This is a genomic window from Micromonospora sp. CA-259024, assembly GCF_050936255.1.
Lineage (GTDB): Bacteria > Actinomycetota > Actinomycetes > Mycobacteriales > Micromonosporaceae > Micromonospora.
In genome coordinates, this window is sequence record NZ_JBNJND010000001.1 from 2,389,992 (window position 1) to 2,446,819 (window position 56,828).

Genomic DNA, 56,828 nt, shown 5'->3' on the forward strand with positions numbered 1-56,828 from the left:
ACCGCACCGGAGTACGGTCCGCGCCTGCTCGACGAGCGTCCGCGCCTCGACCGCGTCGACGGTGATCTCCTCGGCGGGCAGCCGGTATCCGCCCGGCACCGCGACCACGGGCAGCCCGAGACGGCGCACCCGGGACACGAGCGCCTGGACGGCCCCGGTCGCGTCGTCGGGTGGCGCGCCGTCCCACACGGCGTCCACGAGCAGGCTGGTGGAGACGGCCCGCCCGCGCGCCTCGACGAGCGCGCGGAGCACCGCCGCGAGCCGCTCACCCCGGACCGGCCGGCCGTCGACGGCGAGCGGGCCGAGGATCGTGATCTGCACGAACACAGCATGCCCCACTCGTACCTCCCGGACGCGCGGGGTCGTTGACCGGTGGGCGGCTTCAGGGCGGGCGGCACACGCAGGATGCGTCGGAGGCAGCGCGGTGCGTACAGTTTCGGGTCGGACTTGGGTGGGCCGGGCTGGATCCGGCACGGGACACGGGACGAGACACAGACGCATGACGGTGGACAGCATTACCGAAAACGGTCAGGACGGCATTGACCGAGACCGGCTGGAGGCCTGCCTCAGCGTCTTCGAGGCGCTGGAGTCCCTGCCGCCCGATCATCCCGACGTGGTGCGGGTGCAGCGAGCCACCGCCCGGCTCTACAAGGTGATCAAGCAGCGGCGACGTGAGGAACGGCGAGATGCCATCCTCGCGGCCGACCGGGCGGTGACGGAGGCCACCGCCACCGGCGCCCCGGGGCGGATCGACGACGAGACCCAGGGCATCCCGCTGGCATCCTCCGTGGCGGGTGAGACGGCGGGCGTCCTGCACAACCCGCGGGGCTGCTACATCTGCAAACAGCGCTACCGCGAGGTGGACGCCTTCTACCACCAGCTCTGCCCGTCCTGCGCCGCGCTCAACCGTGAGCGCCGCGACGCCCGTACCGACCTGACCGGCCGGCGTGCGCTGCTCACCGGCGGCCGGGCGAAGATCGGCATGTACATCGCGTTGCGGCTGCTGCGCGACGGTGCGCACACGACGGTGACGACGCGGTTCCCACACGACGCGGTCCGCCGGTTCGCCGCGATGCCCGACAGCGGGGACTGGCTGCACCGCCTGCGCATCGTCGGGATCGACCTGCGCGACCCCGCCCAGGTGATCGCCCTCGCCGACTCGGTCAGCAGCCAGGGCCCCCTCGACATCCTGATCAACAACGCGGCGCAGACCGTCCGCCGCTCCCCCGGGGCGTACGCGCAGCTCATCGCCGCGGAGGCCGCGGCCCTTCCGGACGGCCCGCTGCCGGAGCTGATCACGTTCGCCAAGCCGGATGGCCAGGGCGGCCCGGTGGGCAGCCTGACCGCCGGGCCGCAGTCGACCGCGCTCACCCCGCACGCGCTCACGGCGCTGGCACTCACCAGCGGTTCCGCCTCACCAGAGCGGATCGCGGCGTCCACGGCCATCGACGCCGGGGGTCTCGTGCCGGACCTCGACTCGGTCAACAGTTGGGTCCAGCGGGTGCACGAGGTCGACCCGGTCGAGCTGCTCGAAGTGCAGTTGTGCAACGTCACCGCACCGTTCGTGCTGGTCAGCCGGCTGCGACCAGCGATGGCCGCCGCGCAGGCCCGCCGCAAGTACGTGGTGAACGTGTCGGCGATGGAGGGGCAGTTCGGCCGTGGTTACAAGGGGCCGGGGCACCCACACACCAACATGGCCAAGGCCGCGCTGAACATGCTGACCCGCACCAGCGCCCAGGAGATGTTGACCGACGGCATCCTGATGACCAGCGTCGACACCGGCTGGATCACCGACGAACGCCCGCACCCGACGAAGATGCGGCTGGCCGACGAGGGCTTCCACGCCCCACTGGACCTGGTCGACGGTGCGGCCCGGGTGTACGACCCGATCGTCCGCGGCGAGCAGGGCGAAGACCTGTACGGCTGTTTCCTGAAGGACTACGCGCCCTGCGCCTGGTGATCACCCCGCACGACGAGGAGAAGAAACATGTCAGCTGACCGTGACCCGTGGCCGACGCTGGACGAGTTGCTGCGCGAGGAGAGCGAGCTGGAGCTTCCGGGCCTGTCCGAGACGGACGCGTACGAGCTGGGGATGCTCGCCGTCACCGCCGCGAGTGAGCAGAGGCTGCCGGTCTCGGTGGGGGTGTGGCGCTCCGGTCGCCAGCTGTTCCACTGTGGCCTGCCGGGGTCGACGGCGGACAACGACGGTTGGCTGCGCCGCAAGGGCCGGGTGGTGATGCGGTTCGAGCACTCCTCGCTGTACATGGCCCGGTTGTGCCAGGACAAGCAGGTGACGCTGGCCGAGAGGTACAGCCTGCCGGCCTCGCGGTACGCGGCGGCCGGGGGCGCGGTGCCGCTGCGCGTTCGCGGGACCGGCGTCGTGGGCTGGGTCGGTGTCTCCGGCCTGCCGCAGCTGGACGACCACCGCTTCGTCGTCGACATCCTGCGCAAGCTCCCCCGCTAGCCGGGCGGGCCCGGCGGCCTCCGGGACGAGGCCGCCGGGTCGCCTGCGCTCAGGTGCGGTCTTCTCAGCGTGCGCGGCGGTTGGCGCGCAGGGCGTCGAGGAGCACGCCCGGCCGGGCCAGGGTGCTCGGGTGCTCACGCATGGAGACGACGTCGTTGAACCGGCGCGCGGTCGTCACGTCCGTGACCGTTGCGGCGATGATCTGCCCACTGGCCCAGCGGGAGATCCGGTAGCCACGCGGGTAGGGCCCGTCGACGTGAGGCAACGCCAGGTCCGCGGAGGTCGAGATCGACCACGCGGCGTCGACCACGACCTTCTGCAGCGCGAGGTAGTGGTGCGCCGGTGCCCGCAGATCCGGGCCGGACCGGAGGTACGTCGACAGGCAGGCCGCGTGCAGGGCTGCCGCGGTCATTCCCTGCCCGTACACCGGGTTGAACGACGCGACGGCGTCACCGACGCTGACGAGCCCGGCCGGAAACCGCTTCAGGGCGTGGAAGTCCCGCCGTCGGCTGTCGGCATGGTGGTAGGTCTGGACGTCGCCGAGCATCTCCTGGTCGGCGACATCGCCGAACTCGGGTGGGAACTGCTCCCGCAGGCGGCGCACGAAGTCCTCCCCGGTACGGCCCGGACGGTTGTCGCCGTAACCGGCCATCATGGCCATCCACCGGCCGTCCTCGATGGCGAAGAACGCCGCGCCGGCCACGTCCGACGCCATCCTGGGGGTGTGCAGCGCCAGGACGACCGTCGAGGCCGGGGTCGCCGCCGGGCGTCGGAACAGCGCGGTCGCGTAGTTCAGGTGCACGGTCATCCGCCGCGTGACCGGCCGCTCCCAGTGGGCCCGCTCCAGCCAGTCCGACAGCTTGCTCGAACGCCCCATGGCGTCCACCACGAGATCAGCGCTCTCCACGCCGGGCACCCCACCGACGTCGCAACGGACCCCGCTGACCGCGGTGCCGTCGAACACGAGACCGGTGGCACGGGCGGTGACCGTCTTGACGTTGGGCAGTCGGAGCACCTGCTGGCGGATCAGTCCCTCCAGGAGTGGCCGGCTGCCCGCCAGGCTGTCGGCGTCGTCGGGGACGACGACCTTCGGACGACCGTCGAGGTAGTTGCGCCTGGCCGTCGGCGGTGCCTCGACCGCCCCGCGGGCCAGTGCCTGGTCGCGGAATCCCGGGAACAGCCGCTCCAGGTGGAGGAGCCCGCCGGGCAGCAGCGCGTGCAGCTGCGTCCCCTGGGGTACGCCGGGCCGCGCGCCGGTCGCCTGCGGGTCGTCGCGGTCGATGATGACGACGCTGTCGGCGTAGTCGGACAACACCCGGGCGGCCAACAGGCCGGCGACACTGCCGCCGACCACGACGGCCGTACCCATGATCGGGGAAGACTGGTCCGGGGGCCGCACCGCGTTCAGCTCTGCGAAGACCCGGGACGGGGAGGGGGACATCGTGCACTCCAAAAGGGTGGTGCCCTCCCCCGTGTCTGCCGCGGCGAAGCGATACGCGGACAGACCGGTGGACGGTCGCTCGGTGTGACGCCTGCGATCGTCGCACAACCGTCGAATGCTGACCGAAAGTGTCCGCTAGGTGACCGTCTGTTGACCGACGGGCCGGACGTGGCCAACGACACGGGCCAGGGCGCACTGTGGACCGGACGGTCCCGGACGGGATGGCGCTGCTCGGTGATCAGGACAGCCCGGCCGGCACCCGGGCCGCCATCGGCCGGCCCGCCAGCCGGCGCAGGGCAAGGTATCCGACACAGCCGAGGCAGAGGTCGAAGGCCGCGTTGAGAAACGCGGCGGCCAGTGCCGCACCGGTCGCGGCGAGACCGAGCGCCGGCACACCGGCCAGATACCCGATCGCCGCGACCGCCACGAAGACCAGCCCGACGAGCTGCGCGAACCGCACCGGGGCCGCCGGTTCGAGCTCGGTGGGCGGGGCGACCCGGGGCGCGACGACCGCGCGGTAGAGCAGACCGTACGGGCCGAGACGGGGGTTGGCAGCGGTCACCGCGAAGATCACCGCCTGGACCAGCAGCAGAATGGTCGAGCCGGTGACAAGGGCGACGGCGAGGACGGCGGTCGTGATGACCGCGGCGAACCGGGGCGCACGAGGGTCGAGCAGCATGTCGGGGTTCCGTTCGGCGAGGATGCCGGGCACCCACGAGTGGGCCCAGCGGAGGCGGGAAGGGGTCAGGCGGAAGGGAACGCCGGACAGAGGCTCGCCGACAGCCGGCCGTGGTCCACGATCCGCCTGCGGGTCAACGCGGTGCCGGTCATCGCGTGGTTCCGGCGAGCAGCGGCCGGAGCGCGCCCAGCAGCTCGTCGCGCCCCGGCACCCCCGACACGCGCTGGACGATCCGCCCCTCGGCGTCGACCACCAGCACCGTCGGCGTACGCCAGATCGCGAGTTCGCGGACCTCGTCGAGGTGGCGCTCGGCGTCGATCTCCACGACGTGGATCCCGTCGAGGCGGCTCTCGACCTCCGTCAGCAGACGGCGGGTCGCCCGACAGGGGGCGCAGAACGCGGATGAGAACTGCACAAGGGTGACCGTCCCGGGGCGTACCCCGAGCGCGGCGAGCACCGGCGACGAGGGATCGGGGACGGAGCCCGCAAGCAGGGCGCCACCGGCCACCGGACGGATCCGGCCGTCGCGCCGGCGCCACCACCAGCCGAGGACGGTCGCGAGGGTGAGCACGCCGACGACCACCAGCAGGCCGGTCAGGTTGGAGTGCCGCACCGCCCAAGCGTGCCACAGCCCGGGGCGGACAGCCTCCGCCACATGGATGAACCGCGCCACGTCGACCTGTCCACACGCCCGGCACCGCGAATGCCCCGGTCAGCCATCACCCAAGAAAGTGGAGTTGCGCCGGAGTCGCCGATTACAGTTTTTGGAGAGAAAACAAAGAATTGAGATTGATACGACAGTCTGGCCGCTCCACACCGCTGATCGGGCGATAGCGGAGCGCTATTTAAGTCAGAATTAATCGTTTCAGCTCGAAGCGAGCAGGGGGCCGACTCGTATTCTTCTTCTTCAGAAGAAAGGCGTATCCCCCTTGATGAATGTACGAGCCACCCACAGACAACGTCGTTCCGTCACCGCCCTGCTGCTGCTGAGCGTGGCGCTCGCCGGTGGATGCAAGGAGGCTCCGGGCACTCCCGGTGCGTCCGGTCCGTCCAGCGACACCGGCACCGGCTCGTCCGGCCCGCAGGCGTCAACGTCCGCCGTCCCGAGCGACCCGTCGGCCACCCCGAGCGCGCCGGCCGCCTCGGCGAGCCCGTCAGCACCGGACAGGACGGCCACCCCGTCCACCAGCACCGCCCCGCCCACCGCATCCGGTGGCTGGATCACCATCGATCCTGCCGCGCAGGCCGCCGCGACGAAGGCGTTCTTCGCGCGCAAGCCCAAGCCGGTGACCGGCAACCCGGTCACGGTGCCCGAGTTCAACGTCGGCTGTAAGACCAGCCACCACAACAGCGACGACCCGATCGTGCTGCCCAAGTTGGTCGGCGGTTCGCACAACCACACGTTCTGGGGCAACACGTCAACCGACGCCAACTCGACCGCCGAATCGCTGCGAGCGTCGAAGGCGACCACGTGCAACTCGCCGGACGACCAGTCCGCCTACTGGGTACCGACGATGTACCAGAACGGCAAGGTCGTCGACCCGACGGAGGTGACCGTCTACTACGGTTCCCGCCTCAAGGACCCGAGCAGGACCCAGCCGTTCCCGTTCGGCCTGCGAATGATCACCGGTAACGCCAAGAACCAGGTCGACACCCCGGACAAGCAGGGCAACCACTTCTGGTGCGCCGGCATCGGCGGCGAAATCGGCCGCAGCGCCGACAAAACCTTCCCGGTCTGCGCCAAGACCGCGCACATCGTCCGGCAGATCACCTTCCCGGACTGCTGGGACGGCAAGCACCTGGACAGCCCTGACCACAAGGCGCACATGGCGAACGGCGACCACACCGGGGCGTGCCCGAAGAGCCATCCGGTGCCGGTCCCCTCGGTGTCGTTCGTGATCTCGTATCCCTTGAGCGCGAACACGGACGGCATCACCCTCGCGTCCGGCACCTCGTTCTCCATGCACGCGGACTTCTTCAACGCCTGGAAGGACGAGGCGCTCGCCGCACGGGTGCGCAACTGCCTCGACCAGGGCGTGAAGTGCAACTCGGCCGGAAACTTCTAGTCGACAAGGTACGACGACGGCGGCCGGTCACCCCGATTCGGGGTGACCGGCCGCCGTCGCGTCGATCAGCTAGAGCCGGGCGTCGCCGGCCGCGACGGCCTCCTGCACCGCCGAGGTACGGCGGGCTTCGGCCCGCTGATCGCCGGCGTCGTCCCGGTCCGGACCGGCCAACCGGGCCGCCTGGTTGGTGGTCGCCGCCGCCTGGTCGCCGGTCACGCCGCCGCGGATCCGGTTGTTGGCGGCCACCTGGGCGGCCGGGTCGTTGGACGTCACGGTCAGCCGGCCATCGATGATGTTGTCATCGACGGTGACGCCACCGGTGGTGCTGGTGATGCTGACGTCCCGGCCCCAGTAGCCGCCGGAGGCGCAGCTGTCGAGGGTGCCGTTCGGGCCGAGCTGTACGCCGCCCAGGTTACCGGCGAAGGTGGTCAGGCCACGGACGGCACTGCCGCACACGACGCTGCCGGTGGCGCTGTTGAGCACCGACAGCGTGCCGTCGACGAACGAGTCGTGCACGTCGGTGTAGTACGTGCCGGTGGTGCTGACATTGCGCTCCACCTGGGTGCCGCGGTCGAGCCGGACCTCACCGGCGCCGGCGTTGACGGTCCCGGCGATCGTGGACTGCTCGACGAACAGGAAACTGTCGATGGTCGTGGTGCCCTTCGGCCGCACGGTCACGTTGCCGGTCCGGGCGTCCCGCAGGAAGACGCCGTAGCCGCCGGCGGCCAGCACCACCTGGCCGGCGATCGCCGTGTCGGAGGCGTCGAGGTAACCGTTCGCGGCGACGCGTACCTCGCCGCTGACGGTGCCACCGGTGACCACCAGGTTGCCCCCGGCGGCGACGCTGACATTGCCGGTGATCGTGGTGCCGGTGAGGGCGCAGGACTCGCCGGCCGGCACGTACAGGTCGTTGGGCACGGTCACCGCACCGCCGGTGCCGATGCAGTAGGTGACCAGGTCGGCGTGTGCGCTGGGCGCCACCGCCAGCACCGAGGCGGCGACGACGGCGGTCACGGTGGCCAGCTTGGCGACGGAACGTCTGGGCATCGCTGTACTCCCTGTCGATGAGGTTGGGTGACTCATGCGCCGACGTCCGATCGGGCCGCGGCCCGGACGATGGCGCCCTGCTGCCGCAGGGTGAGGGTGCCGCCGGCCACCAGGGTGGCGGTGACCGCTTCGACGTGCCGGACGAATTCGGCGTGGCCGGGGTAGTCGGCGTGTTCGTCGATCAGATCGTTGATGGTGCAACCGTTGCCGGTGTCGACGTTGGGGACGCCGGTGTCGTCACCGTCGATGACCACCCGGGCCCGGGTGTCCGAGTCGGGGCAGGCGTCGGTGCCGTCCGCCACCACCGTGAACGTCGTCGACTGCTCCGCGGAGGCGTTCCCGGCGACGTCCGTCGCCCGGTAGCGCAGGGTGTGCGCCCCGGTGGCGCGGACGGAGACCGGACTGGCGTACGTGGTCCAGGCTCCGGTGTCGAGCGCGTACTCGATCTTCGCCACACCGGAGTCGTCGTCGGTGGCCGTGACGGTCACGGTCGCACCGCCCACGTACGCGCCGTCGTCGTTCTGATCGCCGGTGACCGTGGCGGACACCGTGGGCGCGGTGGTGTCCTCCTCCGCTGGCGCGACGACGGTGAAGTGGGCCATCTGCTCGGCCGACGTGTTACCGGCTACGTCGGTCGCCCGGTAGTGCAGCATGTGCATTCCGACCACGTTCACGACGATCGGGTTCGCGTACGTGGTGAAGGCGGCCCCGTCGAGCGCGTACTCGATCCTGGCGACACCGGACCCCGCGTCGGTGGCGGCCAGCGTGGCGGTGGCCGTACCGATGTAGTTGCCGTCGTCGTCCCGGTCCCCGGCCACGTCGGCCGTCACCACCGGAGGGGTGGTGTCCTCCTCCCCCGGCTCGACGATCCGGAACGACACCGAGCCGACCGCACTGGTGTTCCCGGCCTGGTCGGTGGCACGGAACTGCACCGAGTGGTCGCCGATCGCGGTGACCGGCACGGGCTGTGTGTACGTCTGGAAGCTGGTGTCGTCGATCTGGTACTCGACGGTCTCCACACCGGATCCGGCGTCGGTGGCCGAGACGGTCACCGTCGCCGTACCGAGGTAGTTGCCGTCCTGGTCGCGGTCGCCGGCCACGGTGGCCGAGACTGCCGGCGGCGTGGTGTCGCCACCTCCGCCGTCGGTGACCACCAGTTCGCCGACCATCTGGCTGTGGCCGGGGATCGAGCAGAAGTAGCGGTACCTGCCCGGGGTCAGGGTCACGGTCGCCTGATGGCGGCCGTTGTTCACGTCGAACGGGCTGGCCAGGATGTTGAGCGTGACGTCGTGGTTGTACCCGTCGGAGGTCGTGTCGAAGGTCAGCGTGTGCGGCATCCCGGTGGTGTTGCCGGTGGCCGCGCTGTTCTCCCAGATGATCGTTGTTTCGCCGGCCACCGCCTGGGCGGGCGCGGACTTGTAGCGGGTGATGTCGTCGTCGGCAGTCCAGGTCAACACCTGTTCCGCGACGCGCGGGGCGGCGGAGGCGGACGTTCCTGCCAACGGGACCACCGTGAGCAGGAGCGCCGCCAGCGCGGCCGTCAGTCGTCGGGTCATCGTCTCTCCTAGAGTTCCCGAACGCGGATGTTGCGGAACTCGATCAGGTCGTTGTCGCCGTGGTTCTGGAGCCCGATGAAGCCACGCAGGAACTGCCGCAGGTCGGTCGGTGGGTCACCGGCACGTGAGGACTGTTTGCCCGGCGTGTTGTCGAACTCGTTGATCACCACGCCGTTGCGGATCATCGTGTAGTGCTGCCCGACGACGCGGATCTCGTAGTCGTTCCACTGGTCCTTCGGGGTGACACCGGCCTGCGCGAGCGGCACCGGATCGAAGTTGTAGACGGAGCCGGTCTTCTGCGGCTCACCGGTCTCGCCGTCGTAGATCTGGATCTCGTGTCCGCAGTAGATCGCCACCCACGCCTGCGAGGTGCGGGCCGATCCGACCGTGCCGCAACTGCCCGGTGGCCGCTGCTCCAGCGGAATCCGCGGGTCCGGGAACCGGGTGAAGAGGCCGGTGTTGGCCCGTCCGGTGCCCGGCGCGATGTCGCGGAACTGCACCTTCACCGAGAAGTCGCCGAACTCCTTGGTGTGCCAGAGCATGCCCAGGCCACCGCTGGACCGCAGCGACCCGTCCGGCTGGATGCCGAACGATCCCGACGGCGCCTGCTCCCAACCGCGCAGCGACTCGGGGGTGCCGTCGAAGAGCGGCTCGTACCCGGTGTGTCCGTCCCGGCCGATCTCGGACGCGGCGGCCAGTCGGGTCAGTGTGCCGGCCTCGCGGGCGGAGAGCAGACCGTCGCCCTGCAGCGTGTCGGTCACCCCGGTCACATGCCGGACGAAGCTGTTGTGGTCGGCCCAGGTGCTCTCGTCGTCGATCAGGTCGTTGATGGTGCAGCCCTGCCCGACCGTACGGCTGGGCACCTTGGTGTCCGTGTCGCCGAGCCACACGGTGGCCCGGTCGTCGGGCACCGCGCAGCCCACCGTGACCGCGGTCTGCACCGTCGCCGTCTCGCCGTCGGCGTAGGTGACGGTCAGTTTCGCGGTGTAGGTGCCGACCCCGGCGTACGTGTGTCGGGGGTCCGCCTCGGTCGACGTGGCGCCGTCGCCGAACTCCCACCGGTGGCTGACGCCGCCGGAGCGGGAGCCGTTGAAGGCGATGGTCAGGGGCTTGTTCTGCACGGCGACCGAGGTCGCGGCCGGCGCCGGGGTGGGTGCGCCACCGGTGTAGGTGATCCGGATCAGCTTCTGGTTGGGGTGCAGGCTGAAGAAGCCGCCTCCGTAGTCGAGCAGGTAGAGCGCGCCGTCCGGGCCGAACTTGGCGTCCATCCAGCTCTGCAACCGGGTGTCGCCGCTGCCGCTGGGGATGATGGCCCGCAGCGACTCGGCGTACACCGGAGGGGCGGCCTGCGGCACGCCGGCGGGGTCGACGGTGACCGCGACCCGGTTGGTCGCGTTCGACTGGTCACCGATGAGCCACTTGCCGTCCCAGTGCTCCGGCCACGCCACACCACTGTTGGTGTCGACGAGCTGCCGGTGGTACGTCGGACCGGACATGATGGCCTGCCCGCCGCCCCGCAGGTACGGCTGGGTGTAGGTGGCGTCGGCCGCGACATAGGTCGGGAGGCCGCTGCCGTCGGTTCGCTTCGGGAACACCGGGCCGCCACCGTCCGGCGAATACCAGATCATGTTGTCCCGGGCCGCCGGGATGTCCACCAGCCCGGTGTTGCGCGGCGACTCGTTCTTCAGGTTGTCGCAGTCGTACCAGCCGGTCAGCACGGACGCGTCGGTGCTGCTGCGATCCCGGTACGGCTGCCGGTTGCCCATGCAGTACGGCCAGCCGTGGTTGCCCGCCGAGGTGATGATGGTGGCGGTCTCGTACTTGGCCGGGCCCAGGGTGGGGCTGGGCGATGAGGCGTCCGGGCCGACCCAGCCGGCGGTCAGCCACTGGTGCACCGGGTCGATCTGCAGGCGGGCGATGTTGCGCACGCCCATCACGTAGATCTCCGGACGGGTCTTCTCGGTGCCCGGCGGGAACAGGTTGCCCTCCGGGATGGTGTACGTCCCGTCCGCCTCCGGGTGAATCCGGATGATCTTGCCGGCGAGGTCGTTGGTGTTACCGGACGTGCGACGGGCGTCCTGGAACGAGATGCCCTGGTACTCCTGGGTCCAGTTGTTGCCGGAGTAGCCCTGCGACCCCTCGGAGGAGTTGTTGTCGCCCGAGCCGATGTAGAGGTTGCCCTTGGCGTCGAACGCCATGCCGCCACCGGCGTGGCAGCAGCTGTGGATCTGCACCGGGAACTGCAGCAGGTCCTTGCGGGTGGCCTGGTCGATGGTCTGCGCCTGGCGGTCGTAGGTGAACCGGGAGACGGTGCGCTGACCGACCCGCTGCACCCGGTCGATCGAGTCGTGCGGCATCCAGTAGACGTAGAGCCACCCGTTCTCGGCGAACGCGGGGTCGGGCACGATGCCGAGCAGACCCTCCTCGTTCTTGACCAGCTCGGAGCCGCTGCCCCGGTTGCCCATCACCTCGAGGGTGGTGAGCAGCTTGACCTGTTTCGTACGCGGGTCCCACGAGTGGATGGTGCCGCAGCCCAGGCCGACGTTCGGGTCGTTCCAGTCCGCGATCGGGCCGGTCGGGCAGGCCGCCTTGCCGACGTAGAAGACCGTGCCGTCCGGGGCGATGGTCAGCCCGTGCGGCTCGCCGATCTGGTCCAGCTGGCCGGTCTGGTTGGCTGCGGTGAGCCGCTCCACCTTGTAGTTCGAGGCGATCGTGGCCTGGCAGTCGCCGCGTACGCGGCCGGTGGTCCAGTTGAGGGCTCCGGTGAGGTGCTTGCGGAACGCCTCCTCACCGTAGCTGCCCTCGGTGTGACCCATGCCGGTGTAGAAGGACCGGCCGCCGTCGTAGTCCCGGCACCAGGACACCGGGTGGAAGGGCCCGTTGGCGCCCGGTCCCGGGTTGTAGTGCCGCTCCTCGACCTGGGCGAGGGTGTGCACGGTGCCGATCGGGTTCGGGTCCCAGTTCTCCCAGCGGTCGGACCGGGTGATGGTCATCGGCAGCGACGCCGTGGCCGGGTGGTTCCGGTCCAGGATGTCGACGACGGCCTGGTTCACCGCGGGCGGCTCGGGGGCGGTGGTGCTGCCGGTGAACAGGCGCAGGTCGGCGAGCTGGGTCAGCGGCTCGCCGCTGTTCGCGGTGATGTTCAGCCGGAAGTGCTTGAACTCCTGCGGCGTCGCGATGTCGAACCGACGGGTCTGGAACCGTTCCGCGAAGGTCTGGCCGGTGCGCCGGTCCACATCGGACCAGTTCTGGCCGTCCGTGGAGCCCTGCAGGGTCCAGTCCTTCGGGTCCCGGCCGGAGGAGTCGTTGGCCGACGTGAGCGCGTAACCGGTGATCCGCTTGGCGGCGCTCAACTCGTACGCCACCCAGGCGGTCGGGGTGCGGACGAGCCACTTGGTGCCGGCGTCTCCGTCGGTCAGCTTCTCCTTGGTCTCGTTCGGCGGGTTCTCGCCGCTGGCGGTCACCCGGGTCACCGGCTCGGCCACCGGGATGGCGCCTGCCGGGCGGGTGCCGATCAGACCGGTGAACCAGGCGGAGTCGACCTGGGCGCGGGCGGCGTCGGCGATGCCGACGAAACCGCCGCCGGCCTTCATGTAGCTCTGCAGCGCCGACTCCTGGTCGCGGTTCAGCGCGGCGCCCGTCGTGGAGAGAAAGACCACGCTGCGGTACGCCGAGAGCCCGGTCGTGGTGAAAACGCCCGGGTTCGTGGTGGTCGTGACATCGATGTCATGAGCGGCACCAAGTTGGGTGATGGTGTCCGCCGCGCGGGCCACCGGGTCCTGTTGCTCGGCCACCGGCCCGTGGAACACGAGGACCGCTGTCTTCTGCGGCTGGGCCGCCTGCGGTGCGGCTGCCGTTCGTGGTGCGGCCGCTGCCGTCGTTGCCGGGATCAGTGTCGCGAAGGCCGCTATCGCGGCGAGGGCTCGTCGTGTCTTTCTGGTCATCCCGTCCCCACTCTCGGTTCGGTCAGCTTCCATGCGTGTGGGTGTGGCCCTGGAACCGGTGGATCGCCTCCTCGGCGCCGGGTGGCATGCTGCCGTCGGCGTTGCGGACCAGGAAGATCCCGGCCATGCCGCCGTCGGAGTGGGTCTGCACGTGGCAGTGGTACATCCACGCCCCGGGTCCGACGCCCTCTCCGGCCAGCACCTGGAAGCCGAACGAGCTGCCCGGATTGAGGTCCTTGTTGTCAATCACGAGACTCGGGTCGGCCGTGCCCTCCAGCATCCCGGTGCGGTTGTCCGCCCAGCGGTGCGCGTGCAGGTGGAAGGTGTGGAACAGGTTGCCGTGCCCGATGGCGATCCACTCCACCCGTTGGCCCAGGTTCGCCTCGAACATGGGCGTGTTCGGTGCCATCCGGTTGTTGATCATCATGTCGTGGAACACGACCGTGAACTGCTTCTCCGGCAGGATGTCCCCGCGACGACGGACGATCAGCGCGCCGTACAGGCCCTTCGCCACCCCGGCTGTGCCGTGGTCGGTGCCCATGGCGTGATCGTGGTAGTGCCAGTAGCCGGCGCTGCCCGGCATGAACCGCCGACCCGACGCGAAGAACATCTCCCGCGAGCGCCAGACGTACGTCCGCGTCTCGCCGGGGTTGTTGAAGGAGGCGTTGAGGGGGCTACCGTCCGAGTCGGTGCTGTAGTCCACCCCGTGTGGATGGATGGACAACCGCTGGCTGGTGGTGTTGACCAGGGTGATCTCCAGGGTGTCACCCTCGTAGATCTCCAGCAGCGGCCCTGGCACGGTGGCCTGGCCGGGTGCCAGGCCGTACCCGAACAGGCCATCGGGCATCTGTTCGGCGTAGATGGTGACTTTCTTCGTGACGCCGGTGGCGGCCTGTGCGGGGCTACCTTCGAACGCGGTGCCGATCGCTGGGGCGGACGCACCCAGCGCCCCGGCGGCGAGTGCACCGGTGGCGATCAGGGATCTGCGGGACAGCTGGCGGTGGGAGCCAACGACGTGATCGTCCATGGGTCTCCGTTCCCGACCGGGCGAAGACGCGACGAGGGCAGCGTGCAGCGACCGCCGAGCACTGGGCGGCAGCACGACTGCGTGAGGCTCGTCGCGGACTTTGCTCGGAAGACTCAGAACTTTCGGTGGATGACAGCAACTTATGTAATCCATCGACGAAAGTACAGGTCTGATTGCAAGAAGATTACCTTGACATCACGACGGCCGTCGATTGACATGAACCTGACATGCAGGCCACCGACCAGGCCGACCCAGTCCAGGGTGGATCGCTGGGCCGCCTGACGTAGGGCGCGTCAGAGGTTGTGGCGGTCGTCGGCCGGCAGGCTGGGCGCCTGCGGCGGCTCGGGCGACTCACCGGGCTGACCGAGCTGCGCGACGTGGGTCGGGTCGAGGACCCGGGAGAGGAACGCACGGGTCCGCTCGTGCTTGGGCGCGCCGAGCACCTCCTGCGGTGGCCCCTGCTCGACCACCACGCCGCCGTCCATGAAGACGACCCGGTCAGCGACGTCCCGGGCGAACGCCATCTCGTGGGTGACCACCATCATCGTCATGCCATCCTCGGCCAGCTTGCGCATGACGGTGAGCACGTCGCCGACCAGTTCCGGATCGAGCGCGGAGGTCGGCTCGTCGAAGAGCATCAGCTTGGGCTCCATCGACAGCGACCGGGCGATCGCCGCCCGCTGCTGCTGCCCACCGGAGAGCTGCGCCGGGAACGCGTCGGCCTTGTCGGTCAGCCCGACCCGATCAAGATTGGCCCGCGCGATGCGCTCAGCCTCGGCACGGTTGCGCCGGAGCACCCGGCGCTGGGCGATGGTGAGGTTGTTCAGCACGGTGAGATGCGGGAACAGGTTGAACGACTGGAAGACCATGCCGATGCCACGGCGAACCGCGTTGATCTCGACATCCGGGTCGGTCATCTCGACGCCGTTCACCCAGATCCTGCCGGCCGTCGGCTCCTCCAGGAGGTCGACGCAGCGCAGCAGCGTCGACTTGCCGGACCCGGACGGCCCGATGACGCAGACCACCTCGCCCTGGCCGACCTCGAAGTCGATGCCCTTGAGCACCTCGAGCGACCCGAACGACTTGTGCAGGTCGCGGATCTCGACGGCAGCGCGGGGTGGGGTGGTCGTCATACGGGTCACCGAGCCTTGGCGTATCGGAGTTCGAGGCGTCGTACCACCTGGGACAGGGGCAGGGTGATGATCAGATAAGCGAGGCCGGCCACCAACAGCGGGGTGGCGTTCACCCGATCGTTCAGCATGTCCCGACCGAACTTGGTGACCTCGATGGTCTGCGCCGTCACGCCCAGCACGTAGGCCAGCGACGAGTCCTTGGTGAGCAGGATGAGCTCGTTCGTCAGCGGCGGGATCACGATCCGGAACGCCTGGGGGATGACGATCGTGCGCATGGCGGTGAAGTGCGACATGCCGAGCGTCCGCGCCGCCTCCATCTGGCCCTTGGGGACAGCCTGGATACCGGCCCGGATGGTCTCGGCCATGTACGCCGCCGCCGTCAACCCGAGGCCGATCGCGATCGAACCGAACACGCCGCCCGGAATCTCCCGCTCCGGAAAGGCGATGGGAATGCCGTACCCGACGAGGAAGAGCACCAGCAGCGCCGGCAGACCACGAAACAGCTCGATGTACGCCGTCGCCACCCAGCGGTACGGTGCCACCCGGGACAGCCTCATCAGCGCGAGGATGGTGCCGAACACGAGACCGAAGGCGAACGCGCCCAGCGTGTAGAGGATGGTGTTACGCAGCGCGACCGTGATGATCGTCGGGAACATCGACTTGATGATGTCGACGCGGAAGAACGCGTCCTTCAACCTGTCCCAGTCCGCGGCGAAGAGCACCGTGGCGATGATGGCGATGAAGACCAGGTACTGGAGCCCGAGGGACAGCCGCTCCCGCTGGCGGCGTCGCAGCTTCACGTTCGCTCGTTGCCTTCCCGGAGGTTACCGACGAGGAGAGCGCGCGGGACGCGCGCCCTCCTGCACTGAGCTTCGATCAGGCGCTCGGCCGCTTGCCGATCCACTTCTCGTAGATCGTGTCGTACGACCCGTCCTGCTTGGCCTTGGCCAGCACCTCGTTGATCTTCTTGAGCAGCTCCGGGTTGGTGTCCTTCTTCACGGAGAAGCCGTACTGCTCGCCGGTGTCGAACTCCGCGGCCACCTGGAACCCGCCCGGGTTCTTCTTGAGGTACTCGGTCCAGACCGGCAGGTCGTTGATGGCGGCCTCGACCTGGCCGTTGGCGACGGCCTGCTGCAGGGCGGCGAGATCCTCGAACTCGACGAGCTGCAGGCCCTTCTCCTTCTCGGACTTCTTGGCGTAGTCGCGGCCGGTGGTGGCCGCCTGGACGCCGAGCTTCTTGCCCCTGAGGTCGTCGAGGGACTTGTACGGCTTGCCGGTCTTCACCAACATCGCCTGGGTGGCGTCGAAGTACGGATCGGAGAAGTTCATCACCTTCTGCCGTTCCGCGGTGATCGTCATGCCGGCGGCGGCAGCGTCGCACTTGCCGGTGTTCAGGTCCTGGCCGGACTTGATCCCCTCGAACGGGGTGTCGATGATCGTCTGCTCGACGCCCAGTTCCTTCGCCACCAGATCCATGATCTCGACGTCGAAGCCGGTCACCTTGCCGCTGGCGTCCTTCGACTGGAACGGCGGGTACGGCAGGTGGGTGCAGACGGTCAGCTTGCCCGCCTGGACCAGCTTGACCCCGCTCGCCTGGACCTCGCTGTCGTCCTTCTTGGCGCATCCCGCGGTCACCGCGAGGGCTGCGACGGCCACGACGAGGCCGGCCTTGCGGACGGCGCTTTGGAACCTCACGGCTGTGTCCTCCGGTTCGGCTCCCCTGTCACCGGAAGCCAGGTTGGTGCTAAGACTTTGTGACAGGCGACGGTACCTGATTCCGCGGGCCACACCCAGATCACACCGGGGCGCTGGGCTGGTGCGGCAGCACCACGGGCTGGTAAACCCCGACACTTGCGCAGCAAAAGGCCCTTAGCCGCCGGTACCCTCGGCCGCCCCGTCCGGGGTGAAGGCCGCTCCGTGGGGATCTGTGTCCAGGAACACGTGTTGGTGGCCGTGGCCGGCGTCGATGCTGATCTGGTCAAGCTGGGTCGCTGCGACCGACCAGATGGTGACGGCCTCGGCCGCCTGCCGCGCCGCCACGTCCAACAGCGCTGCCCGCTGCGCGGCCGGCACGGTGGCGGCCAGGGCATAGGCGTCGACGGCCAGGGCTGCCTGCTGGACGGCTCCCCGCAACCCGCCGCGCGCCACGTTGGTGGCGGTGGTCCCCGAGGGTGGATCGGCGAAGGGCTCGGCCGCCTGGCGCATGCTCTCCTGCCATCGGCGGGCCTGGCCCGGATCCGGCGCACGTTTGGCTGACGTGTCCGCCTCGATGGCGGTCAGGATGGGGCCGATCTGCTCAGCGACGCGGCGAGCCGTCTCGGTCAGCTCCACGATCTGTTGGGCGTCTCGCTTCGCCTCATCCTGTTTGATCGTCGCGATGGCCGCTTCGGTGGCGTCCGGACGCCCCGCCGCATAGCCGATCAACCCACCCACCAGCGCGGTGACCAGTGAGACCACGGCCGCGGCGGCCACGAAACGCGCCGTGCGGTGATGGCTCTTGTCGGTCTTGTCCAACAGGTAGGAGGGCCGGCCGGTACGACGCGCCATCGCATCTCCTCACATCGATGGTGTGCGGGGCCAAAGGGTAGCCGTCCTGCGGGACGCTCGTCGATAGTGCCGACCGGATCGCCAGGGCCGCTGCCTCTCTCCCGGGGCTCGTCGATGCCGCCCGGCTGCTGCGGGTGCGCGACGCGGGTCAGGCGGGGGCGTCACAGAACCTTCCCGCACGCCGCGCCGCCATCTGGGACCTGCCAGCGTCCGGCCAGCCGAGCCGCTACAGTGCTGGCAGTGGTAACGGTTTCCATTTAGTAAGCGTCAGTGCGCACACTCGCCGCAGGTGCCGAAGATCTCCAGGGTGTGACCGACATTGGTGAATCCGTGTTGCGCGGCGAGCTGGTCGGCCCACCGTTCCACGGCTGGCCCGGCCACCTCCACCGTGCGTCCGCAGTCACGGCAGACAAGGTGATGGTGATGCTTGCTCTGACTGCAGCGGCGGAAGAGTTGCTCGCCGCCCGGCAGCCGAGTCGAGTCGATCTCGCCGGTGTCCACCAGCAGTTGCAACGTCCGGTAGACGGTGGTCAGGCCGACCCCCGCCTTGCGCTCCAGCAGCATCTGGTGCAGTTGCTGCGCCGAGTGGAAGCCCTCCACCCCGCGCAACAGCGCCAGCACCTCCCCGCGCTGCCGGGTGTTTCGGGGCACCTTCGCCATCGCCTGGTTCACCGTGGCCGCCATCCTCCCGTGATCTCGGCCGCCGCCGACCTACTCGTCTCCGACGCCCCACCGCGGCCGGTCGGACCATTATGCGCGGCGATCCGTCACCGCCACCCGCCATGTCCAACGCGCAGAGCAGAGAAGGGGGCGGCGTGGCCGCATCCGAGCGCACCACCTCGTCCAGCACGAGCACACCGGCCGATCAACCGCCGACCCTCGACGACTCCGGCGATGCGAACGGCCCGCCTGCCGGCCTCGACGTCGGTCAGCTCCGAAGCGACCACGGGGCCCGCTCACTCCGCACCGGCCGAATCGGCTCGGTCGAAATCCTCGCCGCCCTGCTGGTGCTGCTCATCTTCGTGCGCGATCCCCTGGCGGGTCTGCTGTCCGCGCCGGTGCTGGCGACCTGGATGACGGTCTTCGTCTCGGTGCTGGTGCAGGCCGTGCCGTTCCTGGTCTTCGGGGTGCTGCTGTCCGCCGTGATCGCGGTCTTCGTACCCCGCTCGTTCTGGGCCAGAGCCCTGCCGAAGCACCCAGCCCTCGCCGTCGGAGTGGCCAGCGCCGCCGGCGTGGTCCTACCCGGCTGCGAGTGCGGTGCGGTACCGATCGCCGGCTCACTGATCCGCCGGGGTGTCACGCCCGCTGCCGCGCTGGCCTTCCTGCTCGCCGCGCCGGCGATCAACCCGATCGTGCTCACCGCCACGGCCGTCGCCTTTCCCAACAACCCCGAGATGGTCCTCGCCCGCGCGGTCGCAAGCCTGGTCGTCGCCATGGTGATGGGCTGGCTCTGGCTACGCCTGGGCCGCGCCGACTGGATCCGGCTCCCGCACCGACCCGACCTGGACGGGCTCCGGCGCGGCGAGGCGTTCTGGTCCGCCGTACGGCATGACGTGGTCCACGCCGGCGGGTTCCTCGTCATCGGCGCCATGGCCGCCGCCAGCATCAACGTCCTGGTCCCCGAACGCTGGTTGCAGACCCTCGCCGACCAGCCGGTGCTCTCCGTGCTCGCCCTGGCGGGGCTCGCGGTCCTGCTGTCCATCTGCTCGGAGGCGGACGCCTTCGTCGCCGCCTCACTGTCACAGTTCTCCCTCACGGCCCGACTGGCCTTCCTGGTGGTCGGTCCGATGGTGGATCTGAAACTCATCTCCATGCAGGCCGGCATCTTCGGCCGGGGTTTCGCCGCCCGATTCGCGCCGGCCACCTTCACAGTCGCCCTCGCGGTCGCCGCCAGCACCGGGTTGGTGCTGCTGTGAACCGTCTGGCCCAGGCCTGCGTCATGATCTTCTTTGCCGGTGCGGTTCTCCGCGCCAGCGTCACCGACCTCCACCTGCGCTACGTGAAGGAAGAGCTGCGACCGTTCCTCATCGCCGCCAGCCTGCTGTTGATCGCCGCCGCCGTGATGACCCTCTGGTACGAGCTGCGGCCCTACGCCGTGCGGCCCGGGGACCAGACCGACGCGGACGACCCGGTGGCCGAGAATCACGAACACGCCCACCACGAACCACGAGTCGCCTGGCTGTTGATCCTCCCCGCCCTCGGCCTGCTGCTGGTGGCCCCGCCCGCCCTCGGCTCGTACGCCGCCGGCCAGGCGGGTACCGCTCTCACCGCCCAGGAGAGCGACGACTACCCTCCGCTGCCCGCTGGTGATCCGGCGAGGACCAGCGTCTTCGACTACGCCGCCCGTGCGCTGTTCGACAAGGGCCGCTCGATCGGCAACCGCCGGGTCGAGCTCACCGGCTTCATCACCCCGGGGCCCGGCGGAGAGCCTCTCCTCGCCCGCATGATCATGTCCTGCTGCGCTGCCGACGGCCGACCGATCAAACTCGGCATGACCGGCAACCCGCCCACCGGCCTCGCCAGCGACACCTGGATACAGGTCACCGGCCGGTACACCGATCGGGTCACCCGCGACCCGGTCAATGACGAGGAGATCCCGTACATCGACGTCGAATCCTGGCGACCGGTGACCGCCCCGAAGAACCCCTACGACGAGATGGGTTAGCCCACTCGGCCAGCGGCTTCTGCAGCACCCGTTCGATCACGGCGAGCTGCGCCCGGCCGAGTTCGTCCCGGCAGGTCACCGGGCCACCTCCCGCGTCGGAGGGTGTGCGGCAGGCACAGGCCGACGAGCCCCGGTCAATCACAGGTGGATTGACCGGGGCTCGTCGGTTGGTGCCTGTCAGGCGAGGTCGAACCGGTCGAGCTCCATGACCTTGGTCCAGGCCGCGACGAAGTCCGCGACGAACTTGCCGCGGGCGTCCTGGCTGGCGTAGACCTCCGCGAGGGCCCGCAGCTGCGAGTTGGAGCCGAAGATGAGGTCGACCGCGGTGGCGGTCCACTTCAGCTCGTCGGTGGCCAGGTCGCGGATCTCGTACACGTGCTCGTCGGACTTCGACGCGCTCCACCGGGTGCCCGGGGAGAGCAGGTTGGCGAAGAAGTCGTTGGTGAGCACGCCCGGCTGGTCGGTGAGAACGCCGTGCTGCGTGCCGCCGACGTTGGCACCGAGGGAGCGCAGGCCGCCGAGGAGGACGGTCATCTCGGGCGCGGTCAGGCTGAGCATGTAGGCACGGTCGACGAGCAGCACCTCCGGCTGGGTCTTCTCACCGGGACGCAGGTAGTTGCGGAACGCGTCGGCGCGCGGCTCGAGGACCCGGAACGACTCGACGTCGGTCTGCTCCTGGCTGGCGTCGGTGCGGCCCGGGTGGAACGGCACGGTCACCTCGAGGCCGGCGTCGCGCGCCGCCTTCTCGACGGCGGCCGAGCCGGCCAGCACGATCAGGTCGGCGAGCGAGATCTTCGCGCCACCGGCCTCGTTGAACTCCCGCTGGATGCCCTCGAGGGTCGCCAGCACCGTCGCGAGCTGCTCGGGCTGGTTGACCTCCCAGTTGCGCTGCGGCTCGAGCCGGATCCGCGCGCCGTTGGCGCCACCGCGCTTGTCGGTGGACCGGAAGCTCGCGGCGGAGGCCCAGGCGGTGGACACCAGCTGGGCGGTCGTGAGGCCGGACTCCAGCACCTTCGCCTTGAGAGCGGTGATGTCGGCGTCACCCACGAGCTCGTGGTCGACAGCCGGCACCGGGTCCTGCCACAGCTGCGGCTCCGCCACCCACGGGCCGAGGAAGCGGTCGATCGGACCCATGTCGCGGTGCAGCAGCTTGTACCAGGCCTTGGCGAAAGCCAACGCGAACTGGTCCGGGTTCTCCAGGAAGCGGCGCGAGATCTTCTCGTACGCGGGGTCGACCCGCAGTGCCAGGTCGGTCGTGAGCATCGTGGGCTTGTACTTCTTGGACGCGTCGTACGGGTCCGGGATGATCTCCGGAGCGTCCTTGGCGACCCACTGCTTCGCACCGCCGGGGCTGGTGGTGAGCTCCCACTCGAAGCCGAAGAGGATCTCGAAGAAGCGGTTGCTCCACTGCGTGGGCACGTCGGTCCACGTCACCTCGAGACCGCTGGTGATCGTGTCCGGGCCATTGCCGCTGCCGTGGGTGTTCAGCCAGCCCAGGCCCTGCGCCTCGAGCGGGGCACCCTCGGGCTCCGGGCCCACGTGGGTGTCGGCGACGGCGGCGCCGTGGGTCTTGCCGAAGGTGTGGCCACCGGCGATGAGGGCGACCGTCTCCTCGTCGTTCATCGCCATCCGGCCGAAGGTCTCGCGGATGAAGTGTGCCGCCGCGGCCGGGTCCGCGTTGCCGCGGGGGCCCTCCGGGTTGACGTAGATGAGACCCATCTCGGTCGCCCCGACGCCGGCAACCATCTCCTTCTCGGAGGCGTAGCGCTCGTCGCCGAGCCAGGTGTCCTCCGGGCCCCAGAAGATCTCCTCGGGCTCCCAGACGTCCTCCCGTCCGAAGCCGAAGCCGAAGGTCTTGAAGCCCATCGACTCCAGGGCGACGTTGCCGGCCAGCACGAGCAGGTCGGCCCAGGAGATCTTCTGGCCGTACTTCTGCTTGACCGGCCACAGCAGCCGGCGGGCCTTGTCCAGGTTGGCGTTGTCCGGCCAGCTGTTCAGCGGGGCGAAACGCTGACCGCCGTCGCCGGCACCGCCGCGACCGTCGTGGATGCGGTAGGTGCCCGCGGCGTGCCAGCTCATCCGGATCATCAGGCCGCCGTAGTGGCCGAAGTCCGCCGGCCACCAGTCCTGCGAGGTGGTGAGGACGTTGGTGATGTCCTTCTTGAGGGCCTCGACGTCGAGCTTGGCGAACTCCTTGGCGTAGCTGAAGTTCTCCCCCAGCGGGTTGCCCTTGGACGAGTGGGCGTGCAACACCGACAGGTCGAGCTGGTTGGGCCACCAGTCCCGGTTGGTGCGCGGACGGCCTCCGGTCTTCGGGGTCGGCGAGTCGATCGCCGGGTTCTCGCTCTCGCTGCCGTGCGCGGTCACGGAGTCGTGCGCGACCGGGCAGCCGGCCGCCGCCTTCTTGTCCACGCCCTGCGCACTGGTGGGGCCATTGTCCTGGGTGTCGCTCATGTGCTTCCTTCCGAGCTTGCGGATCTCTGGGGAGTGCGTTCGGTCGCGCAGTCGGGACAGGTGCCCCAGTAGACGACCTCCGCCTCGTCGACCACGAAACCGTGGTCGTCCGAGGCGGTGAGACAGGGAGCCTCGCCGACAGCGCAGTCGACGTCGGCGATCGCACCGCAGGAGCGGCACACGATGTGGTGGTGGTTGTCCGCCACCCGCGCTTCGTACCGGGCGGTCGCACCCGCGGGCTGGATGCGCCGCACCAGACCGGCGTCGGTGAGCGCGCGCAGGACGTCGTACACCGCCTGGTGGGAGACCGCCGGGTGATCCGTCCGCACCAGCCGGATCACCGTGTCGGTATCGACGTGCGGGTGATCGCGCAGCGCGGCGAGGACCGCCAACCGGGGCCGGGTCACGCGCAACGAGACAGCCCGCAGCTGAGCCTCGAAGTCGGACGCCATGCGCCGAACATAGCCCACTCTTTTGGAATAGTTCAAGTTTGGCTCGGCCACAACCTCGCAGGAGTTACCGAACCGGTGAAACCACAGGATATCCGACACCGTACCCGATCAGTACGGTCACGAGCACCTAACGCCCATCGGCGATCTGCCCGACGGATGCCTGTCCACGCAGCACCGCGCGGGCCCGCATGAGTGCGAAGCCGAGCAGGTTCAACCCGAGCCACCGTGCGGGGTCGACGGCGTGCGGGTGGTCAGCGGCCAAGCCGATCCCCCACACCCGGTCCAGCGGGCTGGCCTCCACGAGCACCCGCTCAGCGGTGCCGACCAGGTACGTGCGCAGCTCCTGGTGCTGGTCGAACTTCGCCCCGGTGCCGGCCACCACGATGTCGTAGCGGTGCTGCTCCCACACCTGTTCGTCGAACCGCGCGACCTGCCGGCCGAGCATCTTCGCCGCATGCGGGTGCGCCACCGTCAGAATCTTCGCTGCTGTCGCCTCGTCGCCGAACAAGGTGGCTTTGCGCCACATCATGTAATGCTCGGCGGTGGCGAACTCCCGTCCGTCGACACTGAACGGCGCCGGCCACCACTGGCTCATGCAACCAGGCCCGATGCTGCCGTCGTGCTGCGGCTGGTGGCCCCAGAAGAACAGGAACTTCACCCGGGAACCCGCGTGCACCACGTCGGTCAGTTCGGCGACGCTGCGAATCGAGGTGACCATTCCGGCAGTCTGCCGCACCGCCGCGGGCCCTGCCGTACACAATCGGGTTGTCCCTGCCCGGGTGTACGGGCGACCATGGTCGGCATGGTGGGGGCCCGGGTGTGAGATCGCCGCTTCAGGGCGGGCTACCGCCGAGGGACGCGGTGGTTGGCGCCGTCGTGGAGATCGCCTGCGACGAGTCCGGATTCTCCGGCACCAACCTGCTGCACTCGACCGCCCCGCTGATCACGCACGCGAGTGTCGACCTGGCCGTGGACGAGGCCGTCGCGCTCATCACCGAACTGCGGTCCGGGTTCCGGTTCTCACCGCACGAGCTCAAGTCCGGGCAGTTCCTGCGCCGCTCGGGTGCGGATGAAGCGCTGGCGTGGTTCCTGGCGGCGCTGAAGAGCCGCGCGCACGTCCACCTGATCGACAAGGAGTTCTTTCTCGTCACCCGGATCGTTGAGTTCCTGCTGACCGAGCCGTCGTACGCCGCTGGCACCCGCCTGGCTCGCGAGCACCAACCGGCCGCCCTCGCCCTCTACGGCGCCCGAGGTTCGGCCGGAAACGACTGGGAGGTCTTCCTGGCGGCCTTCGTCGATCTGGTCCGGATGAAGCGCCGGCTTCCCGCGCACCGGACGATCGAGCGGTTCTTCCAGGCCCGGGACGCGCTGCTGCGACACACGCTCGGCCCGGCAGCCGATGGCGTCCTCAACGGGCTCGACCCGAGCCGCGTACGGGCCGTGGTGACCAGGCTCGACAACGACGACCGGTCGGTCCCTCCACCGCTGGAACCGCTGCTGCCGGCGCTCGCGGAGACGGTCCTGTACTGGAGCGGCGGCCGGCGGCAGGTGCTGGTGACCCACGATGAACAGAGTGCCCTCACGGCCGACCGGTTGACCCGCCTCCAGCGGGTGCTGGCCGGCGGCGGCGCCTCGACGGCGGGCGACGACAGTGCTCCGGCACTGCCGGACGGAGTGTCACCCCTGGCCGGCCTGGTGATGGTCGACTCCCGCGATGATCCGCGGGTCCAGGTCGCGGACCTCCTCGCGGGGGTGGCCCGGCGGTTGCCGGCGATCATCGACGACGCGCTACGTCAGCCGCTGCCGCCCTCGGTTCTCCTACGAGGTCCAGAGGAGTGACGCTCGGCCCCGACAGTGCCGGCACCTGATCGTCGGCCGTCCCGGCCCGTCGGTGACTTCGCGCGAAAATATTCCGGCGGCCATGTCGAGAACGGGTGGCCGGCTCCGTCCCCGGGGTGAACGCGACCAAGATGGGTCGCACCAGCATCGAGGAGAAACACGATGGCCAAGTACCTGCTGCTCAAGCACTACCGTGGCGCTCCGGCCGGGGTCAACGACGTGCCCATGGACCAGTGGACGCCGGAGGAGATCTCTGCGCACATGCAGTACATGCGCGACTTCGCGACCAGGCTGGAGGGGACCGGTGAGTTCGTCGACGGTCAGGCGCTCGCCCCCGAGGGGACGTTCGTCCGGTACGACGGCGAGGGCCGGCCGCCGGTCACCGACGGCCCGTTCGCCGAGACGAAGGACCTCATCGCCGGCTGGATGGTGATCGACGTCGACAGCTACGAGCGCGCCGTCGAGCTGGCCGGTGAACTGTCGGCCGCGCCCGGGGCGGGCGGGAAGCCGATTCACGAGTGGCTCGAGCTGCGCCCGTTCCTGACCGAACCGCCCACCATCACGGAGTGACGTCTCCGATGAACGAGGCCCTGCTCCGGAGCCTCACGCCGAGCGTGCTCGGGATCCTCGTCCGCCGCGGAGTCGACTTCGCGGCGGCCGAGGACGCCGTGCAGGACGCGCTGGTCGAGGCGATCCGCGTCTGGCCGGCCGACCCTCCACGGGACCCGAAGGGCTGGCTGATCACCGTCGCGTGGCGGCGGTTCCTCGACACGGCGCGAGCGGACGCGGCCCGTCGCCGGCGTGAGGACCTTGTCGACGAGGAGCCGTCGTCCGGGCCCACGCCCGCGACGGACGACACGCTCCAGCTCTACTTCCTGTGCGCCCACCCGTCGCTGACCCCGTCGTCGGCGGTCGCGCTCACGCTGCGCGCCGTCGGTGGTCTGACCACCCGCCAGATCGCCCAGGCCTACCTGGTGCCCGAGGCGACCATGGCGCAGCGCATCAGCCGGGCGAAACGCACCGTCTCCGGAGTGCGGTTCGACCAGCCCGGCGACGTGGCCACCGTGCTGCGCGTCCTCTACCTGGTTTTCAACGAGGGCTACTCGGGCGACGTCGACCTCGCCGCCGAAGCCATCCGGCTCACCCGGCAGCTCGCGGCCTCGATCGACCATCCCGAGGTGGCGGGGCTGCTCGCCCTCATGCTGCTCCACCACGCCCGGCGCGCCGCCCGGACCGCACCCGACGGCAGCCTGGTGCCGCTCGCCGCGCAGGACCGCCGCCGATGGGACACCACGTCGATCGCCGAGGGAGTCGACATCCTCCAGGCGGCCCTCGCCCGCGACCGGCTGGGCGAGTTCCAGGCCCAGGCCGCCATCGCGGCCCTCCACGCTGACGCGCCCACCGCCGAGGAGACCGACTGGGTGCAGATCGTCGAGTGGTACGACGAGCTCGTGCGTCTGACCGACAGTCCGATCGTCCGGCTCAACCGCGCGGTGGCGGTCGGCGAGGCCGACGGCCCGCGCGCGGGTCTGGCGGCACTCGCGGCGCTGGACGACTCACTACCCCGCCACACGGCGGTGGCGGCATACCTTCACGAGCGCGACGGCAACCTGACGAGGGCGGCACGGCTGTACGTCGAGGCGGCCCGGCAGGCCCCGAACCTCGCCGAGCGCGACCATCTCACCCGACAGGCCGCCCGGCTCAATGCCCGTCGGTGTCGTTGACGGGGCGGGTCACGGGGAGGCTGCCTGCTCGCTGTCCAGCGGGGTGTTCGAGGTCCGGAAAGTCTCCGGAAATTTTGGTGGCTTCATGTGGATCGTGATCCCTCCAACCGGGCCGTCGATGCACGCCATCCACCAACTTGGTCAACTACTGACCAGGATGAACACCTCCTCGGGAGAGGTCAGCCGCCAACCGCGAGGTTGCCCCGGTGTTTCCGGAAATTGTTGACAAGCTGACGGCTGGGTCAATACGGTCGCCATCGACGGCACTCAATTGCCGTCATTGCCATCCACCGCGACCCACTCCTCCGGTCGTCGTGCAGGACGACCGGCCAACCAACCACCACCACGTGGTACGACGCCGATGTCCGGTGGCCGTCACCCGCCACCGACAGCCTGCCGGGTCGTACCGCCCTGCTGGCCTCCCGCCAGCCGTCCCGAGGAGGAAGCACGTACATGATCGACACCGACCAAACCCCCACCAGACCGAGGAGGCGCGGCCGCCTGCGGCTGTTCCTCGGCGCCACCTGCGCCGTTGTCCTGGCCGTCGCGGGGACGATGACGGCCACCAACGCGTACGCCGAGGCCGATCGGACGGTCAGCTCGAACACCACCGGCACGCACAACGGGTACTACTTCTCGTTCTGGAAGGACAGCGGCAACGCCAGCATGACGCTGCGCGCCGACGGCCGATACACCAGCAGTTGGGACAGGAGCACCAACAACTGGGTCGGCGGCAAGGGTTGGGCCACCGGCAACCGACGGACGGTCACCTACTCGGGCAGCTACAACCCGGGCAACAACAACACCTACCTCGCCCTGTACGGATGGACGCGCAACCCGCTCATCGAGTACTACGTGGTGGAGAACTTCGGCAGCTACAACCCGAGCAGCGGCGCTACCCGGATGGGCACGGTCACCACTGACGGCGGCACCTACGACATCCTCCGCAGCCAGCGGGTCAACGCCCCGTCGATCGACGGCACCCAGACGTTCTACCAGTACTGGAGCGTCCGCCAGCAGAAGCGGTCGAGTGGCACCATCACCACCGCCAACCACTTCGACGCCTGGGCCCGCGCCGGCTTGAACCTCGGCACCAACCACAGTTACCAGATCATGGCCACCGAGGGCTACCAGAGCAGCGGAAGCTCCGACATCACCGTCCGGGAAGGCGGTGGCAGCAACCCGACCTCCGGGCCCACCACCGGCAACCCAGGGACCGGCAACTGCACCGCGACGCTCTCCGCCGGCCAGCAGTGGGGTGACCGGTTCAACCTCAACGTCGCGGTCAGCGGCACCAACAACTGGGTCGTCAGCCTCGGCCTCGGCGGCGGCCAGAGCATTCAGAACAGCTGGAACGCCTCCGTCAGCGGCACCAGCGGCACCGTCACCGCGACACCGAACGGCAACGGCAACAACTTCGGCGTAACGATCATGGCCAACGGCAACTGGACCTGGCCGACGGTCACCTGCCGTACCGGCTGACCCCGCAACTCCTGACACCGCACCTGTGGCGTGGCGACCTCGGTCGCCACGCCACAGTGGTTGCTGCCAGTAGCTCCGCTGCCGACCGCGATGTTCCTGACGGCCCCGGTCCGGATTGGCGCAGCACCAGACCCGGGCGGCGACCGTGGCCTCCCCCGTCGTCGGTTAGATCCCCGGCATCGCGGTCTCTTCGGCGGCCGATCCCTCCGCCTCTGGCTCCTCGATGGGGTTCGCCGTAGGTTCCTCTGTCGGCTCCCCTGTCGGTTCCGCCGTCGATCCACCCGTCGGTGCTGCCGTCGGTTCCGAGCTGGCATTGTCGGAGGCGGTCGGCCCGGGTGCACCCGTACTGCTTCCACCAGACGGCGTGGATCCGTCGGCCGTCCCCTCACCTGCTGAACGGGTGGTCGTCGGGGTCGGGGATCCGGACGCTCGAACCGGCAGACCCGCAGAACTGCGGGTGTCCGGGTCGCCGCCACCCACGCCAGGGCCCGGTCTGCCCTGCGGCGACACCGATGGCGACACCGCGGGCGGCGTCGATGGTCGCCCGGTCGGGCCCGGCATCATCCCGGTGGGATCAGCGAGCACCAGGACGGCAGCCGCGGCGACCAACGATCCGAGAAGCACCGCGAGGGCTTTCGGTCCGGGACTGGCCGCCCGACCCACCGCGGCGCCGAGGGCGGACCGCCGGGCGGCCTGGTGCCCGGGTCGGGACGCGATCACGGTCACCCCGGTAGCGGCCCTCAGCTCGGCCGAGTCCGCGAGGGCCTGCGCCGCGGTGGCCATGGCCGCCGCCGTGGGAAACCGATGGGTCGGCTCCTTGGCCATCGCGGTGGCCACCAGCTGCCGTACCGCTGCCGGGACGTCTTCGGGCAGCGGTGGCGGTTCCTCTTCGAGGTGCCGCAGTGCCACCGCGACGGCGTTCTCGCCCTGGTACGGGGGGCCACCGGCGAGGCAGTGGTACACGACGGCACCCAGCGCGTAGATGTCGATCGCCGGTGTGATTTCGTTCTTGGAGACCTGCTCGGGCGCCATGTACAGGGCGGTGCCGACGACCTGGTTCGTTCCGGTCAAGCTCGCCGCTTCCTGGGTCACGGCAACACCGAAATCAACGAGTACGACGTGCCCGTCGGGCTCGATGATCAGATTGTTGGGTTTGACGTCGCGGTGCACGACGCCAGCGTCATGCGCGGCCTGCAGGGCGCGGGCGGTCTGCGCGGCGACGGACATCGCCTCGGCCACGTCCAGCCGGCCGACCTCGGCGATCCGCTCCGACAAGGACTGCCCCCGCACACACTCCATCACGATGTAGGCGAGGGGCCCCGTTCCGGGCCGGGACACTTCGCCGTAGTCGTAGACCTGGGCGACGCCCGGGTGCCGCAGGGCGGCCATCGCACGCGCCTCGCGGCGGAACCGCTCGCCGAAGCCGGCGTCGGTGACCAGGCGAGGGTGCAGCATCTTGACAGCCACGCCGCGGTCCAGGGTTTCGTCTACCGCCCGCCAGACTTCGCCCATACCGCCGCTGGCGATGCTCTCGACCAGGCGGTAACGATCTCCGACGCGTTCCCCCACACTCGGCATGATGCTTTCGGTACCCCACACTCGCCGATCTCAAGCACCGTGGTGTGCGGCAGCAGCCCCGGTGAGCCGCCCAGGGCACTCGCCGTTCGCCGATCCTGCCACGCGGCGCACGCGCGGTGGCGGCTTCGGCCGGATCGGTCCATCGGTGCGCGGCCCCGGCCTACGCTGCCCGCGGGTACGAGGAGCGGGGACGCGATGACACAGGTTCAGCAGGTGGCGGTGCTCGGGCTCGGCGGCATGGGCACACCGATGGCGACGAACATTCTCCGGGCGGGACTGCCGACGGTCGTCTGGAACCGCAGCCCGGAGCCCGCCCGCCGCCTCGGCGAGCAGGGTGCGGAGGTAGCCGGGAGCCCGGCCGACGCGGTGCGCCGAGCTGACGTGGTGATCACCATGGTGACCGACGCGGACGCGGTCCGGTCCATCGCCACGGACCAGGGCATGCTGGCCGCGATGGCGCAGGGCGCGGCGTGGGCCCAGATGAGCACCATCGGCGTCACCGAAACCGAACGCCTGGCCCGGCTGGTCGCCTCGGAACGTCCCGACGTGGTCATGGTGGACGCACCGGTTGCGGGCAGCCGTGGCCCGGCCGAGCGGGGTCAGCTCATCGTCCTCGCCTCCGGCCCGGAGCAGGTCAGGGATCGGATCGCACCGGTCTTCGACGCGGTCGGCCAACGTACCGTCTGGGTCGGGCCGACCGGTACCGGCTCCCGGCTGAAGCTGGTCAACAACCTGCTGCTCGCCTTCGTCGCCGAAGGACTCGCCGACGCGCTCGCACTTGGCGAGACGCTCGGTCTGGATCGCGCGGCAACGCTGGCAGCCCTGCACGGCAGCCCGCTCATCTCGCCCTGGGCCACGGAGAAGCTGGAGCGGATCGGCCGCGACGACTACACGGCGCAGTATTCGCTGGCGCTGGCACTCAAAGACGTCAACCTGGCACTGCGCGAGGTGGAGGCCGGTCGACTCCCCGCCGCCGAGAGTCTGGCCGCGGAGTGGCAGTGGGTGGTGGACCAGGGGCTCGGCTCCGAGGATCTGACCGTGGTCACCAAGGCCCTGTCCCGGCTGGGCGAGCCGCCGCGCTAGGTCCGGGCCCCCGTCCGCCCGTTATGTCACGCCGTCCGGTTACCGGATCACCAGGCGAGCCGCCCGGGCACCCGGGTTGAGCCGGTCCCACCGCATGGCGGCGGGCCGACTCAACCGATCGCGGGCGGCGGTCAGCTGTTCAGCCGGGCGAGCAGGGCGGTGGCCATGCCCTGCTCACCTCGCGCGTTCGGATGGAAGGGCGCGGCCGAGTTCTGTGGCACCAGTCCCTCGACCCACCGGGTGCCGCTGCTCTTGCACGCGTCACGGCCGATCGACGGGGTGTAGACGTCCGCGTAGGTGGCGCCGTTGGCGGTCGCGGCGTTGGCCAGCATCGCGTTGAGCGACTTCTCGACGCCACGCAGGTACGGCACGTCCTGGTAGGCGATCGGCACGACCGGCCAGCAGCCGTACCCGGTGTCCGGCAGGATCGCCGGGTACCCGAGCACCACGACCCGCGCGCCCGGTGCGGCCTGGCGGACCGCCTGCAGCACGGTGGTCACCTTCGGCGCCGCGGCGGCGATCCGGGCCTGCAACTGGTCAATGCCTCCGGCGGTGTACCGGTTCTTGCACGGCGAGCCGAGCGGGCTGCTGAGGCTCGCCTCCGCACAGTCGCTGATGATGCCGGAGAAGCCGATGTCGTTGCCGCCGATCTGCACCGTCACCAGTGCCGTGTTCGACGTTACCGCGCTGAGCTGCGGTGGCACCGAGATGCCCAACTGACCGCTGCCGCCGTAGAGGATGTCGTCCGTGGTGGCGCCGGAGCAGCTCACGTCGGCGAACGACGACGAGCCGGCGGAAGCCGCCACCAGTGAGGGGAAGTTGCGGTTGGACCGTAGACAGTTCAGGTCCACCTGGGTGGGGATCAGCGGGCCAGCGGTGTACGAGTCGCCCAGCGAGACGTAGCGGCCGGCGGGCACAGCGGCGCTGGCGGGTGTGGCGACGGTGAGCAGCACGCCGGCGGTGGCCGCGGCGAGCGCGGCCATCCGGGCGGCTGCCCGCAGGAGCGGCAGGCGGGGACGGGTCATGGCGCCTCCCAGAGGGATCACGGTGTGGTGGTGGTGCCGAGATCCTGTCGCCGCCGACGCCAGACGTCAATATCGATGGGCCTCACTAAATGCTGGTCCGAGGTGTGGGATGACTCGGGTGCTGGCGGAGGGAACCTCCTCAGAACAGCGGCGCGTACCACTTGGCTCCGGTGATGCGGATCCGCCTGGACTGCTTGCGGTTCCACTCCACCCGCATGCCGTGCCTGCGGAGCACCGGGAACGCGATGTCGTCCAGTAGGCGCTCCAGGTCAGCCTGGTAGCGGGCCTGCCGTTCGGCCTCCGACAAGCCACCGTAGGCGACCTCGTCGAAGTCGACCGGAGGGTAGGCACCGTAGCCGAGGTAGACCTCCCCGTCCTCGCTCGCGAGCAGCGACTCGGTGTCCTGCTGGTGGTACCAGAGGTATCCGTGCCAGTGCCGGGAGTCGTCCCGCTCGTCGTGAATCTCGGCAGCCGCGCAGGTGCCGCAGCAGCCGAAGTTCTCCCTGGCCAACACGCCCAGCTCGTTGAGGTCGACGAAGGCTCGGGTGAGGTTGCCGCGCACCTCGCCCCACGCACGCTGCTGCTCCCGTCGAGCAGCCAACGCAGTCTCGTATGCCGCCCTCGGGGTGGACCTCCGAGTACGACCGGCACGGCAGACGCGCCTGTTCAGTGGCCTGTGGCGTCTGCGCCTACCGCGCCGCGCCGCCACCCTGACGACCGTGAGCTCAGGACTCTGGCCGCTGGGCGTCGGCGCGGCGAACCTCCTCAGGCGACTAGTTCCCTCCCGGTACCTGCTCCTTGACCTCGTCGTACCCGACCTTCCCGGGCGCCGCGCCCGGCGCGTAGATCGCGCGGATCACGCCCGTAGGGAACGCCTCCGTCGCCACCAGTCGCAGGTGGTACGCCGTGTCGCCCTCGTCGAACAGCTTGCGGCCCTTACGCGCGGCTACCGGATGCACCAACAGGCGCAACTCGTCGACCAACCCCGCGGCGAGCAGTTGCTGCACCACCGAGATCGACCCGGGGATGAGGATGCCCTTGACGCCGGCGTCGGCCTTGAGCGAGGTGACGGCACCGAGGAGATCACCGCTCATCAGCTCGGAGTTGCGCCAGGAGAACTCCAGCGGCTGACGCGAGACGACGACCTTGCGCATGTCCCCGAGTTGCTTGGCGAAGGGCGCGTCCTCCCCACCCGCGGCCTCACGGTCGGGCCAGGCTCCGGCGAAACTGTCGTAGGTCTCGCGGCCGATGAGCAGCACGTCGGCGGCGTCATAGTCCTCGGTGACGGCGCGACCCATGTTCTCGTCGAAGTACGGGAAGTGCCAGTCGGGGTCGATCTCGGCCACACCGTCGGCCGAGATGAACAGCGTGGAGATGACCTTTGCCATCGCGGGTGATCCCTTCGAGTCAGGTCCCTGTCGGTAGGCGGACCGGCGCATCATCCCAAACTCATCGGCGAGACACCGGTCCGTCCGATGACGAGTTCGGCGTTTCGCGCTCCCCTCGGTCACGCCTCGGCATCAGGTGCCCAGGGTCTGCCCCGACGTCCGGCTCCTGACCGGCGCCCTTCCGGACACCCGACGCCACGTCAGTCGCCGATGGATCCGGCTGCCTCGACGATCGATACAGGCGTGCCACGTTCGACGGTACGAGAGACGGTGCACAGTCGATCGTGCGACTGCTGCAGCGACCGGGGCAGCGCCTCGCGCGCCCGGTCGCCGTCCGCACCCGCCGGGAACGTCACGGTGAACTCGACCTTGAGGTTCTGCATCCGGTTTCCTCCGGCCTCGTCCCGGATCTTGTCGCCGGTCACGTCGACGGAGAAGCGGGTCGGCTCGGCGCGGCGACTGGTGATGTGGTCCACGTCGACCGCTGTACAGGCACCGATGGCAGCCAGAAGCAGTTCCACCGGCGTGAAGCTGGCGTCCTCGCCCGTTCCCACCGACATCGACCCGCCGCGAACATTCCGCGCGACGTAATTCCCCACGCTGGTGCGCTCGATCTCCACCGACCGGAAAGTGTCCTCACTCATGACAGAAAACTACCCAGGTCCGCCGGCCTGCGATCCATCGGCCCAGCCCTTTGACGTCGCGCTTGCGGGACGTTGGTCGGGATCATGCGTACATCAGGTGCATCATCATCCCGGCGTCGGCGTGCCCCAGATTGTGGCAATGGTTGGCCCACGTTCCCGGGTTGTCGGCACGGAACGCCACCTCCCACACCTCGCCGGGGCGTACATCGAAAGAGTCCAACCACAGCGGACTCCCGACCGCCGGCTTTCCGTCTCGGGCCAGCACCAGGACGTGATGGCCGTGCAGATGCCACGGGTGCACGATCTGGGACCGGTTGACGATCGTGAACCTGACAACCTCGCCGAGGCGTACGACCTGGGGCGGGATGTCCGGATCCGCCGCGCCGTTGACGGTGTGGGCATAGCGCGGAAGCAGTCCGTGCAGGTCGAGGCCACGGTCGAGAACGAGGGTGAACGCCCGATCGAACCGGGACCACGGCACCGGAGCACCACTGCCGTAGGTGAGCGGATCCAGCACCGGCCAGGTCGGCCGCGAGCAGTGAGCCCGTCGTCATACCGGCTCCCCTTCGCGGACGGTCACACCGATAGCGTCGGCCGGCGCCGGGGTGGCCAGCTCTCGCGCCGCCCGGAGGATGCCGACGACGACGTGCACCGCGATGATTCCGTTGACCGCGTGCAGCCCGGCGATGGTCAGGCCGAACGGGCTGCTGACGCCCGCGGCGTCGGTGGACCCGTTGGCGAGCACGGCGGTGAGCGCCTGCACCACGACGAGGCCGAACGGCAGGATCGTCAGCCCGATGAGCCGGCCCGGCGCCCTCGCCAGCGCGGCGAACAGAATGGTGAGCAGGGTGAGGACCGGGATGATCACCGTCCCGTTGACGCTGTGCAGGGCGTAGGAACCGTCGCCCGCAGGCTTCGTGAACGCGCCCACGGCGGCGAGGACGAACTGCAGGGCGAACGCGACGAGCAACAGAACGCTGACGATGACGAACAACTTGCGCATGGTGACCTCCTAGAGGTGAGCCGACGTCAGCGCCCGGGCGACGTGATCGGTGGCCGTCATCGCCCCGTACGCGACCAGCCGTACGAGGTCGGCGTCGGCCGGATGGGACATCCGCCAGAGGGCGACGTCGCCCACGCTGATCGCGCTGGGCGCGAACGCCGCCAGCAACGCGATCCGCGTCCCGACGCGATCCGTGCCCGGCACATCCCGGACCAGGTCGACGGCCCAGTCCCCGGGCCGAGCCGGAAACCGCCCGTCCTCCCAGCGCACGGTGGCCGTGATGGTCTGGCGCGCCACGTCGCCCAGGAGATCACCGCCCTGCTCGGCCGCGTTCTTCAACGACGCGTAGGCGACGCCGACCGGGCTGCCCTCCGCCCAGGCCGGCGGCACCGTCGCGCCGGCGTCGAGGAGCGGCAGGCTGCGGCCGGGCTCCCTCGGCTCCCGGGCCGCCTTGGCGTAAAGCCAACCTCCGACCGACCGCACCAACGGGGAACGTTGCAGGCCGCCGGGGAGCAGATCGGAGTCGAGCAGCGCCGAGGCGATCCGGTTGACGAAGTGGAAGGCGAGCAGGGTTCCGGTGACCTCCGGACGGTACGGGCTCGTCCAGTCGGCGGCTCGGGGGCTGCGGCTCGCCTCCGCCCAGCCGACGAGCTCGGCGTGCCTCGGCTCGGGTGGCGTGCCGCCACGGGCGATGACCTCGGCCAACGTCGATTCGCCGAGCGCGTGCAGCACCAGCACGTGGACGTTGACGCAGAACTGGCAGCGATTGACCCGGGACACCGCCGACGCGACGAGCTCCCGGTCGACCCGGGACGTGTCCCCGGCGAGCAGTGCCTCGCGCATCAGCGCCCAGGTCGCGGCCAGCACCTCCGGCACCGCCGAGAGCGCCTGGAAAGTCGGCAACGGCCAGAGGAACTCATCGCGCACCTGTTGGTAGACCCGCGCGGTGAGACCGGTCGCGTCCCTCGCCGGGGTCGGGGTGAAGAAGCGGTATGTCATGGACTCGATGCTTGCCTCGACGGGCTGGGAAAACGTCCTGCCGGCGCAGACACTTGCCCGCTGTCGATACCACGTCCGTAGTACGCCTCATCTACCACGCACGTGGGATGCTCCGCTGACCACGGCCGTTCTACAGTTCGACCATGCGCCGCGACCTGCCGTACGCCCTCAGCGGCCTCGCCCTCGGCGGCCTCCTGCTCGGCAACGCCGCCCTCACACCGGACGCCGCGACGGTTCGGCCGGTCGACGTCGCCCTGGTCCTGGTCATGGCGGCAGCCCTGGCGGTGTGCCGGCGGTACCCGGTGGCGGCGTTGGGCGTGGTGACCGTCGCCATGCTGACCGTCCACGTCCGCGTACACCCCGGGGTGTCCGCCGCGTTCCCCGCCCTCGGCGCGGTCTACGTCGCCGCCTGGCGCGGCCACCGATCGGCCGCCGCCCTGGCGAGCCTTGTCTTCCTCGGTGGTTTTCTGGCCCGCGACATCTCGGTCGCGCCCGTCGATCGGGCCGGCCAGCAGATCGTCGAGCGGACCGCCCTGCTGCTGGGCTGGTTCGTGGCCGCGAACGTCGCCGGGCTCGTCGCGCGGCAGCGCCGGGCGTACCTGGAACAGGTCGAGCAGCGGGCGATGGAGGCCGAACGCACCCGCGAGGAGATGGCGTTGCGCCGCGCCGGTGAGGAGCGCCTGCGCATCGCCCGCGACCTGCACGACTCGCTGACCCACAGCATCTCCGTGATCAAGGTGCAGGCGGGGATCGCCGTGCACCTGGCCCGCAAGCACGGCGAGCAACCGTCGGCCACGCTGCTGGCGATCCAGGAGGCCAGCAGCGCCGCCATGCGGGAACTACGGGCCACGCTGGACGTCCTACGCGCACCGTCCGACGCGGACAGGGTCGGGCTGGCCCGGGTGGACGAGGTTGCCGCACGGACCCGGGCGGCCGGCGTACCGGTGCGGGTGACCGTGACCGGTCAGCCCCGGGACCTGCCCGCCGAGGTCGACCAGGCCGGGTACCGCGTCATCCAGGAGGCCCTGACCAACGTGGCGCGTCACGCCGGCCCCGCCACCGCGCGGGTCCACGTCGAGTACGCCCCGGCGCAGCTCACCGTCTCGGTCACCGACGACGGCCAGGCATCTCCGACCCGGCCGACGACACCGGGAGTGGGCCTGCGCGGCATGCGGGAACGGGTGACCGGGCTGGGCGGCGTGCTGCATGCCGCCGCCCACGACGACCACGGGTTCACCGTACGAGCCACGTTCCCACTGGGCAGCTCGGCATGACACGGGTTCTGCTCGCCGATGACCAGGCTCTGATGCGAGCCGGATTCCGGGCACTGCTCGGCGCCGAGGACGACCTGGAGGTCGTCGGGGAGGCCACCGACGGCGCGTCGGCCGTGGAGCTGTCGCGACGCCTGTGCCCGGACGTCGTGCTCATGGACGTGCAGATGCCGGGGCTCGACGGCATCGAAGCCACCCGGCGCATCGCCGCCGATCCTGGTCTCACCGCCGTCCACGTCCTCATCCTCACCAACTACGGGCTCGACTCCTACGTCTTCGCCGCCCTCCGCGCGGGTGCCAGCGGCTTCCTCCTCAAGGACGCCGACCCCGCCGACCTGCTGCAGGCCGTCGCCGTCGTGGCTCGCGGCGACGCGCTGCTCGCCCCGGCCGTCACCCGTACGTTGATCAGCCAGTTCGTGGCCGGCCCACCGCCGGCTGACTCCGCGGCCGGACGCGACGTGCTGACCGCCCGCGAACAGGAGATCGTCGAGCTCGTTGCCCGAGGGCTGAGCAACGACGAGATCGCCTCGCGCATGGTGATCAGTCCGTTGACCGCCAAGACACACGTCAACCGGGCGATGACCAAGCTGCACTGCCGCGACCGTGCCCAGCTGGTCGTGTGGGCGTACGAGTCGGGACTGATCACACCGCGCCGCCGGTGATCGCCAGCACGGTCCGACGGGTCGCTCAGCCACCCCCGTCAGCACACGAGGGCGGTCTGACGCACTAGCATTGCCGCGGTCCGCGATGGCTCTGTGGAATCGAGGCGACATGCGTTGGCTCCGGCTGTTGCTGGGCGGTGGGCGGGTCCACCTCGATCCGGAACGACAGCAGGAGCTGCTACGGGACGTCCAGTCCCGATACGGCGCCCACGTGCGGATCCGGTTTCCCGAGCAGGTCGAGGCGCTCACCGGGACGTTGAACGGCGACGACGGTCTGGTGGTGGCGGCCCGGATCGTCAGCCAGGTCGCCGACGAGGCCCACGCGGACCTCCAGGCCCAGGCCCACGACGTACATCGACGGACCGGACGCCGACTCCTGGTGCACCGCCGCAACTACCGGCCGTTGTGGAAGGAGGCTGGCCCGGGCCTGCGGTGGCCACTGTTCACGTTGCCGTGCGGCTTCCACCCCTACGCGCAGGTGGCCGCCGCCGTCACGGTGGTCGGCAGTCAGGCGTCCCGGCTCGACCGGGTGACCGACCCGAATCCGCTCCTGACCCGCGTGTTCGAGGTACTTGACCTCACCAGCGCCGGCTGGGAGTACGGCCGGGTGCGGGTGGACACCGATGCCGCCACGCTGGCCGATCGTCTGATCACGAGCGTCGGGCAGGTCCTCGCGGCCATGGACGACCCTCCCCGGCTGCCGCCTGCGGTCCGGGAGCTGATGCGTCGCAACAACACCGTCGACGTGTACGACCCGACCGGCCCCCGGGTGGTGGGTGGGATCAATCTGGGGGCGAGGATGCGGGAGCACTTCCTGGTCTGACCAGTTGTGTCAGGCGCTACCGCTCGCAGCGCCGACCCGCGAGATGAACGATGACGTCGGCGGCGACTCCGCCGCGCGACCAGGGCGACGACAACTGCGCGCAACCGCTTGCCGGCCCGTTGAACGCCGCTCGACCATGTGCGCATGGGGCCAAGGCGTCGTGTCGTTATCGGAATCGCCGTGGGCGCCACGGCGGTGCGGGCCGCCGCGTTCGCGCTGGACGGCACCGCTCGACACGTCGCGACGCGGGAATATCCGCTCCTTGAGCCGGTGCCCGGCTGGCGGGTGCAGGATCCGGACGTGCTCGTGGCGGCCGCGCTGGACGCGACGTCCGCGTGTGTCGCCGGCAGCGCCGGGGCGGAGGTGGTCGCCCTCGCGGTGAGTTCGGCCATGTACGGCCTGATCGGGCTGGACACGGCGATGACACCGATGACGCCGCTGCTGACCCTTCTCGACTCACGGTCGTCGGAAGCCGCCCGCGACCTGCGGAATTCCGGCCAGAGCCGGGAGCTGCACCGGTTGACGGGCACACCCGTGCACCCGATGAGCCCGCTGTGCAAGCTCATCTGGTTCGCCCGCCACGAGCCGTATCTCTGCACGGCGGCGAGGTGGTGGGTCGGCCTCAAGGACTACGTGCTGTATCGGCTCACCGGGCGGCTGGTGACCGAGCTGTCCTCGGCGTCCGCCACCGGGATGGTCGACGTTCACCGCCGGGTCTGGAGCCCCGCCGTGCTCAACCTCGTCGGGGTGTCGGCGAGCCAACTGCCCCCGGTCCTGCCCACGACGGCGCTGCTGCGGCTCTCGGCGGCGGCCGGTCGGTCGGTCGGCCTGCCGTCCGGAACACCAGTCGTCGCGGGCGCGGGGGACGGCCCGTCGGGCATCCTGGGCGCGGCGGCGATCGACGAGACCGTCGCCGGCCTGACGCTCGGGGCGACCGGGGCCCTGCGCACGGTCGTCGCGGCGCCCCTCGTCGACCCGGCGGAGACCCTCTTCTGCCACGCGTTGACCGAGGACGCGTGGGTTGTCGGCGGAGCTGTCAGCAACGGCGGCAACGTCGTGCGCTGGGCGGGACGGGCCCTCGCGCCGCACGGTCGTCCGGCGTCCGGTGACGACGACGGCGCGCCCGCGCTGCTGGGTCTCGCCGAGCGGATTCCCCCGGGAAGCGACGGCCTCGTGATGCTGCCCTATCTGCGGGCCGACCAGGCACCGGCCGGCAGCTCGGGCGCGCCCGGCGCGTACCTGGGTTTGCGGGACGAGCACTCCCCCGGCCACCTGGTGCGGGCCGCCGTTGAGGGCGTCTGCCTACACCTCGGCGGCGTCCGTGACCACCTGGCCGAGCTGACACCGATCAGCAGCGTACGGCTGACCGGCGAGGCCTTCCGCTCCCCACTGTGGCGTGCGGTGATGGCCGCGGTCCTGGATTGTCCGGTCCAGACGGCGGGTGAGACCGATGACGCCGCCCTCGGCGCGGCGGCGCTCGGGCTCTTCGCGGTCGGCCTCGCTCCCGATCTCAAGGAGGCGGTCACCCAACTCGATCCCGAGGGTGCCCGCACCGAGCCGATCGCGGTCGACCCGGCCCTCGCGGCGGCCTATCGCGGCCTGCGCGCGAAGCTGCCCGCGCTCATCACGGTCGCTGGTCGCCTGGGCGAGATCCTCGACGAGGCGGCGGCCGGCCAGCGGCATTGACCGGCGGGCCGACGCGATGCTCCGGGAGTCGTGGACAGTCGACGCCGGCCTCAGTGCTCGGGTTCCTCCTTGACCTGGGCCACGAGCTGGGTCGGGTTGACGTAGCGCAGTGCGACGACGAGCAGGACGAGCATCATCGAGGTGTAGATGACCGCCATGGCGTCGACCGACTGCTGCGCCCTGATCCCGGACGCGGACATCGAGTAGTAGAGCGCCACGACGAGGGTCTGCGAGTCGGGCCCCGCGGTCAGGAAGGTGAGCTCGAACATCCCGACGGTCCGAACGAGAACGAGGATCGCGGAGGCGAGGATGCCCGGCACGAGCAACGGCGTGAGGACCCGGAGGAAGACCGTCCGCAGGCCCGCGCCGCACATACGCGCGGCGCTCTCGATCCGAGGATCGATCTGCTCGATGAACGGGGTCATGGTCAGGATGACGAAGGGAACCGAGGGTACGAGGTTGGCGAGCACGACCCCGGACATGTTCCCGGCCAGGCCGAACTTGTAGAGGACGGTCGCCAGAGGGATGCCGTAGGTGATCGGGGGCATGAGGATGGGCAGCAGGAACACCAGGAAGATCAGCCGCTTGCCGGGGAACGACCGCCGCGCGAGGACGTAGGCCGCCGGTACGCCGATCAGCAGCGAGAGACCCACGACGAGCACCGAGACTTCCAGTGTCACGACGATGACCTGCAGGAGCGCGAACTCGTCCCAGGCCCGGCCGTACCAGCTGGTGGTGTAGCCGTCGGGGAGCCAGGTGTCGAACCACCGCTGGCCGAACGAGCTGACCAGCACTGATGCCACGACGCCCAGCAGGTTGAGGAAGAAGAAGATGACGACGCCCCACACGATCCAGGCGGCCGGCCGCGCGACGATGCGCCGCCGCCGATCGGTGGTGGCGGGGGGCCGCGCTGGTGGCGCCTGGGTGATCGATGCCATCAGCCCTTGCCTCCGGTGGATCCGGTGTAGAAACGACTGCGGGCGGCCAGCACCAGCGCGATGACGACCAGTTCGACGAAACCCATGATCATTGCGATCGCCGACGCGTACGGGTAGTCGTACTGCTCGTACGCGGCCTGGTAGGCGGCCAGGGAGATGACCCGTGTCTCACCCGCCGGATTGCCGACCAGGACGGCCGATGGGAAGACGCTGAACGCCAGCACGAACGTCAGGCAGAAGGTCGTGGCGAGGCCGGGCATCAGCAGCGGAAGGGTGATCCGCGTGAAGCGACGACGCCAGTCCGCCCCGAGCGTCGCGGCCGCCCGTTCCAGGGTGGGATCGATGCCGGAGAGGTAGGAGAGCACCAACAGGAACGCGAACGGAAAACCGGTGATCACCAGCGAGAAGAACACACCCCAGTAGTTGTGGGTCAGCCGCACCGGCTCGTCGACGAGGTTCGTGGCGAGCAGGATCCGGTTGAACCAACCGGTCGGGCCGAGGAAGTTCAGCAGCCCCTGGGCGGTGAGCACCGTGCCGAGCGTGATCGGCACGACCAGCAGTGTGGTGACCAACCGCTTGCCGCGGAACCGGCCGCGCATCCGGTAGGCGATCGGCACGGCGGCGAGGACGTTCAGGAGCGCGGCGGGCAGCGCGATCCGCAGGGTGATCCAGATGGTGTCCCGCTCGTAGGCGTCGGAGAAGAACCGGGCGTAGTCGCTGAACGGCCCGCCGTTGGTCGGCTGGAACGAGAGCGTCAGTCCGTAGAAGAACGGGTAGAGGAACAGGGCGATGACGAAGACCAGGGCCGGGACCAGCAACCAGAGCTGGCGATCGATGCCCCGCTCGGCGAGACGGTGTTGCCAGTGCGCCAGCGGCCTGCCGGGCCCGGCGCCGCTCACCGCGCCGCCCCCGAGGTGTCCGCGAGGCGGTCCGGCCGGGGGTGGCTGTCCTGCTCCGCGCCGGCGGGGTAGACGAGGAGCCGTTCCGGGTCGATGGCGAGCTTGACCTGGTCTCCGGGTGCGATCCGCTGCTCGGTACGCAGGTGCAGCGGTTGCCCCGTGTCGGTGCGGGCCTCGGCCGCCAGCTCGCGACCCTGGTACTCCACCACCTCGATGGTCGCCGACATGGCGTTGGGGGTCTCGCCGGGGCCGTCGACGCGGATGTCCTCGGGGCGTACGGCGACCACCGCGTCCGCTCCGCTCTGGAGGTCGCCCATGGCCTCGCCGAGCAGGCGATGGCCGGACGACTCGACCGTGGCCCGGGCGCCGTCCAGCTGCTCCACCCGGCCCCGCCACAGGTTGCGGTAGCCCATGAAGTCGGCGACGTGCCAGTTCGCCGGCCGGGTGTGCATCTCGCGCGGCGACCCGATCTGCTGCACCCGTCCCTCCCGCAGCACCACCAGCCGATCGGCCAGGGACAGCGCTTCCTCCTGGTCGTGGGTGACGTAGACGGTGGTGAGGCCCAGTGACTGGTGCAGCCGACGGATCTCGGTACGCATCTCCAGGCGCAGCTTGGCGTCGAGGTTGCTCAACGGCTCGTCCATCAGCACGAGGGACGGCTCGAACACGACGGCACGGGCGATGGCGACGCGTTGCTGCTGACCACCCGAGAGCTGGCCGGGAAGCTTGTCGACGTGGTCCTCGAGGCGTACCAACCGCACCGCCTCCTCCGTACGCCGTCGCGTCTCCTCCTTCGGCAGCCGCCGCATGCGCAGCCCGAACGCGATGTTCGCCCGGACCGTCAAATGGGGGAAGAGGGCGTAGCTCTGGAACACCATGCCGAACCCGCGGCGCTCCGGTGGCAGCGTGTCGATGCGGCGCTCGTCCTGCCAGATGCTCCCCTGGGTCAACGGCAGGAGCCCGGCCAGGCAGTTCAATGCGGTCGACTTGCCGCAGCCGGACGGGCCGAGCAGGGCGATGAACTCCCCCGCCTCGATCGTCAGGTCCAGGTCGGTCAACGCGTCCTGGCCGCCGAACCGGCGCGACACGCCGTCCAGCCGCAGCCGGGAGAAGGCGTTCATCCCTGCTTGACCTTCCCGCCACCGACCTCACGGTCCCACCGGTTGAACGCCGCCACGAGGCTCTTCGCGTCGAGCGGCACCTCGGTCGGGTGTCCAGCGATCAGCGCGTCGTACTCCGGGCGGCCGTACTCCCGGATCGCGTCCTGGCTCTTCTGCGGCGCCGACGAGAGCTGGACGTCCTTCACCGCCGGCCCCGGATAGAAGTAGCCCTCGTCGTACGCCTTGGCCTGCTGCTCAGGGGTGAGCATGAATGCCAGCAGGGCCAGCACCGCGGCCTGCGTGTCGGTGGACACGCCCTTGGGCATGACGGCGTAGTGCGCGTCGGTGACCCAGTGGAAACCGTCGATCGTGGCGATCCTGGCCTCCTTGGGCACCGTGCCCAGCACCCGGGGGTTGATGTCCCAGCCGGTCGTGCTGACGATCAGGTGAGCCGTGCCGTTGGCGAGGTTCTTCATCGTCTCGGTGGTGCCGGACGGGTAGTAGTCGACGTACTGGCCCAGCTCCTTGAGGAAGGCCCAGGTCTTGTCCCAGCCCGCCGTGGGGTCCTTGGGGTTCGTGTCGCCGAGGATGTACGGCAGGCCCATCAGGAACGTCCGCCCTGGGCCGGAGTTGGCCGGCCGGGCGTACTGGAACTTCCGGGGGTTCGCCTTGGCCCAGGCGAGCAGGGCCTCCGCGTTCGTCGGCGGCGCCGGGAGGCGGGACGGCAGATATTCGAGCAGCGGGCCGGACGGGTAGTAGGTGACCGTGACGCCGGCGTTGCCGGCGAGCTGCTGCATCGCGGCCGCCGGTTCCAGGTAGTTCCGCATGCCGCCGAGGCGGTCCTGGAACGTCGGCAACACGTCGATCCAGAGGCCCTGCTCGATCCCGGCGGCCAGACCGTCCACGCCGGTCAGCACGAGACCGATGTCCACGCGATCCGCGCCCTGCTGCGCCTTGATCTTGCCGGCCAACTCGGGCGCCGGCGCCTTGGAATAGGTCACCCGCGAGATCACGTCGGGGTTCTTCGAGACGAACTCGTCGATCATTCCCTGTGTCAGCTGCAGGTTGCCCGCCACGTCGAGAACGTTGAGCGTCACGGCCCGACCGGGCCGCTGCGGCACCTCACCCGAGGTGTCGCCAGGTGTGTCCCCGGGCGCCTCCGGTGCCCCGCACCCGACGGTGCCCACCAGGAGCGATGATGCCGTGACCATGAGAGCGCCGCGCCGCGTCATACCCATGAGTCGTTCCCTTCATCGACTACCCGGGCCGGCCAGGTAGGTCCACGCTCTGCTCAGGTGGGCCGCCCGTGTGGCCGCCCGACATGCGCCATCCGTCAAGCATTGAGACAGCCGGCGCGGCACTACGGCAACGGGTTGCCATGTATTGCCTCGCGCGAATGCCTTGATCGAAGATGATTGTTGCCAGGGCGTTGCCGAGTACTCACCGGCGTCATAGCATGATCACGGCGCGTAGCCGGGGGGAGCATGAAGATGCCCGACCACACCAGGCCGCCCGACAAGAGGGTCACGATCTACGACGTCGCGATCGAAGCCGACGTCTCACCGTCCACCGTGTCCCGCGCCTTCTCCAAGCCGAGCCGCGTCAACTCCGAGACCGCCGAACGGATCCGGCAGGTCGCCGAGCGGCTGGGCTACCGAACCAACCCGCTGGCACGCGCCCTCACCACGTCCCGCACGCACATGATCGCGCTCGTCATCGCCGACATCACCAACCCGGTCTACGCCGAGATCGTCCGCGGTGCGCAGGAGGCGGCGATCGCCGACGAATACACCACCGTGCTGATCGACGCCCAGGAATCCGATCGGCTGGAACGGGCGGCGATCGAACGCACGATGTCGACCGTGGACGGGATCGTCCTGGCCAGCAGCCGGATGTCCGACTCGGCGATCCGGATGTTCGCCAAGCAGCGGCCGGTGGTGGTCCTCAACCGCGCCATCGCCGACGTGCCCTGCGTCGTGACGGACAACCCCCGCGGGGTGCGCCGGGCCGCTGAGCACCTGGGCGAACTGGGGCACGACCACATCACCTACGTCGCAGGGCCGGAGGCGTCCTGGTCGAACGGCATCCGCTGGCGGTCGCTGCTGGAGGCCGGCATGGAGCTTGAGATCAAGGTACGCCAGATCGGCCCGTTCAGCCCGACCATCGAGGGCGGCGAGCGGGCGGCGGAGGAGCTGCGCGCTCGTCCGGCGACGGCCGTACTCGCCTTCAACGACCAGATGGCGATCGGCCTCATCCGCGGTCTCCGCCGGATGGGCGTCAACGTTCCGGGTGACGTCAGCATCGTGGGCTTCGACAACATCCCCGCCGCCGACATCGTCACACCCGGGCTGACCACGATCGCGGCACCGTTCTACGCGGGGGGCTCAGCCGCGACCCGGCACCTGCTCACCATGATCGAGGGAGCCCGTGGGCACACCGGCCGGCCGATGGTCCTGCCGGTGCGACTCGTGGTCCGCCGCTCGACGGCCGCGCGCACCGTGAGACCGGGTCGCGCACGACCACCGTGGGCGCGGCCGGATCCCACACCGGCGGCCCACCTGTCCTGAGCCGCGACGTCCCGGCATCGCGGTGGCGCGGCAAGAAACGACAACTCGTTGCCCAGGCTGGGCCGCCCCGGACAGAATTCGGCGCACTGCCCATCCATTCACGTCACTGCGACGCGCGACGAGCCGATGTCTCGCAACGCCAGACGGCGTGACCAGATGACGTGCCGGGCCGGTCGACTGACAGTCCCGTCGATCGGCGTCGTGAACGGACGAAGGAGAAGGCAATGAACCGAGGTTCGGTGCCCAGGCTGCGGCGAGTTCTCATCGTGCTGGGCACGGCGCTCGCCACGGTCGCGGCCACCCTCACGGTCGCCACGACGCCCGTCGCCGCGGCCCCGTCACCGGACGACTACAGCGGCTCCGACCTGTGGCTGCGTTACGTGCCGGTCAGCGACGCGAAGCTGCTCCGCGACTACCGCCGTACGGCCAGGGCGATCCTGGTCGAGAACGCCGATGCCGACCAGGTCCACCGGCACACGACAGACCTCAGCATGGCGCCCGGGTCCACCGAGAAGCTGGTCGAGACCACACTCGAAGCGGCCCGGGACGAGCTGGTGCGCGGCCTGGGCGGGCTCCTCGGCCAGGCGGCACCGGTGACGAGCGTCGACGGCGACACGGTCCCGGACGGGTCGGTCGTGGTGGGGACGCCGGCAAGCTCGCCGGTGGTACGCCGCGCCGTCGCGGCCCGCGACCTGGCCGGCGTCGGCGACGAGGGCTACCTCATCCGTTCCGTGTCCCGTGCGAGGGAGAAATTCACCGTCATCGCCGCCAACACCGACCTCGGCGCGCTCTACGGGACCTTCGCCTTCCTGCGGCTCATGCAGACGCAGAAGCCCATCGACCACCTCCGCATCGCGGAGTCACCGAAGATCAAGCATCGGTTGCTGAACAACTGGGAGACCGAGCGCCTCTACGCCGGCAACAACGCCTCCGGACTGGGCGGGTTGAACGGGGAGAACGGGGCGATCTTCAACTTCGCGGCGACCGGAGCGAGCGCCGGCCGGAACCTGCCCGTCATCCTCGACCGCTACATCGTCGTGGCACGCGCGCTGGCGTCCCTCGGCATCAACGGCATCACCATCAACAACGTCAACGCCGACAACGCGTACCTGACGAGCGCGCGTATCGCGCAGGAGGCGGCTCTCGCCGACGCCCTGCGTCCGTACGGCGTCAAGCTTGGCCTGTCGATCCGCTACACCGCACCCACGGACAGCCGGTTCGCGCCGGACACGTTGACCAACAGCCAACTCGACCCCTACGGTGCGGATTTCCGCGGCTGGTGGAACCGCAGGGCCCGGCAGATCCAGACCGCCATCCCGGACTTCATGGGCCTCACGGTGAAGGCCAACTCCGAAGGCCAGCCCGGGCCACAGGACTTCGGGTACGACCACGGTGACGGCGCCAACGCCATTGCCGCCGCGGTGGCGCCGCTGGGGATGACCGTCCACTGGCGGACGTTCGTCTACAACGCCGAGGTGGACAACGACCGACTCAAGCGGGCGTATCTGGAGTTCGGGCCGATCGACGACGAGGCCCAGCCGGACGGCACCAGGGGACGCTTCGCGGACAACGTGTTCCTCCAGACGAAGAACGGGCCGCTGGACTTCCAGGCACGGGAGCCCATCCACCCGATGTTCGGCCGGATGGAGAACACCAACCAGGCGCTGGAACTCCAGATCACTCAGGAGTACACGGGCCAGAACTGGATGCTGGCCTACCTCGGCCCGATGTACGAGGAGATCCTCAAGACCGACACGTACGCGACCGACGAGAACGGGAAGCTGCTGAAGAAGCGCCTGGTCGGCAACGTCGTCGACGGAACCGCCCAGCACCATGCGGACACCGCCATCGTCGGTGTCGCCAACCTCGGCAACGCGGACAACCTGACCGGGCACCACTTCTCCCAGGCGAACCTCTTCGCCTTCGGCCGTCAGGCGTGGAACTGGACGCTCGGCTCGGCCGAGATCGCCACCGACTGGGTCCGGATGACCTGGGGCAACGACAGGCGTGTCGTCGACACCATCCGGAAGATGATGATGGGTTCGTGGGAGGCGCTGGTGAGCTACCAGACGCCGCTGGGCATCGGCCACCAGTTCGCCGAGGGTGCCCACTACCGTCCCGACCCCGGCGACTGGGCGGGCCGGGACGACTGGAGCCCGGTCTACTACAACAAGGCCGACACCGTCGGCCTGGGCTTCGACCGCTCCCCCACCGGCAGCAACCTGGCCGCTCAGTACTTCCCCCGCCTGCAGCAACGCTACGGCGACATCGACTCGGTCCCGGAGAACCTGCTGATGTGGTTCCACCACGTGCCATGGGGCCACCGGATGGACAGTGGCCGGACGTTCTGGGACGAGCTGGTCTACCGATACCAGATGGGCGTCCAGTACGTGACCTGGATGCGGGAAACCTGGGACACGCTCCAGCCCGACGTCGACGCGCGCCGCTTCGCGGAGGTACGCGCCAAGCTGGCGGTCCACGAGGCGGACGCCGCCGACTGGCGGGACACCTCGGTGAACTACTGGAAGGAGTTCAGCGGACGAGACGTCCCGGTCGACGACGCGCCGCTCTCCGCGAAGGTCGTGGTGGACGGGAAGGAGTTCGGCGGCTTCAACCTGTCGGACACCTCGTACACCATCCCCATCCCGGCCGGGGCGTCGCCGACCATCACGAAGGTGAGGACGGCCGACCGGAAGGCCCGCTACGAGATCATCTCCCAGGCGGGAGGCGTGCCCGGGCAGGCGGTCGTCAAGGTCACGACGGAGAGCTTCTTCGGCCCTCTCGTGAAGAACTACGTCTTCCACCTGGTGCCCGACACGACGCTGACGAACCTGAGCGTCAACGGCGAGCCCCTGGCTTCCTTCTCACCGACGGTGCTCCACTACAACGCCCTCACGCCGGCCGGCACCACGACCGTACCAACGGTCACCGCCGGTGCCGCCGATCCCGCCGCCTCGGTCGCGGTCGAGCAGGCGAGCAGCACCACCGGGCAGGCGCGGGTCACCGTCACGAACGGCGCGGCGTCGTCGGTCTACACGGTGGACCTGAACACCACCATCACCGGCAGCGACGAGTTCGACTCCACCGAACTCGGCCCACAGTGGCAGTGGGTGCGGCCGGACGAGAACAGGTCGCGCCTGGCCGACGGGTCCTTGATCATCACCGCACAGCAGGGCGACCTGCAGGGCAGCGCCAACACCGCGAAGAACCTCGCTCTGCAGGACGTCAACGGCGACTGGACAGCCGATTCCAGGGTCGTCTTCTCACGTCCACTCGCGAACAACAACGAGCAGGGCGGCGTCATCGCCTACGCCGACGACGACAACTACGTGAAGCTCGCCTGGGAGATGGGCAGCGCGAGCGCACCCATCAACAAGGTCCGGATCGTCCTCCTCCGCGAGCAGAACGGCACCGCGACGACGCTGGAGATCACCGGCGCGGACGCCCAGCGGATCGTCGGGACCGATGGCGCCATCTGGCTTCGACTGACCAAGATCGGGGGCAGCTACCGCGCCTACTATTCGAGCGACGGAAGCGTCTACCGCTTCATCGGCTCCACCACGCTGAACGCCGAGCCCACGAAAGCAGGGCTGATGGCCTTCAACCGGGCGGGCACCTCCACCGATCTCGACGTCGCGTTCGACTACTTCCGGATGGAGAGCCGGGGTGACCCCATCCGTTAGCGGGCACGCGCCGATGTGGTCGCGGGCCCCACGCCCGCGGCCCATCCCGGCCGACCGAGGTGCGGTGGATCGACGCCTGTGGCCGTAGGCTCATTCTCGCGACGTGGTCAACTGTCAATGACAATGACGAACATGCATTCTGCTCAAGAGGATCCCGTCCTGACGCGCTCGACGACGTTCCTGCTCGATCTTCTGCTTCGGGCCGGGATGCACGAGGTCGTCACAGTGGAGCCGGTGACGGGCGGGGTCGCGGCGCTGGCGGGCATAGCCACCCGGCGGGACGCGCCGTCGGTGTTCGTCAAGGCCTTCGCCGACGCGCCGGCCGACGACGTCTTCGTCGCGGAGGCCGACGGGCTGGCCGCCCTGCGCGAGCTCGGCGGCGTGGCGACACCCGAGGTGATCCTGGCGGACCGGGAACTGCTCGTGTTGTCGGTGCTGCGGCCGAGGCCGCGCAGTGAGACCTTCTGGGAGCAGTTCGCGCACGTGCTCGCCCACCTGCACAGGAGCACGACGCACCCGCGCTTCGGGTGGCACCACGACAACTGGCTGGGCCGCCGCCGCCAGATCAATACCTGGGATGACGACGGCTTCGCATTCTTCGCACAGCACCGGCTGCTTCGGTGGCTCGGGCAGCCCCGCGTGGAGGCGGCGCTCGACGCCGGAGACCGGGCTGCGCTGGAGCGGCTGTGTCACCGGCTGCCCGACCTGCTGCCGGACCGGCCGGCATGCCTGACGCACGGCGACCTGTGGGCGCAGAACATCCTGGCCACCCCGGACGGGCGGCCCGCGCTGATCGACCCGGCCGTGTCCTACATGTGGGCCGAGGTCGACCTCGCCCATGTGTGGTCCACCTCGCCCCCGCCCGAGGCGCAACGGTTCTTCGAGGTCTATGCGGACCTGACCTCGCTCGACGGCGACTGGCGGGTCCGCATGCCGATTGTCCAGCTGCGGCAGCACCTCGCCGTGCTGGCCCAGTTCGACGACGACTGGGGCGCGGGCGACCAGATCCGTGCCACCCTTGCGCCGTTCCGGCGCCGGCAGCGGTAGCACAGAGGTGTCAGCCGCTCGCCCGGACCGCCTCGATGATCGTCTCGGCGACCTCGCTCGGCACGGCCGCCGCCATCGCGTGCGAGCCGCCGACGATCTCACGCTGGCCCCGCGCGTCGGCCCGCTCGGCCATGAACCGATGCACGGCGACCGGGATGTTCATGTCGGCGTCGCCAAACACGAACCAACTGGGCAGCAGTCGCCAGGCGGGGTCACCGGTGAGCTTGTCACCCAGAGCCTGTTCGGTGATCGGCCGCTGGGTCCGGGCCATGAGCGCGGCAAGGTCGGCCGACACGTCCGCGGCGAACTGCGCGTGGTAGGCGTCCTGGCCGATGGCCACCTCGTTACCACCGGTCGACACCGGGTACTGCACCAGCGTGTCGGCAAGCGTGCTGCCGGGAAACTTCCCGGACAGCGACAGCGCCGACTCGCCCGTGTCCGGACAGAACGCGTTGACGTACACGAGGGCCCGCACCGCTGATTCGTCAGCCGCGGCCTGGGTGATCACCATGCCGCCGTACGAATGGCCAACGAGAATGACCGGGCCGCCGATCCCGCGTACCACGTCCCGCACGTATGCGGCGTCGCCTGCGACGCTCCGCAGCGGGTTGGCGGCGGCCACCACGTCGTACGCGGCGCCCAGCCGCTCGATCACACCGTTCCAGCTCGACGACTCGGCGAACGCGCCGTGCACGAGGACGACGGTGGGCTGCGAATCGGGCATGACCGCACTCCCTTACTCCTTGACCGCTGTTTACCCGCCGGCCGCGCCGGTGCGCCTGAGTACCCGTCACGCGAAGGTGAAACATCTGGCCCCACGTATGTGAGGTTGCCGGAGTCGCGCGACGCCAATCACAGGTGCTGCCCGGTGGGCGGCGCGGCCGTGCCGGACCCGGAAACGTCTCCGCACTCGCCGAACAGCGGGCGCGTCAGTCAAGCGGGGGCCTGCCGTGCGTGTCAGACCGGTCTGCGCGAGCTGCGTGGTTAGCCTGAAACAGGGCCGGCGGACGCCACAGCGGGCTCGGCCGCAGCGCGGACGTTTCGGCTGCGGCACGCCAGGTCGCGACGCGCTGATCCACGCTTCGGACAGCTGATGGACAAGACCCGGAAGATCGGAGAGCATCTATTCCGTGAATACCCGGTCCACCGGCGCTCAACAAACCGCCGAGAACGCGAGTCTCGAACAGATTTCCGACGACCGGACACCGGGCGGGCGGGGTCGATGGCACTGGGTGCATCCCGAATGGATCTTGGCGGCACTGGCGAGCCTGCTGCTGGCGGTGGCGCTGACCTGGCCGACGCTGCGGCATCCGGCGAGCACGATCCCCGGCGACCTCGGCGACCCGACGTTGCAGGCCTGGCAGATCGCCTGGTCTGGGCACGCTCTCCTCAGCAATCCGGTCGACCTCTGGCACTCGAACACCTTCTACCCCGAGAAGTACACCTACGCCTACAGCGACACCCTGCTCGGATACGCACCGTTCGGGATGCTCGGTTCCGGCTTCGAGGCCGCCCTGGTCCGGTACAACGTGCTGTACGTGCTGCTGCACGCCCTGGCGTTCCTCGGGGCGTACGCGCTGGCTCGGCAACTCGGCGCGAACCGGTGGGGCGGGGCGGTCGCCGGGATCGCGTGGGCGTACGGGCCCTGGCGGTTGGCGCACTCCGGCCATCTGAACATCCTGTCCAGCGGGGGAATCGCCCTGGCCCTGGCGATGCTGGCCCGTGGTCATGGCTGGTCGCTGCGCCACGGGTACCGGCCGGAGCGACGACGACCCGGCTGGGCGTTGGCCGGGTGGCTTGTCGCCGCCTGGCAGGTCAGTCTCGGTTTCGGCATCGGGCTGCCGTTGGTGTACTTCCTGCTGGCCGCGGTGCTGGTGGCGGCCGGCTGCTACGGCTGGTCCTGGTGGCGCCGGCGGGTACGCCCGCCGTTCGGCCGGCGGCTCCTGCTCGCGGATCTGGCCGGTGGGGCAACGTTCGGCGCGGTGACACTCTTGCTCGGCATGGTCTACCTGCGCGTTGTCGACCTCAACCCGCAGGCCGAGCGGACGCTGGACTGGACGAAGATGCTCTCCCCGAAGCTGATCGGGTTCGTTACCGCGCCGGCGGACTCGTGGTTGTGGGGCGAGCGGCACGCCGCCGCACGCGAACAGCTGTCCTGGCCGCCGGAGATGACGCTGCTACCGGGGATGACGCTGATCGGGCTGGCCGCGGCGGGCCTGTTCGTCTCGGTGTACCCGCTCCGGCACCGGGTCGCGCTGGGGCTCGCCGTGCTCGGCACGGTGCTGCTGGGCCTGGGCGCCACGCTCGGTGGTGACGGGGATCCCGGCTATCTGACACTGTCCACGCACCTGCCGGGCTGGGACGCGTTGCGCACGCCGGGCCGGATGATGCACTGGACCAGCCTCCTGCTGGCGGTGCTGGCCGCCGGGCTGGTGACGACCCTGGGCGAATTGTCGAGCCAGCCCGCAACCCGCCGGTGGACACGGATCCTCACGCCACTGGTCCTGCTGGTGCCGCTGGCCCTGGTCACCCTGGAGGGCGTCAACCGGACCCCCCACCCGACCGTGCCACCGCCTCCGGCCGCGATGCGGGCGGCGCAGGAGCCGATCCTGGTGCTGCCCGCCGGCGGCGTGGGCGACCTGACGTACATGTTGTGGACCACCGACGGGTTCCCACGGGTGACCAACGGGCTGGCTGGATTCGAGCCCGTCAGCCAGGCGCAGACCCGAGCCGCAGTGGCATCGTTTCCCGACCCGGGCAGCGTGGCGTACCTGCGGGGGATCGGCGTGCGGTCGGTGGTAGCCGTGCCGAGCCGCGCCGGGGGGACGCCGTGGGACGGCATCACAGCCCGGCCCATCGACGGGCTGGGCATCACCCGGGAGGATCTCGATGGCGTGCTGGTCTACCGCCTCTGACCGGGTTCGCGCCGCGCGTACCGGCGTCGGCAGCGGATGCCCGGGCTCGGGCCGGGCGGGGTGAAGACAGTGCGACTGTCCGTCGTGGTGCCCTGTTTCAACGAGGAAGCGTCGGTGGAGCGGTTGCACGAGACCGTGAGCGCCGCGCTCGCCGAGCTGCCCGACGTGGACGTCGAGGTGGTGTACGTCGACGACGGCAGCGAGGACGGCACCCTCGCGGCGCTGCGCCGGCTCGCCGCCGCCGACCCCACTGTCTGCTACACGTCGCTGAGCCGCAACTTCGGCAAGGAGGCGGCGATGCTCGCCGGTCTGCAGCGGGCAACCGGCGACGCGGTCGTCATCATGGACGCCGACCTGCAGCACCCGCCGCGGTTGCTGCCCGAGATGGTGGCGCTGTACCGGCAGGGCTTCGACCAGGTGATCGCCCGCCGGGATCGGCGTGGTGACCGGTTCGTGCGGATGGTCGCCTCGCGGTCCTTCTACCGTGTGGTCAACTGGTGGATCGACGTGCGCCTGCTGGACGGGGCAGGTGACTTCCGGCTGCTGTCCCGACTCGCGGTGGACGCGATACTGGCAATGCCGGAATACAACCGGTTCTCCAAGGGATTGTTCTCCTGGATCGGCTTCCGGACGGCGGTGGTGGCCCACCACAACGAGACCCGGCAGACGGGGCAGAGCAGGTGGACGTTCAGCAAGCTCTTCAACTACGCGTTCGACGGCCTGCTGTCGTTCAACAACCGGCCGCTGCGTCTGGCGATCTACGGCGGCCTGTTCCTCACCCTTATCGCGCTGGCCTACATGGCCTGGGTGGTCGCGGACGCCGTCGAGAAAGGGATCGATGTCCCCGGATACACCACCATCATCGTCAGCGTGATCGGGCTGGGCGGCATCCAGATGACGATCCTGGGAGTGATCGGGGAGTACATCGGCCGGATCTATTACGAGACCAAGCGCCGACCGCACTATCTGGTGCAGGAGACCGAGCGTCTGGTCACGGAGACTGGCGAGGCGCCACGATGGCCGACCCGGCCCGCGCCGCGATCGACCGAACGGGAGCAGTGGGCGGCGCCGGCCCAAGATGATCCGTCCCGGCGGTCCCCTGGCGGCCGGCCGCCAGGGAATCCCTGACCGGCGACTCTGACCTACACCTTCGCGCCGGTCCTGACCTGGTCTCGGGTGCAGGACGGCCCTGGTTTTCGGGGCGCGTCAGGCCGTTCAGGACCCGGTCGTTCCGGGGCCGGTCGTTCCGGGGCCGGTCGGCGCTGTCGACACCGCAGGCAACCATCGTGGGATCCTGCAACGTCGACTGTTCCCTCCCCCACCCCGCACGCATGGAAGGAATCTCATGACCAGGTCAGCAGCACCATGGACGGGTGAGTCTCCGACCGCCCGGCAGAAGCGGGTGTGGGACAGGACGGCACCCGGCTATGACAGGCAGATCGCCCTGTTCGAGAAGATCTGGTTCGCCGGTGGACGCGAGTGGCTTGGCCGCCGTGCTCACGGCCGCGTCCTCGAGGTCGCGATCGGCACGGGCCGCAACCTGCCCCACTACCCGTCCGGCACGTCCCTCACCGGCATCGAACTGAGCCCGGAGATGCTGGCCATCGCCCGAGAGCGCGCCGCCGATCTCGGCCGTCCGGTCGAGCTCTGTGAGGGCGACGCCGAGCACCTGCCCTTCGACGACGCGTCGTTCGACACGGTGGTGTGTGCGCTGTCGCTGTGCGCGATCCCCGATCCCGCTGCCGCGATCGCCGAGATGCACCGAGTCCTGATACCAGGCGGCACGCTGTTGCTGGTGGACCACATCGCGAGCAGCTGGCCGCCGATCCGGGCAGCTCAGTGGTTGCTCGAACGCATGACGATCCGTGCGGCCGGGGAGCATTTCACCCGCCGTCAACTGCCCGTGGTCCACACCGCCGGATTCCAGATCGTCGAAACCGAACGACTCAAGGCCGGAACCGTCGAGCGCATCCTCGCCCGCAAACCGGCCGCATGCGAGACAGACGCGTGAGCCACTCGCACGAGGTAGACGCGAGAGCGCTCGGGCCGCAGCTCGGTGCGGGCCGCGAGGCCGCCCGGCGCGGAAGGCTGTGCCTGAACGGTTCAGCGGTGCCCGTCACGTCCAGTTGATCCGCTGGCGCAGCAGCGACTGCTCGGCCGGGTTCACGGTCAGTTCCAGCGCCCGTGCGTCCGCCGCACGTGCCTCGTCGACGCGGCCGAGATCGCGCAGCAGTTCGGCCCTGGTGGCGTGCCACAGGTGGTAGCCGGACAGCACCTCGGCGAGTTCGTCGACTGCGGACAATGCCACCTGCGGTCCGGCCGCGTAACGCAGCGCCACCGCGCGGTGCAGCGTGGTGACAGGTGACGGCGCCAGGCCGTCGAGCATGGTGTACAGCAGCAGGATCTGATCCCAGTCGGTGTCGGACCAGCGTCGTGCCTCGGCGTGCACGGCCACGATCGCGGCCTGGAGTTGGTACGGGCCGGGTCTTCTGAATGCGGCGGCCTTGGCGATCAGCCGGCCCGCGTCGGCGATCATCTGGTGGTCCCAAAGGCTACGGTCCTGGTCCGGCAGCCGGATGATCTCACCGCCGGTAGTGAAGCGGGCCGTGGCTCGGGCGCGGTGCAGCCGGATCAGGGCCAGCAGCCCGAGGACTTCGGGTTCGGTGGGCATCAGCGCGGCGAGCATGGCAGCGAGGAACTCCGCGTCATCGGCCAGGTCCCGTGCCTGCACCCGGTCGCCGGTGGTGGGTAGGTACGCCTCGTTGAACAGCAGATACACCACCGCGAGGACCTCGGACATCCGTGCGCCGAGGTCGTCGGCGTCCGGGATCCGGTACGGGATGCCCGCATCGGCGATCTTCCGTTTGGCGCGGGTGATCCGCTGCGCCACCGTGGTCTCCGGAATGAGGAACGCCTTGGCGATCTGCGCGGTCGTCAGACCGCAGACCACACGCAGTGTGAGGGCGATCTGAGCGGTGCGTGGCAGGGCCGGGTGGC

Annotated in this window: 49 protein-coding genes and 1 pseudogene (2 of these 50 cut by a window edge); 20 read left to right on the top strand and 30 right to left on the bottom strand. The window is 69.8% G+C overall.

Features of this window, described 5'->3' with window-relative positions:
* On the bottom strand, positions 1-321 hold the beginning of the coding sequence (locus tag ACQEUX_RS10460) for a BTAD domain-containing putative transcriptional regulator (RefSeq protein ID WP_433044827.1). 2,856 nt of this gene lie to the left of the window's left edge; only the first 321 of its 3,177 coding nucleotides appear in the window; it begins with the start codon at positions 319-321; the stop codon falls past the left edge of the window.
* Between the two features lie 178 nt (positions 322-499).
* Here ACQEUX_RS10460 and ACQEUX_RS10465 point away from each other — a divergent pair, with 178 nt between their 5' ends.
* Together ACQEUX_RS10465 and ACQEUX_RS10470 are read left to right on the top strand one after the other, a co-directional pair.
* Entirely contained in the window at positions 500-1,960 is a 1,461-nt protein-coding gene (locus tag ACQEUX_RS10465) for an SDR family NAD(P)-dependent oxidoreductase (protein WP_433044830.1), read from the top strand.
* Between the two features lie 27 nt (positions 1,961-1,987).
* Positions 1,988-2,464: a heme-degrading domain-containing protein gene (locus tag ACQEUX_RS10470; protein WP_433044833.1), complete on the top strand. Its 477-nt coding sequence runs from the start codon at positions 1,988-1,990 to the stop codon at positions 2,462-2,464.
* Between the two features lie 64 nt (positions 2,465-2,528).
* Here ACQEUX_RS10470 and ACQEUX_RS10475 read toward each other — a convergent pair whose 3' ends face one another.
* The 3 genes from ACQEUX_RS10475 to ACQEUX_RS10485 form a co-directional block, all read right to left on the bottom strand.
* Positions 2,529-3,905: an FAD-dependent oxidoreductase gene (locus ACQEUX_RS10475; RefSeq protein ID WP_433044836.1), complete on the bottom strand. Its 1,377-nt coding sequence runs from the start codon at positions 3,903-3,905 to the stop codon at positions 2,529-2,531.
* Between the two features lie 238 nt (positions 3,906-4,143).
* A complete protein-coding gene (locus ACQEUX_RS10480; protein WP_433044839.1) occupies positions 4,144-4,584 on the bottom strand; it encodes a DUF4395 domain-containing protein in 441 nt (146 codons plus the stop codon).
* Between the two features lie 148 nt (positions 4,585-4,732).
* Positions 4,733-5,197, bottom strand: coding sequence for a TlpA family protein disulfide reductase (locus tag ACQEUX_RS10485; protein WP_433044842.1), 465 nt, complete (start codon positions 5,195-5,197; stop codon positions 4,733-4,735).
* 319 nt (positions 5,198-5,516) lie between these two features.
* Between ACQEUX_RS10485 and ACQEUX_RS10490 the strand changes: the two genes are divergently transcribed.
* Complete coding sequence (locus ACQEUX_RS10490; protein WP_433044845.1) at positions 5,517-6,650, top strand: DUF1996 domain-containing protein; 1,134 nt, start codon at positions 5,517-5,519, stop codon at positions 6,648-6,650.
* A 69-nt stretch (positions 6,651-6,719) separates the two neighbouring features.
* On the opposite strand, the gene ACQEUX_RS10495 is transcribed toward ACQEUX_RS10490, so the two are convergent.
* From ACQEUX_RS10495 to ACQEUX_RS10535, 9 genes and pseudogenes are all read right to left on the bottom strand, one after another.
* A complete protein-coding gene (locus tag ACQEUX_RS10495) occupies positions 6,720-7,697 on the bottom strand; it encodes a hypothetical protein (RefSeq protein ID WP_433044848.1) in 978 nt (325 codons plus the stop codon).
* A gap of 269 nt (positions 7,698-7,966) precedes the next feature.
* Positions 7,967-9,157, bottom strand: a pseudogene (locus ACQEUX_RS10500) (OmpL47-type beta-barrel domain-containing protein); the annotation flags it as partial.
* A gap of 104 nt (positions 9,158-9,261) precedes the next feature.
* Complete coding sequence (locus ACQEUX_RS10505) at positions 9,262-13,197, bottom strand: ThuA domain-containing protein (protein ID WP_433044851.1); 3,936 nt, start codon at positions 13,195-13,197, stop codon at positions 9,262-9,264.
* A 22-nt stretch (positions 13,198-13,219) separates the two neighbouring features.
* The gene (locus ACQEUX_RS10510; RefSeq protein WP_433044854.1) at positions 13,220-14,224 is read right to left on the bottom strand and encodes a multicopper oxidase domain-containing protein; all 1,005 of its coding nucleotides are present in this window, start codon (positions 14,222-14,224) and stop codon (positions 13,220-13,222) included.
* A gap of 293 nt (positions 14,225-14,517) precedes the next feature.
* Positions 14,518-15,357 carry an amino acid ABC transporter ATP-binding protein gene (locus ACQEUX_RS10515; protein ID WP_433044857.1) on the bottom strand — a complete coding sequence of 280 codons (840 nt, stop codon included), beginning with the start codon at positions 15,355-15,357 and terminating at the stop codon, positions 14,518-14,520.
* Between the two features lie 5 nt (positions 15,358-15,362).
* Positions 15,363-16,157: an amino acid ABC transporter permease gene (locus ACQEUX_RS10520; RefSeq protein ID WP_433044860.1), complete on the bottom strand. Its 795-nt coding sequence runs from the start codon at positions 16,155-16,157 to the stop codon at positions 15,363-15,365.
* A 76-nt stretch (positions 16,158-16,233) separates the two neighbouring features.
* A complete protein-coding gene (locus ACQEUX_RS10525) occupies positions 16,234-17,052 on the bottom strand; it encodes a basic amino acid ABC transporter substrate-binding protein (RefSeq protein WP_433044863.1) in 819 nt (272 codons plus the stop codon).
* A gap of 174 nt (positions 17,053-17,226) precedes the next feature.
* Positions 17,227-17,904 carry a hypothetical protein gene (locus ACQEUX_RS10530; protein ID WP_433044866.1) on the bottom strand — a complete coding sequence of 226 codons (678 nt, stop codon included), beginning with the start codon at positions 17,902-17,904 and terminating at the stop codon, positions 17,227-17,229.
* 267 nt (positions 17,905-18,171) lie between these two features.
* The gene (locus ACQEUX_RS10535) at positions 18,172-18,588 is read right to left on the bottom strand and encodes a Fur family transcriptional regulator (RefSeq protein WP_433044869.1); all 417 of its coding nucleotides are present in this window, start codon (positions 18,586-18,588) and stop codon (positions 18,172-18,174) included.
* A 131-nt stretch (positions 18,589-18,719) separates the two neighbouring features.
* On the opposite strand from ACQEUX_RS10535, the gene ACQEUX_RS10540 reads away from it, so the two are divergent.
* The gene (locus ACQEUX_RS10540) at positions 18,720-19,820 is read left to right on the top strand and encodes a permease (protein WP_433044872.1); all 1,101 of its coding nucleotides are present in this window, start codon (positions 18,720-18,722) and stop codon (positions 19,818-19,820) included.
* Positions 19,817-20,569, top strand: coding sequence for a TIGR03943 family putative permease subunit (locus ACQEUX_RS10545; protein ID WP_433044875.1), 753 nt, complete (start codon positions 19,817-19,819; stop codon positions 20,567-20,569). Before ACQEUX_RS10540 ends, ACQEUX_RS10545 begins: the two co-directional genes overlap by 4 nt.
* Before the next feature lie 177 nt (positions 20,570-20,746).
* Here ACQEUX_RS10545 and katG read toward each other — a convergent pair whose 3' ends face one another.
* The 3 genes from katG to ACQEUX_RS10560 all read right to left on the bottom strand — a co-directional run bounded on the left by katG (position 20,747) and on the right by ACQEUX_RS10560 (position 24,193).
* Entirely contained in the window at positions 20,747-23,023 is a 2,277-nt protein-coding gene (katG, locus tag ACQEUX_RS10550; protein WP_433044878.1) for a catalase/peroxidase HPI, read from the bottom strand.
* Entirely contained in the window at positions 23,020-23,475 is a 456-nt protein-coding gene (locus ACQEUX_RS10555; protein WP_433044881.1) for a Fur family transcriptional regulator, read from the bottom strand. Before ACQEUX_RS10555 ends, katG begins: the two co-directional genes overlap by 4 nt.
* Before the next feature lie 127 nt (positions 23,476-23,602).
* A complete protein-coding gene (locus ACQEUX_RS10560) occupies positions 23,603-24,193 on the bottom strand; it encodes an NADAR family protein (RefSeq protein ID WP_433044884.1) in 591 nt (196 codons plus the stop codon).
* Between the two features lie 101 nt (positions 24,194-24,294).
* Between ACQEUX_RS10560 and ACQEUX_RS10565 the strand changes: the two genes are divergently transcribed.
* The 4 genes from ACQEUX_RS10565 to ACQEUX_RS10580 all read left to right on the top strand — a co-directional run bounded on the left by ACQEUX_RS10565 (position 24,295) and on the right by ACQEUX_RS10580 (position 28,520).
* Positions 24,295-25,314, top strand: coding sequence for a DUF3800 domain-containing protein (locus ACQEUX_RS10565; protein WP_433044887.1), 1,020 nt, complete (start codon positions 24,295-24,297; stop codon positions 25,312-25,314).
* Between the two features lie 162 nt (positions 25,315-25,476).
* Positions 25,477-25,884, top strand: coding sequence for a YciI family protein (locus ACQEUX_RS10570; RefSeq protein ID WP_433044890.1), 408 nt, complete (start codon positions 25,477-25,479; stop codon positions 25,882-25,884).
* A gap of 8 nt (positions 25,885-25,892) precedes the next feature.
* Positions 25,893-27,038: an RNA polymerase sigma factor gene (locus tag ACQEUX_RS10575; protein WP_433049746.1), complete on the top strand. Its 1,146-nt coding sequence runs from the start codon at positions 25,893-25,895 to the stop codon at positions 27,036-27,038.
* Positions 27,039-27,491: 453 nt separating this feature from the next.
* Positions 27,492-28,520: a glycoside hydrolase family 11 protein gene (locus ACQEUX_RS10580; RefSeq protein ID WP_433044893.1), complete on the top strand. Its 1,029-nt coding sequence runs from the start codon at positions 27,492-27,494 to the stop codon at positions 28,518-28,520.
* Between the two features lie 165 nt (positions 28,521-28,685).
* On the opposite strand, the gene ACQEUX_RS10585 is transcribed toward ACQEUX_RS10580, so the two are convergent.
* Positions 28,686-30,098, bottom strand: coding sequence for a protein kinase domain-containing protein (locus ACQEUX_RS10585; protein WP_433044896.1), 1,413 nt, complete (start codon positions 30,096-30,098; stop codon positions 28,686-28,688).
* Positions 30,099-30,293: 195 nt separating this feature from the next.
* Here ACQEUX_RS10585 and ACQEUX_RS10590 point away from each other — a divergent pair, with 195 nt between their 5' ends.
* Positions 30,294-31,181 carry an NAD(P)-dependent oxidoreductase gene (locus tag ACQEUX_RS10590; RefSeq protein WP_433044899.1) on the top strand — a complete coding sequence of 296 codons (888 nt, stop codon included), beginning with the start codon at positions 30,294-30,296 and terminating at the stop codon, positions 31,179-31,181.
* A 131-nt stretch (positions 31,182-31,312) separates the two neighbouring features.
* On the opposite strand, the gene ACQEUX_RS10595 is transcribed toward ACQEUX_RS10590, so the two are convergent.
* From ACQEUX_RS10595 to ACQEUX_RS10625, 7 genes are all read right to left on the bottom strand, one after another.
* Positions 31,313-32,206, bottom strand: coding sequence for an SGNH/GDSL hydrolase family protein (locus ACQEUX_RS10595; RefSeq protein WP_433044902.1), 894 nt, complete (start codon positions 32,204-32,206; stop codon positions 31,313-31,315).
* Between the two features lie 139 nt (positions 32,207-32,345).
* Positions 32,346-32,915 (bottom strand): DUF6891 domain-containing protein, encoded by a 570-nt coding sequence (locus tag ACQEUX_RS10600; RefSeq protein ID WP_433044905.1) that lies wholly within the window; start codon positions 32,913-32,915, stop codon positions 32,346-32,348.
* 64 nt (positions 32,916-32,979) lie between these two features.
* A complete protein-coding gene (locus tag ACQEUX_RS10605) occupies positions 32,980-33,594 on the bottom strand; it encodes a dihydrofolate reductase family protein (protein WP_433044908.1) in 615 nt (204 codons plus the stop codon).
* Positions 33,595-33,794: 200 nt separating this feature from the next.
* Complete coding sequence (locus ACQEUX_RS10610; RefSeq protein WP_433044911.1) at positions 33,795-34,214, bottom strand: OsmC family protein; 420 nt, start codon at positions 34,212-34,214, stop codon at positions 33,795-33,797.
* A 106-nt stretch (positions 34,215-34,320) separates the two neighbouring features.
* Positions 34,321-34,755 carry a multicopper oxidase domain-containing protein gene (locus ACQEUX_RS10615; RefSeq protein WP_433044914.1) on the bottom strand — a complete coding sequence of 145 codons (435 nt, stop codon included), beginning with the start codon at positions 34,753-34,755 and terminating at the stop codon, positions 34,321-34,323.
* A 33-nt stretch (positions 34,756-34,788) separates the two neighbouring features.
* Positions 34,789-35,241, bottom strand: coding sequence for a DUF6220 domain-containing protein (locus ACQEUX_RS10620; RefSeq protein WP_433044917.1), 453 nt, complete (start codon positions 35,239-35,241; stop codon positions 34,789-34,791).
* A gap of 9 nt (positions 35,242-35,250) precedes the next feature.
* Positions 35,251-36,240, bottom strand: coding sequence for a carboxymuconolactone decarboxylase family protein (locus ACQEUX_RS10625; RefSeq protein WP_433044920.1), 990 nt, complete (start codon positions 36,238-36,240; stop codon positions 35,251-35,253).
* A 143-nt stretch (positions 36,241-36,383) separates the two neighbouring features.
* On the opposite strand from ACQEUX_RS10625, the gene ACQEUX_RS10630 reads away from it, so the two are divergent.
* From ACQEUX_RS10630 to ACQEUX_RS10645, 4 genes are all read left to right on the top strand, one after another.
* Entirely contained in the window at positions 36,384-37,514 is a 1,131-nt protein-coding gene (locus tag ACQEUX_RS10630) for a sensor histidine kinase (RefSeq protein WP_433044923.1), read from the top strand.
* A complete protein-coding gene (locus ACQEUX_RS10635; protein ID WP_433044926.1) occupies positions 37,511-38,173 on the top strand; it encodes a response regulator in 663 nt (220 codons plus the stop codon). Before ACQEUX_RS10630 ends, ACQEUX_RS10635 begins: the two co-directional genes overlap by 4 nt.
* Before the next feature lie 109 nt (positions 38,174-38,282).
* The gene (locus ACQEUX_RS10640; RefSeq protein WP_433049748.1) at positions 38,283-38,996 is read left to right on the top strand and encodes a hypothetical protein; all 714 of its coding nucleotides are present in this window, start codon (positions 38,283-38,285) and stop codon (positions 38,994-38,996) included.
* A 144-nt stretch (positions 38,997-39,140) separates the two neighbouring features.
* Positions 39,141-40,682 (top strand): gluconokinase, encoded by a 1,542-nt coding sequence (locus ACQEUX_RS10645; RefSeq protein ID WP_433044929.1) that lies wholly within the window; start codon positions 39,141-39,143, stop codon positions 40,680-40,682.
* Between the two features lie 50 nt (positions 40,683-40,732).
* Here the strand turns inward: ACQEUX_RS10645 and ACQEUX_RS10650 are convergent, their stop codons facing one another.
* Genes ACQEUX_RS10650 through ACQEUX_RS10665 form a run of 4 tightly spaced genes read right to left on the bottom strand, consistent with a single transcriptional unit; the run spans position 40,733 to position 44,806 of the window.
* A complete protein-coding gene (locus ACQEUX_RS10650) occupies positions 40,733-41,620 on the bottom strand; it encodes an ABC transporter permease (RefSeq protein ID WP_433044932.1) in 888 nt (295 codons plus the stop codon).
* A complete protein-coding gene (locus tag ACQEUX_RS10655; RefSeq protein WP_433044935.1) occupies positions 41,620-42,519 on the bottom strand; it encodes an ABC transporter permease in 900 nt (299 codons plus the stop codon). The genes ACQEUX_RS10650 and ACQEUX_RS10655 overlap by 1 nt, the downstream gene beginning before the upstream one ends.
* Positions 42,516-43,640: an ABC transporter ATP-binding protein gene (locus tag ACQEUX_RS10660; protein ID WP_433044938.1), complete on the bottom strand. Its 1,125-nt coding sequence runs from the start codon at positions 43,638-43,640 to the stop codon at positions 42,516-42,518. The genes ACQEUX_RS10655 and ACQEUX_RS10660 overlap by 4 nt, the downstream gene beginning before the upstream one ends.
* Complete coding sequence (locus ACQEUX_RS10665; RefSeq protein WP_433044941.1) at positions 43,637-44,806, bottom strand: extracellular solute-binding protein; 1,170 nt, start codon at positions 44,804-44,806, stop codon at positions 43,637-43,639. Before ACQEUX_RS10665 ends, ACQEUX_RS10660 begins: the two co-directional genes overlap by 4 nt.
* Positions 44,807-45,109: 303 nt before the next feature.
* On the opposite strand from ACQEUX_RS10665, the gene ACQEUX_RS10670 reads away from it, so the two are divergent.
* From ACQEUX_RS10670 to ACQEUX_RS10680, 3 genes are all read left to right on the top strand, one after another.
* Complete coding sequence (locus tag ACQEUX_RS10670; RefSeq protein WP_433044944.1) at positions 45,110-46,186, top strand: LacI family DNA-binding transcriptional regulator; 1,077 nt, start codon at positions 45,110-45,112, stop codon at positions 46,184-46,186.
* A gap of 224 nt (positions 46,187-46,410) precedes the next feature.
* Positions 46,411-49,869, top strand: a complete 3,459-nt coding sequence (locus tag ACQEUX_RS10675) for an alpha-glucuronidase family glycosyl hydrolase (RefSeq protein WP_433044947.1) — start codon at positions 46,411-46,413, stop codon at positions 49,867-49,869.
* Positions 49,870-50,001: 132 nt separating this feature from the next.
* Entirely contained in the window at positions 50,002-50,916 is a 915-nt protein-coding gene (locus tag ACQEUX_RS10680; RefSeq protein WP_433044950.1) for a fructosamine kinase family protein, read from the top strand.
* 10 nt (positions 50,917-50,926) lie between these two features.
* On the opposite strand, the gene ACQEUX_RS10685 is transcribed toward ACQEUX_RS10680, so the two are convergent.
* A complete protein-coding gene (locus ACQEUX_RS10685; RefSeq protein WP_433044953.1) occupies positions 50,927-51,640 on the bottom strand; it encodes an alpha/beta fold hydrolase in 714 nt (237 codons plus the stop codon).
* Positions 51,641-52,103: 463 nt separating this feature from the next.
* Between ACQEUX_RS10685 and ACQEUX_RS10690 the strand changes: the two genes are divergently transcribed.
* The 3 genes from ACQEUX_RS10690 (at position 52,104) to ACQEUX_RS10700 (ending at position 55,842) form a co-directional block, all read left to right on the top strand.
* Positions 52,104-53,831, top strand: coding sequence for a hypothetical protein (locus tag ACQEUX_RS10690; protein WP_433049751.1), 1,728 nt, complete (start codon positions 52,104-52,106; stop codon positions 53,829-53,831).
* Positions 53,832-53,867: 36 nt separating this feature from the next.
* A complete protein-coding gene (locus ACQEUX_RS10695) occupies positions 53,868-54,959 on the top strand; it encodes a glycosyltransferase family 2 protein (RefSeq protein ID WP_433044955.1) in 1,092 nt (363 codons plus the stop codon).
* A gap of 217 nt (positions 54,960-55,176) precedes the next feature.
* Positions 55,177-55,842, top strand: a complete 666-nt coding sequence (locus ACQEUX_RS10700) for a class I SAM-dependent methyltransferase (protein ID WP_433044958.1) — start codon at positions 55,177-55,179, stop codon at positions 55,840-55,842.
* 105 nt (positions 55,843-55,947) lie between these two features.
* Here the strand turns inward: ACQEUX_RS10700 and ACQEUX_RS10705 are convergent, their stop codons facing one another.
* Positions 55,948-56,828: the 3' portion of an RNA polymerase sigma factor gene (locus ACQEUX_RS10705; RefSeq protein WP_433044961.1), read on the bottom strand. Its footprint extends 349 nt past the window's final position; the window shows 881 of its 1,230 coding nt (coding positions 350-1,230); the start codon falls outside the window, past its right edge — the gene reads right to left on this strand; the stop codon is at positions 55,948-55,950.

Excerpts from the sequence above, each read along its gene's own strand:
- ACQEUX_RS10560 (WP_433044884.1), bottom strand. The coding sequence starts at position 24,193 with ATGGTCACCTCGATTCGCAGCGTCGCCGAACTGACCGACGTGGTGCAC.
- ACQEUX_RS10530 (WP_433044866.1), bottom strand. The coding sequence starts at position 17,904 with ATGGCGCGTCGTACCGGCCGGCCCTCCTACCTGTTGGACAAGACCGAC.
- ACQEUX_RS10660 (WP_433044938.1), bottom strand. The coding sequence starts at position 43,640 with ATGAACGCCTTCTCCCGGCTGCGGCTGGACGGCGTGTCGCGCCGGTTC.
- ACQEUX_RS10480 (WP_433044839.1), bottom strand. The coding sequence starts at position 4,584 with ATGCTGCTCGACCCTCGTGCGCCCCGGTTCGCCGCGGTCATCACGACC.
- ACQEUX_RS10670 (WP_433044944.1), top strand. The coding sequence starts at position 45,110 with ATGCCCGACCACACCAGGCCGCCCGACAAGAGGGTCACGATCTACGAC.
- ACQEUX_RS10630 (WP_433044923.1), top strand. The coding sequence starts at position 36,384 with ATGCGCCGCGACCTGCCGTACGCCCTCAGCGGCCTCGCCCTCGGCGGC.
- ACQEUX_RS10590 (WP_433044899.1), top strand. The coding sequence starts at position 30,294 with ATGACACAGGTTCAGCAGGTGGCGGTGCTCGGGCTCGGCGGCATGGGC.
- ACQEUX_RS10495 (WP_433044848.1), bottom strand. The coding sequence starts at position 7,697 with ATGCCCAGACGTTCCGTCGCCAAGCTGGCCACCGTGACCGCCGTCGTC.
- ACQEUX_RS10675 (WP_433044947.1), top strand. The coding sequence starts at position 46,411 with ATGAACCGAGGTTCGGTGCCCAGGCTGCGGCGAGTTCTCATCGTGCTG.
- ACQEUX_RS10555 (WP_433044881.1), bottom strand. The coding sequence starts at position 23,475 with ATGGCGTCCGACTTCGAGGCTCAGCTGCGGGCTGTCTCGTTGCGCGTG.
- ACQEUX_RS10515 (WP_433044857.1), bottom strand. The coding sequence starts at position 15,357 with ATGACGACCACCCCACCCCGCGCTGCCGTCGAGATCCGCGACCTGCAC.
- ACQEUX_RS10685 (WP_433044953.1), bottom strand. The coding sequence starts at position 51,640 with ATGCCCGATTCGCAGCCCACCGTCGTCCTCGTGCACGGCGCGTTCGCC.
- ACQEUX_RS10695 (WP_433044955.1), top strand. The coding sequence starts at position 53,868 with ATGCCCGGGCTCGGGCCGGGCGGGGTGAAGACAGTGCGACTGTCCGTC.
- ACQEUX_RS10620 (WP_433044917.1), bottom strand. The coding sequence starts at position 35,241 with ATGCGCAAGTTGTTCGTCATCGTCAGCGTTCTGTTGCTCGTCGCGTTC.
- ACQEUX_RS10645 (WP_433044929.1), top strand. The coding sequence starts at position 39,141 with ATGGGGCCAAGGCGTCGTGTCGTTATCGGAATCGCCGTGGGCGCCACG.
- ACQEUX_RS10510 (WP_433044854.1), bottom strand. The coding sequence starts at position 14,224 with ATGGACGATCACGTCGTTGGCTCCCACCGCCAGCTGTCCCGCAGATCC.
- ACQEUX_RS10605 (WP_433044908.1), bottom strand. The coding sequence starts at position 33,594 with ATGGCAAAGGTCATCTCCACGCTGTTCATCTCGGCCGACGGTGTGGCC.
- ACQEUX_RS10680 (WP_433044950.1), top strand. The coding sequence starts at position 50,002 with ATGCATTCTGCTCAAGAGGATCCCGTCCTGACGCGCTCGACGACGTTC.
- ACQEUX_RS10635 (WP_433044926.1), top strand. The coding sequence starts at position 37,511 with ATGACACGGGTTCTGCTCGCCGATGACCAGGCTCTGATGCGAGCCGGA.
- katG (WP_433044878.1), bottom strand. The coding sequence starts at position 23,023 with ATGAGCGACACCCAGGACAATGGCCCCACCAGTGCGCAGGGCGTGGAC.
- ACQEUX_RS10570 (WP_433044890.1), top strand. The coding sequence starts at position 25,477 with ATGGCCAAGTACCTGCTGCTCAAGCACTACCGTGGCGCTCCGGCCGGG.
- ACQEUX_RS10535 (WP_433044869.1), bottom strand. The coding sequence starts at position 18,588 with ATGGCGGCCACGGTGAACCAGGCGATGGCGAAGGTGCCCCGAAACACC.
- ACQEUX_RS10625 (WP_433044920.1), bottom strand. The coding sequence starts at position 36,240 with ATGACATACCGCTTCTTCACCCCGACCCCGGCGAGGGACGCGACCGGT.
- ACQEUX_RS10640 (WP_433049748.1), top strand. The coding sequence starts at position 38,283 with ATGCGTTGGCTCCGGCTGTTGCTGGGCGGTGGGCGGGTCCACCTCGAT.
- ACQEUX_RS10470 (WP_433044833.1), top strand. The coding sequence starts at position 1,988 with ATGTCAGCTGACCGTGACCCGTGGCCGACGCTGGACGAGTTGCTGCGC.
- ACQEUX_RS10585 (WP_433044896.1), bottom strand. The coding sequence starts at position 30,098 with ATGCCGAGTGTGGGGGAACGCGTCGGAGATCGTTACCGCCTGGTCGAG.
- ACQEUX_RS10475 (WP_433044836.1), bottom strand. The coding sequence starts at position 3,905 with ATGTCCCCCTCCCCGTCCCGGGTCTTCGCAGAGCTGAACGCGGTGCGG.
- ACQEUX_RS10650 (WP_433044932.1), bottom strand. The coding sequence starts at position 41,620 with ATGGCATCGATCACCCAGGCGCCACCAGCGCGGCCCCCCGCCACCACC.
- ACQEUX_RS10505 (WP_433044851.1), bottom strand. The coding sequence starts at position 13,197 with ATGACCAGAAAGACACGACGAGCCCTCGCCGCGATAGCGGCCTTCGCG.
- ACQEUX_RS10490 (WP_433044845.1), top strand. The coding sequence starts at position 5,517 with ATGAATGTACGAGCCACCCACAGACAACGTCGTTCCGTCACCGCCCTG.
- ACQEUX_RS10700 (WP_433044958.1), top strand. The coding sequence starts at position 55,177 with ATGACCAGGTCAGCAGCACCATGGACGGGTGAGTCTCCGACCGCCCGG.
- ACQEUX_RS10465 (WP_433044830.1), top strand. The coding sequence starts at position 500 with ATGACGGTGGACAGCATTACCGAAAACGGTCAGGACGGCATTGACCGA.
- ACQEUX_RS10595 (WP_433044902.1), bottom strand. The coding sequence starts at position 32,206 with ATGACCCGTCCCCGCCTGCCGCTCCTGCGGGCAGCCGCCCGGATGGCC.
- ACQEUX_RS10580 (WP_433044893.1), top strand. The coding sequence starts at position 27,492 with ATGATCGACACCGACCAAACCCCCACCAGACCGAGGAGGCGCGGCCGC.
- ACQEUX_RS10575 (WP_433049746.1), top strand. The coding sequence starts at position 25,893 with ATGAACGAGGCCCTGCTCCGGAGCCTCACGCCGAGCGTGCTCGGGATC.